This window comes from Microbacterium sp. Cr-K20 (assembly GCF_000708325.1).
In the GTDB taxonomy this organism is placed as follows: domain Bacteria; phylum Actinomycetota; class Actinomycetes; order Actinomycetales; family Microbacteriaceae; genus Microbacterium.
This window is the reverse complement of sequence record NZ_JARE01000042.1, coordinates 56,703-100,819: the sequence shown is the minus strand read 5'-3', so window position 1 is coordinate 100,819 and position 44,117 is coordinate 56,703. Positions and strand designations below refer to the sequence as shown.

Annotated in this window: 39 protein-coding genes (1 of these 39 only partly in view); 20 read left to right on the top strand and 19 right to left on the bottom strand. The window is 69.4% G+C overall.

The features are described from left to right. The coding region (gene fdxA / locus GZ67_RS0106885; RefSeq protein WP_029261478.1) for a ferredoxin at window positions 1–261 on the bottom strand (261 nt) is incomplete at its 3' end. A gap of 120 nt (window positions 262–381) precedes the next feature. Between fdxA and soxR the strand changes: the two genes are divergently transcribed. Further along, the gene (soxR, locus tag GZ67_RS0106880) at window positions 382–831 is read left to right on the top strand and encodes a redox-sensitive transcriptional activator SoxR (RefSeq protein ID WP_029261477.1); all 450 of its coding nucleotides are present in this window, start codon (window positions 382–384) and stop codon (window positions 829–831) included. 134 nt (window positions 832–965) lie between these two features. On the opposite strand, the gene GZ67_RS20530 is transcribed toward soxR, so the two are convergent. The 7 genes from GZ67_RS20530 to GZ67_RS0106845 all read right to left on the bottom strand — a co-directional run bounded on the left by GZ67_RS20530 (window position 966) and on the right by GZ67_RS0106845 (window position 9,524). Continuing rightward, window positions 966–1,544: a hypothetical protein gene (locus tag GZ67_RS20530; RefSeq protein WP_136025652.1), complete on the bottom strand. Its 579-nt coding sequence runs from the start codon at window positions 1,542–1,544 to the stop codon at window positions 966–968. Window positions 1,545–1,639: 95 nt separating this feature from the next. Next, on the bottom strand, window positions 1,640–3,886 hold the full coding sequence (locus GZ67_RS0106870; protein WP_197021032.1) for a glycoside hydrolase family 3 N-terminal domain-containing protein: 2,247 nt from the start codon (window positions 3,884–3,886) through the stop codon (window positions 1,640–1,642). Next, window positions 3,886–5,013 carry an ABC transporter permease gene (locus GZ67_RS0106865; protein WP_029261474.1) on the bottom strand — a complete coding sequence of 376 codons (1,128 nt, stop codon included), beginning with the start codon at window positions 5,011–5,013 and terminating at the stop codon, window positions 3,886–3,888. The genes GZ67_RS0106870 and GZ67_RS0106865 overlap by 1 nt, the downstream gene beginning before the upstream one ends. Before the next feature lies 1 nt (window position 5,014). Next, window positions 5,015–6,103: an ABC transporter permease gene (locus GZ67_RS0106860; protein ID WP_029261473.1), complete on the bottom strand. Its 1,089-nt coding sequence runs from the start codon at window positions 6,101–6,103 to the stop codon at window positions 5,015–5,017. Next, on the bottom strand, window positions 6,100–6,906 hold the full coding sequence (locus GZ67_RS0106855; RefSeq protein ID WP_029261472.1) for an ABC transporter ATP-binding protein: 807 nt from the start codon (window positions 6,904–6,906) through the stop codon (window positions 6,100–6,102). The genes GZ67_RS0106860 and GZ67_RS0106855 overlap by 4 nt, the downstream gene beginning before the upstream one ends. After that, window positions 6,903–7,727 (bottom strand): ABC transporter ATP-binding protein, encoded by an 825-nt coding sequence (locus GZ67_RS0106850; protein ID WP_029261471.1) that lies wholly within the window; start codon window positions 7,725–7,727, stop codon window positions 6,903–6,905. Before GZ67_RS0106850 ends, GZ67_RS0106855 begins: the two co-directional genes overlap by 4 nt. Before the next feature lie 132 nt (window positions 7,728–7,859). After that, window positions 7,860–9,524, bottom strand: a complete 1,665-nt coding sequence (locus GZ67_RS0106845; protein ID WP_029261470.1) for an ABC transporter substrate-binding protein — start codon at window positions 9,522–9,524, stop codon at window positions 7,860–7,862. Between the two features lie 156 nt (window positions 9,525–9,680). Here GZ67_RS0106845 and GZ67_RS0106840 point away from each other — a divergent pair, with 156 nt between their 5' ends. From GZ67_RS0106840 to GZ67_RS0106800, 9 genes are all read left to right on the top strand, one after another. Continuing rightward, window positions 9,681–10,325 carry a TetR/AcrR family transcriptional regulator gene (locus GZ67_RS0106840; protein ID WP_029261469.1) on the top strand — a complete coding sequence of 215 codons (645 nt, stop codon included), beginning with the start codon at window positions 9,681–9,683 and terminating at the stop codon, window positions 10,323–10,325. Between the two features lie 31 nt (window positions 10,326–10,356). Beyond that, window positions 10,357–11,571: an amidohydrolase gene (locus tag GZ67_RS0106835; protein WP_029261468.1), complete on the top strand. Its 1,215-nt coding sequence runs from the start codon at window positions 10,357–10,359 to the stop codon at window positions 11,569–11,571. A gap of 327 nt (window positions 11,572–11,898) precedes the next feature. Continuing rightward, window positions 11,899–13,197, top strand: a complete 1,299-nt coding sequence (locus GZ67_RS0106830) for a D-alanyl-D-alanine carboxypeptidase family protein (RefSeq protein ID WP_231481720.1) — start codon at window positions 11,899–11,901, stop codon at window positions 13,195–13,197. A gap of 191 nt (window positions 13,198–13,388) precedes the next feature. Continuing rightward, the gene (locus tag GZ67_RS0106825) at window positions 13,389–14,615 is read left to right on the top strand and encodes an ROK family transcriptional regulator (protein WP_197021031.1); all 1,227 of its coding nucleotides are present in this window, start codon (window positions 13,389–13,391) and stop codon (window positions 14,613–14,615) included. Next, window positions 14,615–15,562 carry a carbohydrate ABC transporter permease gene (locus tag GZ67_RS0106820; protein ID WP_081859913.1) on the top strand — a complete coding sequence of 316 codons (948 nt, stop codon included), beginning with the start codon at window positions 14,615–14,617 and terminating at the stop codon, window positions 15,560–15,562. Before GZ67_RS0106825 ends, GZ67_RS0106820 begins: the two co-directional genes overlap by 1 nt. After that, window positions 15,555–16,370 carry a carbohydrate ABC transporter permease gene (locus GZ67_RS0106815; protein ID WP_029261464.1) on the top strand — a complete coding sequence of 272 codons (816 nt, stop codon included), beginning with the start codon at window positions 15,555–15,557 and terminating at the stop codon, window positions 16,368–16,370. Before GZ67_RS0106820 ends, GZ67_RS0106815 begins: the two co-directional genes overlap by 8 nt. A 67-nt stretch (window positions 16,371–16,437) precedes the next feature. Continuing rightward, window positions 16,438–17,697 carry an ABC transporter substrate-binding protein gene (locus GZ67_RS0106810; RefSeq protein ID WP_029261463.1) on the top strand — a complete coding sequence of 420 codons (1,260 nt, stop codon included), beginning with the start codon at window positions 16,438–16,440 and terminating at the stop codon, window positions 17,695–17,697. A gap of 60 nt (window positions 17,698–17,757) precedes the next feature. Then, entirely contained in the window at window positions 17,758–18,870 is a 1,113-nt protein-coding gene (locus GZ67_RS0106805; RefSeq protein ID WP_029261462.1) for a glycoside hydrolase family 15 protein, read from the top strand. Beyond that, window positions 18,867–21,113, top strand: a complete 2,247-nt coding sequence (locus GZ67_RS0106800) for a glycoside hydrolase family 31 protein (protein ID WP_029261461.1) — start codon at window positions 18,867–18,869, stop codon at window positions 21,111–21,113. The genes GZ67_RS0106805 and GZ67_RS0106800 overlap by 4 nt, the downstream gene beginning before the upstream one ends. A gap of 55 nt (window positions 21,114–21,168) precedes the next feature. Here GZ67_RS0106800 and GZ67_RS0106795 read toward each other — a convergent pair whose 3' ends face one another. Together GZ67_RS0106795 and GZ67_RS0106790 are read right to left on the bottom strand one after the other, a co-directional pair. After that, complete coding sequence (locus tag GZ67_RS0106795) at window positions 21,169–21,903, bottom strand: GTP pyrophosphokinase (RefSeq protein ID WP_036303193.1); 735 nt, start codon at window positions 21,901–21,903, stop codon at window positions 21,169–21,171. A 60-nt stretch (window positions 21,904–21,963) separates the two neighbouring features. Beyond that, entirely contained in the window at window positions 21,964–23,049 is a 1,086-nt protein-coding gene (locus tag GZ67_RS0106790) for a VanZ family protein (protein ID WP_029261459.1), read from the bottom strand. An 83-nt stretch (window positions 23,050–23,132) separates the two neighbouring features. Here GZ67_RS0106790 and GZ67_RS0106785 point away from each other — a divergent pair, with 83 nt between their 5' ends. After that, the gene (locus tag GZ67_RS0106785; RefSeq protein ID WP_231481718.1) at window positions 23,133–25,238 is read left to right on the top strand and encodes an APC family permease; all 2,106 of its coding nucleotides are present in this window, start codon (window positions 23,133–23,135) and stop codon (window positions 25,236–25,238) included. A 15-nt stretch (window positions 25,239–25,253) separates the two neighbouring features. On the opposite strand, the gene GZ67_RS0106780 is transcribed toward GZ67_RS0106785, so the two are convergent. Further along, window positions 25,254–26,660 carry an aminotransferase-like domain-containing protein gene (locus GZ67_RS0106780; protein ID WP_029261457.1) on the bottom strand — a complete coding sequence of 469 codons (1,407 nt, stop codon included), beginning with the start codon at window positions 26,658–26,660 and terminating at the stop codon, window positions 25,254–25,256. On the opposite strand from GZ67_RS0106780, the gene GZ67_RS0106775 reads away from it, so the two are divergent. After that, complete coding sequence (locus tag GZ67_RS0106775) at window positions 26,659–27,612, top strand: DMT family transporter (RefSeq protein WP_051662397.1); 954 nt, start codon at window positions 26,659–26,661, stop codon at window positions 27,610–27,612. The genes GZ67_RS0106780 and GZ67_RS0106775 overlap by 2 nt on opposite strands. Then, window positions 27,612–28,220 carry an FMN-binding negative transcriptional regulator gene (locus GZ67_RS0106770; protein ID WP_029261455.1) on the top strand — a complete coding sequence of 203 codons (609 nt, stop codon included), beginning with the start codon at window positions 27,612–27,614 and terminating at the stop codon, window positions 28,218–28,220. The genes GZ67_RS0106775 and GZ67_RS0106770 overlap by 1 nt, the downstream gene beginning before the upstream one ends. Window positions 28,221–28,227: 7 nt before the next feature. Here the strand turns inward: GZ67_RS0106770 and GZ67_RS0106765 are convergent, their stop codons facing one another. The 3 genes from GZ67_RS0106765 to GZ67_RS0106755 all read right to left on the bottom strand — a co-directional run bounded on the left by GZ67_RS0106765 (window position 28,228) and on the right by GZ67_RS0106755 (window position 30,107). Beyond that, window positions 28,228–28,677: a hypothetical protein gene (locus GZ67_RS0106765; protein ID WP_029261454.1), complete on the bottom strand. Its 450-nt coding sequence runs from the start codon at window positions 28,675–28,677 to the stop codon at window positions 28,228–28,230. Window positions 28,678–29,031: 354 nt separating this feature from the next. Beyond that, window positions 29,032–29,781 carry a hypothetical protein gene (locus tag GZ67_RS0106760; RefSeq protein ID WP_136025653.1) on the bottom strand — a complete coding sequence of 250 codons (750 nt, stop codon included), beginning with the start codon at window positions 29,779–29,781 and terminating at the stop codon, window positions 29,032–29,034. Beyond that, entirely contained in the window at window positions 29,778–30,107 is a 330-nt protein-coding gene (locus GZ67_RS0106755) for a PadR family transcriptional regulator (protein ID WP_029261452.1), read from the bottom strand. Before GZ67_RS0106755 ends, GZ67_RS0106760 begins: the two co-directional genes overlap by 4 nt. A gap of 280 nt (window positions 30,108–30,387) precedes the next feature. Here GZ67_RS0106755 and GZ67_RS19690 point away from each other — a divergent pair, with 280 nt between their 5' ends. The 6 genes from GZ67_RS19690 to GZ67_RS0106720 all read left to right on the top strand — a co-directional run bounded on the left by GZ67_RS19690 (window position 30,388) and on the right by GZ67_RS0106720 (window position 38,271). Beyond that, window positions 30,388–30,477 (top strand): potassium-transporting ATPase subunit F, encoded by a 90-nt coding sequence (locus tag GZ67_RS19690; RefSeq protein ID WP_036303189.1) that lies wholly within the window; start codon window positions 30,388–30,390, stop codon window positions 30,475–30,477. Further along, complete coding sequence (gene kdpA / locus GZ67_RS0106740; protein WP_029261451.1) at window positions 30,477–32,156, top strand: potassium-transporting ATPase subunit KdpA; 1,680 nt, start codon at window positions 30,477–30,479, stop codon at window positions 32,154–32,156. Before GZ67_RS19690 ends, kdpA begins: the two co-directional genes overlap by 1 nt. Window positions 32,157–32,263: 107 nt before the next feature. Further along, window positions 32,264–34,417, top strand: coding sequence for a potassium-transporting ATPase subunit KdpB (gene kdpB / locus GZ67_RS0106735; RefSeq protein ID WP_442921934.1), 2,154 nt, complete (start codon window positions 32,264–32,266; stop codon window positions 34,415–34,417). 25 nt (window positions 34,418–34,442) lie between these two features. Beyond that, window positions 34,443–35,045, top strand: coding sequence for a potassium-transporting ATPase subunit KdpC (gene kdpC / locus GZ67_RS0106730; RefSeq protein ID WP_029261449.1), 603 nt, complete (start codon window positions 34,443–34,445; stop codon window positions 35,043–35,045). Next, window positions 35,042–37,603 carry an ATP-binding protein gene (locus GZ67_RS0106725; RefSeq protein WP_051662396.1) on the top strand — a complete coding sequence of 854 codons (2,562 nt, stop codon included), beginning with the start codon at window positions 35,042–35,044 and terminating at the stop codon, window positions 37,601–37,603. Before kdpC ends, GZ67_RS0106725 begins: the two co-directional genes overlap by 4 nt. Further along, window positions 37,600–38,271: a response regulator gene (locus tag GZ67_RS0106720; protein ID WP_029261447.1), complete on the top strand. Its 672-nt coding sequence runs from the start codon at window positions 37,600–37,602 to the stop codon at window positions 38,269–38,271. The genes GZ67_RS0106725 and GZ67_RS0106720 overlap by 4 nt, the downstream gene beginning before the upstream one ends. On the opposite strand, the gene GZ67_RS0106715 is transcribed toward GZ67_RS0106720, so the two are convergent. Further along, a complete protein-coding gene (locus tag GZ67_RS0106715) occupies window positions 38,253–39,056 on the bottom strand; it encodes a TspO/MBR family protein (RefSeq protein WP_029261446.1) in 804 nt (267 codons plus the stop codon). The genes GZ67_RS0106720 and GZ67_RS0106715 overlap by 19 nt on opposite strands. A gap of 85 nt (window positions 39,057–39,141) precedes the next feature. Next, window positions 39,142–39,708: a TetR/AcrR family transcriptional regulator gene (locus tag GZ67_RS0106710; RefSeq protein WP_029261445.1), complete on the bottom strand. Its 567-nt coding sequence runs from the start codon at window positions 39,706–39,708 to the stop codon at window positions 39,142–39,144. A gap of 96 nt (window positions 39,709–39,804) precedes the next feature. On the opposite strand from GZ67_RS0106710, the gene GZ67_RS0106705 reads away from it, so the two are divergent. Further along, window positions 39,805–40,647 carry an alpha/beta fold hydrolase gene (locus GZ67_RS0106705; RefSeq protein WP_029261444.1) on the top strand — a complete coding sequence of 281 codons (843 nt, stop codon included), beginning with the start codon at window positions 39,805–39,807 and terminating at the stop codon, window positions 40,645–40,647. 81 nt (window positions 40,648–40,728) lie between these two features. Here GZ67_RS0106705 and GZ67_RS0106700 read toward each other — a convergent pair whose 3' ends face one another. The 3 genes in view from GZ67_RS0106700 to GZ67_RS0106690 are tightly spaced (at most 32 nt apart) and all read right to left on the bottom strand, a layout consistent with a single transcriptional unit that may run on beyond the window. Then, window positions 40,729–42,819, bottom strand: a complete 2,091-nt coding sequence (locus tag GZ67_RS0106700) for an iron ABC transporter permease (protein WP_051662395.1) — start codon at window positions 42,817–42,819, stop codon at window positions 40,729–40,731. Next, entirely contained in the window at window positions 42,816–43,847 is a 1,032-nt protein-coding gene (locus GZ67_RS0106695) for an ABC transporter substrate-binding protein (RefSeq protein ID WP_029261442.1), read from the bottom strand. The genes GZ67_RS0106700 and GZ67_RS0106695 overlap by 4 nt, the downstream gene beginning before the upstream one ends. 32 nt (window positions 43,848–43,879) lie before the next feature. Next, on the bottom strand, window positions 43,880–44,117 hold the final stretch of the coding sequence (locus GZ67_RS0106690) for an ABC transporter ATP-binding protein (protein WP_029261441.1). The gene runs 599 nt beyond the window's last position; 238 of the gene's 837 nt are visible here — the last part of the coding sequence; its start codon lies off the right edge, out of view; the stop codon is at window positions 43,880–43,882.

Below are 44,117 nucleotides of genomic sequence, written 5' to 3'. Positions count from 1 at the left end.
CTTGGCGGCGCCTCCGGGCGAGCCGATCTCGTCGAAGAACTCGACGTTGGCCTTGTAGTAGTCCTGCCACTCATCGGGCAGGTCGTCTTCGTAGTAGATGGCCTCGACCGGGCACACCGGTTCGCAGGCGCCGCAATCCACGCACTCGTCGGGGTGGATGTACAACGACCGTTCCCCCTCGTAGATGCAGTCGACGGGGCACTCGTCGATGCAGGCCTTGTCCTTCACATCGACGCACGGCAGAGCGATCACATAGGTCATCGCGGGGTCTTCGTTCGGGTCACGCTGTCCTCGTTCGGGTAGATCGGCCCATTTCGGGGCCACAGGACAACCGTAAAACCTCAAGTACACTTGAGGTCAAACCGAGGGAGAGGCATCCGGATGAGCCCGCACGCACCCGACGAGCCGCTGACGATCGGCGAGATGACCCGACGCACCGGGGTCGCCGCCTCCGCCCTGCACTTCTACGAGTCGCTCGGCCTCATCGCCTCGACGCGCACGCCCGGCAATCAGCGCCGCTACGCCCGGCACATGCTGCGGCGGGTCTCGCTCATCACGGTCGCCAAACGCCTCGGTATCCCGCTGTCCGACGTGCAGACGGCCTTCGCCGACGTGCCGCTCACCGAGACCCCGAGCCACGCCGACTGGCAACGCGCCTCGCGGCGCTGGAAGCGCGAACTCGAGAAGCGCCGCGAGGGCATCGAGCGCCTCGAACGCGAACTCACCGGATGCATCGGCTGCGGCTGCCTGTCGATGAAGGCGTGCGGACTGCTCAACCCCGACGACGCCCTCGCGACCCAGGGCGTCGGTCCGCAGCGACTGCAGGACTGAGGAGCAGGCTTCGTAGATCGACGGAGCACTACGCCTGTGAAAGACGTAGAATGGTCGCAGCCCGCCCCCGCTGGGGGTAGGGAAGTAGAAGCCGGGACCCCCGCCCCTCTGGACGGGACCCGGCTTTCGCGCGTCTAGAGCTCGATCTGTTCGATGGTCGTCGATGAGCTCACGGCATCGAACCAGTCGCTCCTGCCGCCGGATATCTTCTCCCCCAGCGCACCGAGTACCTGATCGGCAATCCAGACCATCGGCTCTTCGCTGGGCTGCGCGTGATCGATCCGAAGCCCCTCAGGGAGAGCCCGCTTGCCCCGCAACGCGTCGACAGTGCGGATATCTCTTTGCATCAGCTGCAGCGGACGCGCTTCGAGCGTGAGCAATTGCACACCATGTCCGTCGAGTTGCCACGCGAGCCTCTCAAGACATAGCGCGCGAGCACGTTCTTGCCGACGAGAATCAACCGGCGCTGCCATGACGATGACGTGGTACGAGTCGAAATCTGCGATCGTCGCGATCGATGCATCCCTGGCGCGTCTGTCCTGGTTTCGCCAATGGAGTTTCGGTCCGCGTCGAGGAAGACGCTGCAGCTCGGCGCGCATGTCTTCGCTGCGCGAGGCATCTGCGACCGCAGCGCCGAGAAGGTAGGAAGGACGCTCCACACCCGCTGTCCGAAAGGACTCATCTCCCCACGCCTGCAGCACGAGCGAGTCCATCGTCCAAGGTTAGGTGTCGATGCCACGCGCTCGGCCTGCATACCGGAACGGGGCTGCACCTTCGGGGCAGCCCGGGGAGACGAGCGCGGCGAGGGTCAGCGCACCTCGAAGTCGGCGGAGAGGAGCACCTCGTCGCGCGAGCTCGGACCCACCAGCAGCTCGAACGCGCCCTCCTCGACGATGCGGTTGCCGGCAGCGTCCACGATCGAGCAGTCGGCGACCGGAAGCTCCACGCGCACGCGGGCGGACTCCCCCGGAGCGATGTCGACCTGGCGGTAGGTCTTCAGCTCCTTGTCGGTCCAGCTGACACTCGTGACGGAGTCCCGCACATACACCTGCACCGTCTCGCGCACCGGCCGCGTGCCGGTGTTCGACACCGTGACATGGCCGACGATCGTGTCGGACTCCCCCAGGGAGGTCGCCTCCAGCTCCAGGTCGGAGTACTCCACCGTGGTGTACGACAGCCCCTCGCCGAACGCCCAGGCGGGCGACTGCGTGAGGTCGGCATAGCGGTCGCCGTGCTGTCCGCGGATCTGGTTGTAGTACGTCGGCTGCTGGCCCACGTGGCGGGCGAACGAGATCGGCAGGCGGCCCGACGGCTCGACGGCTCCCGAGATGACCTCGGCGAGCGCACGGCCACCCTGCATGCCCGGGTTGGCCGCCCAGATCACGGCGGCAGCCCGGGACGCGGATGCCGGGAGCACGAGCGGCTTCGAGGCGAGCAGCACGATGACGACGGGCTTCCCGGTCGCGATGAGGGCGTCGATCAGCGCGTTCTGCCCGCCGATCAGCTCGAGCGTCGCGGTCGAGCGGCCTTCGCCGACGAGCTCGATCCGATCACCCACGACCGCCACGACCACGTCGGAGACGGATGCCGCGGCCACGGCTTCCGCGATCAGCTCCGCATCCGGCTCGCAGGCCTTGACCACCGGCGGCCGCGGCTGCTTGTCGGGGAAGAACGGGCCCTTGGGGTCTTCCTCGAGCGTGAGGATGTCGGCACCGCGAGCGTGGGTGACGGTCCAGCCGTCGATCGCCTGCAGACCGTCGAGCACGGTCGTGATCATCTCGCGCGGCTGTCCGTCGAGCCACCCGGCCTGACCCGAGCCGCCGGCCCAGTCGCCGAGCTGCGTCTGCGCGTCGTCGGCGAGCGGCCCGGTGACCGCGACCTTCAGCGGCGCCACGGGGTCGAGCGGCAGCACCCCGTCGTTCTCGAGCAGTACGAGCGAGCGGCGGGCCGTCTCGAGGTTCAGGTCGGCGTGCGCGGCACTCCCCACCACGGCATCCAGCTCGGTGCCCGGCAACCGGGGGTTCTCGAAGAGTCCGAGCTCGAACTTGAGCGTGAGGATGCGGGCGGCTGCGGCGTCGAAGGCGTCCTCGGCGAGCATCCCGCGGGCCACGGCATCCAACGCCCCCTCAAAGAAGGCGGGCGTCGTCATGATCATGTCGTTGCCGGCCCGCACCGCCGCAGCGGCCGCATGCGTGATGTCGGGTTGGATCCGCTGCTCCCACACCATGCGTCCGACGTTGTCCCAGTCGGTGATGAGCGTGCCGGTGTACCCCCACTCGCCACGCAGCACGTCGCTGAGCAGCCAGTCGTTCGTCGTGATCGGCACGCCGTCGGTGGTCTGGTAGCCGAGCATGAACGTGCGGCATCCCTCGCGGGCGACGCGCTCGAACGGCGGCAGGAACCAGGAGCGCAGCTTGCGCCGCGAGATGTCGGCCTCGCTCGCATCGCGCCCGCCCTGGGTCTCGGAGTATCCGGCGAAGTGCTTGGCGGTCGCGAGGATCGCGGTGGGATCATCGAGGCCGTCGCCCTGGTAACCGCGCACCATCGCCGATGCCAGCTCGCCGATCAGGAACGGGTCTTCGCCGAAGGTCTCACTGATGCGACCCCAGCGCAGGTCGCGGGCGATGCACAGCACGGGCGAGAAGGTCCAGTGGATGCCGGTGATCGCCACCTCCTCGGCCGTCGCGCGGGCGACGCGCTCGAGCAGGTCGGCGTCCCATGACGCGGCCATGCCCAGCTGGGTCGGGTAGATCGTGGCTCCCGGCCAGAACGAGTGCCCGTGGATGCAGTCCTCCGCCACGAGCAGCGGGATGCGGAGCCGGGTCTGCGCCGTCAGCTCGTTGGCCTGCAGGATGCGCTCGGGAGAGGTGTGCAGGATCGAGCCGGCGTGCCGCCGACCGATGTGGTCGTCGAGGTCGTCGCGCGCGTCGAGCTGCAGCATCTGCCCGACCTTCTCCTCGAGCGTCATCCGGCTGAGGAGGTCGGCCACGCGCTCGGGGATCGAGAGCGCGGGGTCCTGGTAGGGAAGAACGGTGGTCAGGGTCTGAGAGGTCATCACTTCGTGTTCTGGGTCGAGGTCTTCGAGGAGTCGGAGGTGTCGGGCGAGGCCGCCGACGTTACGGGATCGGGGCTCTTCGGCGGCAGGGGCACGCTGCGGACGGCCGTGACGGCGTCGTTCACGTTCAGCCCCTTCTTCTTCATCGCCCTGGCCCGCTCGCCCGCGGAGCGCAGGCGCGGGTTGACGTACTCGTCGATGCCGAAGTTGATCAGCGAGAGGGCGACGCCGATGATGGCGATGCAGAGCCCGGCGGGCACGTACCACCACCACAACCGCGGGAACGCGCCGTTCTGCTGCGCCCAGAACAGGATGGTGCCCCAGTTGAGGTTGCTCACCGGGATCACGCCGATGAAGGCCAGGGTCGTGAGACCGAGGATGGCCGCCGTCACGGTGCCGACGAAGCTCGAGGCGATGAGCGCCATGAGGTTCGGCAGCATCTCGACCGTGATGATCCGGCGCAGCGGCTCGCCGTTGGCCCGGGCAGCTTGGATGAAGTCGCGGTTGCGCAGCGACATCGTCTGGGCGCGCAGCACGCGCGCACCCCACGCCCACCCGGTGAGCCCGAGCACCGCGGCGATCACGATCAGCGGCGGGTTCTCGAACTGCGAGGCGATGATGATGATGAGCGGGATGCCAGGGATCACCAGGAACACGTTGGTCAGCGCCGAGAGCGACTCGCTCTTCCAACCGCGCACGTAGCCGGCGATCACACCGATCGTGATGGCGATGATCGTGGCGATGAAGGCGGCGAGGAAGCCGACGACGATCACGCCACGGGTGCCGTAGATGATCTGGCTCAGCACGTCCTCCCCCATATGGGTCGTGCCCAGCCAGTGCTCCCAGGAGGGCGGCTGGCGGAGCGCCGCGCGGTCCTTCTGGGTGGGCCCGTAGGGAGCGATCCACGGGGCGAGGATCGCGACGAGCACGAACACCCCGAGGATGATGAGCCCGGCGATCGACTTGGGATTGCGGAACATCGCGAACGCCTGGGCGAGCTGCGACCAGAACGTCTTGTGCGGCGGCGCATCGCTCGGCGGGGTGCGCAGAGTGGCGGTGTCGGGCATGCCGGAGACGACGGCCGATCCGTCGGGCGCGGTGCTCGCTGCAGTGGTGGGAACGGTCATGTCAGGACTCCATCTGGCGCGTGCGCGGGTCGAGGTAGGCGTAGACGACATCCGCGAGGATGTTGGCCACGAGCACCGACAGCGTGATCACGAGGAACACGCCCTGCATGAGGGCGAAGTCCTTGGCGTTGGTCGCATCGAGCAGCAGCTTGCCGACACCCGGATAGCTGAACACCATCTCCATCACGATCGTGCCGCCGACGATGAAGCCGATCGACAGCGCGAAGCTCTGGATCTGCGGCAGCACCGCGTTGCGGGCGGCATAACCCCAGAGCACCCGCTTGTTGGGCATGCCCTTCGCCTGCGCGACCGTGATGTAGTCGTCGTCGAGCACGGTCAGCATCATGTTGCGCATGCCGAGCACCCAGCCGCCGAGCGACGCGACCACGATGGTCAGCGCCGGCAGAGTGCCGTGCATGATCACCTGGCCGATGAAGTCGAAGCTCCACTCCGGGGACTGCCCCTTGTCGTAGGCGTGCGAGGAGGGGAACCACTTCAGGGTCGACGAGAAGATCGCGATCGCGATGAGCCCGAGCCAGAAGTACGGGATGGTGTTGAAGAACGTCGTGACGGGGATGATCGCGTCGAGCCTGCTGCCGCGCTTCCACCCCACGATCGCACCCGCGACCGTGCCGATCGTGAACGAGATGATCGTCGCGATGCCGACGAGTCCCAGCGTCCAGGGCAGCGCGGCGGCGAGCACCTCGGCGACCGGGCGCAGGCCGTGCAGCGTCGAGATGCCGAGGTCGCCACGCAGCAGCATCCCCCAGTACTCGATGTACTGCTGCCAGATCGACTTGTCGGTGTCGATTCCGAGCAGGATGCGCAGCGCTTCCTCGGCCTCGGGGCTCACGCTGCGGTTGCGCGCGAGGTAGGAGCTGACCGCGTCGCCCTTCATGAGGCGCGGCAGGAAGAAGTTGATCGTGATGGCCGCCCACAGGGTGAAGAGGTAGAAGCCCGCGCGTCCGGCGAAGAAGCGCCACGGGACCTTGCGGCTTCCGCGCTCGGCCGTGGTCGCGGTGGTGCCGACCTCGAGCGCGTCGCGGGCAACGAGGTCGTCGTCGTCGAGCTGGGGGAACGCGGTGCTCACAGTGCGCCTCCGTTCGATACTGCCTGTGCGAAGAACTTGTCCGGGTCGGGGGAAGCGGATCGCAGTTCGCGCGTGTACGGGTCCTGCGGGTCGAGGATCACATCGTCGGCGGCGCCGTACTCCACGACGCGGCCCTGGTTGAGGACCATGATCTCGTCGCTGAAGTGGCGTGCGGTCGCCAGGTCGTGCGTGATGTAGAGCACGCCGAGCCCCTCCTCGCGCTGCAGGTCGGCGAGCAGGTTCAGCACACCGAGCCGGATGGAGACGTCGAGCATCGAGACGGGCTCGTCGGCGACCAGGAGCGAGGGGCGGGAGGCGAGGGCGCGGGCGATCGCCACGCGCTGCCGCTGCCCGCCGGAGAGCTCGTGCGGGCGGCGGTCGATCACGGCATCCGCGTCCAGCCGCACACGGTCGAGGAGCCGGCGCACCTCGTTCTCGGTCTCCTTCTTCGGCACCACGTCGTCAAGCCGGATCGGGCGCTCCAGGTGGTACCGGATCGAGTGGTACGGGTTGAGCGAGGCGAACGGGTCCTGGAACACCATGCGCAGCTGCTGCCGGTACTTCCGCAGCCCTTTGCCGCGGCGGGGAATCGGCGTGCCGTCGAGCAGCACCTCGCCGCTGGTCGGGGTCTCGAGCTGGGTGAGGATCTTCGCGATCGTGGACTTGCCGCTGCCGGATTGCCCGACCAGGCCGATCGTCTGGCCGGAGGTGAGGGTGAAGCTCACGTCATCGAGCGCCTTGATCTGGCCGGCGCCGCGGACGTTGTACGCCTTGGTCACCTGTCGGAATTCGAGGGTGGTCATCGCACCAGCACCCCTCTCTCCCCGGTCAACCGGGGGAACGACGACAGCAGCGTCTTCGTGTACTCATGCTCGGGCTGGGTCCAGATGCGCTCGGCGGTCGCGAGCTCGATGATCTCGCCCTCGCGCATGATCGCGATCCGGTCGCTGATCTCCAGGAGGAGCGGGAGGTCGTGGGTGATGAAGATCACCGAGAAGCCGAACTCGTGCCGCAGCTGCGAGATCTGCTTCAGGATCTCCCGCTGCACCAGCACGTCGAGCGCGGTCGTCGGCTCGTCCATCACCATGAGCTGGGGCCGCAGGGCGAGGGCCATCGCGATCATCACGCGCTGACGCATGCCGCCGGACAGCTCGTGGGGGAAGGACCGGATGCGCTGGCGTCCGACCTTCACGATCTCGAGCAGCTCCTCGGCCTCGGCGCGGCGCTGCTTGCGGTTCATGTCGGGGCGGTGGATCTCGAACACGTCCTCCAGCTGCGATCCGATGGTCGCGACCGGGTTCAGCGCGTTCATCGCCCCCTGGAACACCATCGACACCTTGTCCCAGCGGAACCGCTGCATGGCATCCACGTCGAGCGCATTGATGTCGATGTCGACACCGGTCGCATCGTGGAAGGTCACGCTGCCGCTGGTGATGACGGCCGGGGCACGCAGCAGGCGCTGCACCCCGTAGGCGAGCGTGGTCTTGCCGCACCCGCTCTCGCCGGCGAGTCCGAGGATCTCGCCGCGCTGCAGTTCGAGGGTCACGTTCTTCACCGCCTCGACGGGCGGATCGACGTCGTACACGACCGAGAAGTCGCGCACGCTGAGCAGGGGGTCTGGCATGGGGGGGTGTCCTTCGGGTGGGGCGTCCCCGCGGCGCGTTTCGTCTCGTCGCTCCGCTCCTCGCTCAACGACCGATGGGGTGTCCGGTCGTTGAGCGAGCGAAGCGAGACGAAACGCGCCGCAGGATGGTGCTTACTCGGCGGGCTTGAGCTTCGTGAGGATCTGCACGATGTTCTGCTGCGTCGGGTCGGCGGACGCATACGGGTCCTCCTCCGACGGCCAGCCCACGTAGTTGCGGGTGTTGAACTCGCCCAGCAGCGGGTGCGCGCCCAGCGGGATGGCCGGCACCTGCTCGGCGAAGATCGTCTGCAGCGTGTCGAGTGCCGCGGTGCGCTCCTCGTCGGACGAGGCGTTGGCGTACGAGTTCAGCGCGGCCGTCGCCTCGGGGTCGTCGAAGCGGCCGAAGTTGAAGCCGGCCTTGCCGTCCGAGATCCAGCGCGGGTCCATGGTCGAGGTGTAGAGGCCGTAGGCCGTGCCGCTGTCCTCGAGCCAGTGGATGATCGCGGAGAAGGTGCCGTTGTCGCGCGGGTCCGCCCAGCCGCCCCAGTCGGGCATGTCGATCTTGACCTCGGCGCCGATGGCATCGGTCACGTCTTCGGCGATGAGCTCCTGCGCGGTGTTCCAGTCGCTCCACCCGGAGGGGACGGAGAGCGTGAACGAGACGGGCGCGCCATCGGGGTCGATCAGCGCGTCGTCCTTCCAGGTGTAGCCCGCGGTCTCGAGCAGATCGCGCGCCTTCTCGGCGTCGACCGAGTAGTCCACGTCCTTGAACTCGGGCTGCACCTCGTCTTCGAGGATCGACGACAGTCCGGTCACCGACCAGACGGCCTCGCTGGCACCCTCGCGGGCGATGTCGACGTAGGCGTCGCGGTCGATCACCCAGGCGAGCGCCTGGCGGAAGGCCGGGTCGTCGAACGGCTTCTGCTGCAGGTTCATGAACAGCGTCGCCGAGCCGGTGGTGGGAGCTGCCCAGAACTTGTTGTGCTCGGGGTCGACCGACAGGAACTGCTCCTCGATCTGCGGGATGAACGCCTGTGCCCAGTCGGCGTCGCCGTTGGCGAGAGCGGTGGTCAGCGCGGTGTTGTCGCCGTACGAGACGTAGTGCAGCTGGGGCACCGAGAGGTCACCGCCCCAGTAGTCGTCGCGGGCGTCGAGCGTGACCGACTCGGTCGACCAGTTCGACAGCACGTAGGGACCGGTGCCGACCAGGTCGTCACCCTTGACGGGGTTCGTGGCCGGGTCGTCGAGGTTCTCCCAGATGTGCTTCGGGACGATCGGCACGTGCAGGGCGCGGGCCTGGTTGACGTACTTCGACGCGGCGAAGGTCAGGACGACGTTGTCACCCTCGACGACGGCGCTGTCGAGCTGGAGGCCGGCCGTGTCCAGCGCGGGCGTGGAGGCGAGCTCGTACGAGTAGACGATGTCGTCGGCGGTGAACGGTTCGCCGTCGCTCCAGGTGACGTCCTTGCGCGGCACGACCGTGAGGACGGTGTAGTCGTCGTTCCACTCGATGCTCTCGGCGAGCCAGGGGGTGACTCCGCGGTCGCCGGTCTGGTTCACGAGGGCGAGGGTCTCGAAGATCACCTTGCCGTAGCCGTACTTCGAGGCGGACGAGTCGCCGACGAACGGGTTGTTGGATTCGGTGGTGATCGCGCCGTCGGGCTTCGCGATCGTGAGGGCGGCGCCGCCGGCAGCACTGCCGGAGTCGTCGTTCCCTCCGGCGGAGCATCCGGCGAGGGCCGAGATACCGAGGGCGGTGATCGCGGTCGCCGCGATCAGAGACTTTCTGAGCTTCATTGCTTCTCCTTGGGCACGGTCGTTGTGCTGTGTCGCCGGTGGATGGGGGTCCGCCGGCCGTCGTGATTTGCTTACTGTCGAGAAAGTAAGCTTCCGTGAGGTTACCGAGGAGTAAGTTGGATCGCAAGCACGGCTTGCGAGAGAGAGGAGGCCGCGATGGCAGACAGTGACCAGACCGTCCGCGTGCGCCCGGCGACCCTCGCGAAACGCGAGCAGATCCTCAAGGCAGCGGTCGAGATCTTCGGCAACAAGGGCTCGACCAACGGCACCCTCGCCGACGTCGCCGACCAGGTCGGGATCACCCATGCCGGGGTGCTCCATCACTTCGGGTCGAAGCAGAAGCTGCTGCTCGAGGTGCTCTCGTACCGCGACCAGACAGACGTCGCCGAACTCGCCGAGAAGCACATCCCCGGCGGCCCCGAGCTCTTCCTGCACCTGGTGCGCACGGCGTACGCGAACGAGCGGCGCCCCGGCATCGTGCAGGCGTACACCGTGCTCTCGTCGGAATCCGTGACCGACGACCACCCCGGACGCGAGTACTTCGAGGACCGGTACACGACGCTTCGGCGCGAGGTCACCGCCGCCTTCCACGAGCTGTGCGCTCAGGAGGGCGTGCGCGATCCCGACACGATCGCCGACGCGGCGGCCGCGATCCTCGCCGTGATGGACGGGCTGCAGCTGCAGTGGCTCCTGCACCCCGGCACCGTCGAGCTGGGCGGGGCGAGTGAGTTCGCGATCCGGGCGATCGTGAACGCGGTGCTGCGTCCCGGGCCCGAGCTGTCGACGTACAGCCACCCCTGATCCCACCGGGCGCCACCGCTAGGCTCGGGCCATGACGATCGACCTCGAAGCGCTGTACATCGACCTGCATCAGCATCCGGAGCTCTCGTTCCAGGAGACGCGCACCGCCGGCATCGCCGCCCAGCACCTGCGCGATCTCGGTCTCGAGGTCGAAGAAGGTGTGGGCGTCACCGGCGTCATCGGCGTGCTGCGCAACGGCGACGGACCGGTCGTGTGGGTGCGGGCCGACATGGACGCGCTGCCGGTCGAGGAGCAGACCGGGCTCGCCTACGCCAGCACCGCACACGGCGTCGACCCTGCGGGGACGACGGTTCCGGTCATGCACGCCTGTGGCCACGACATGCACGTCACCGCCATGATCGGCGCCGTCGAGAAGCTCGTCGCCGAACGCGACCAGTGGTCGGGCACTCTCGTCGTGGTGATCCAGCCGGCCGAGGAGTACGGCGCTGGCGCGCGGGCGATGCTCGACGCCGGCATCCTCGACCGCTACCCGAAGCCCGACATCGTGCTCGGTCAGCACGTGACCCCGCTGCCCGCCGGCATCATCGGCGTGCGCAGCGGCACCCAGATGGCGGCATCCGACGGCCTGACCGTGACGCTGCACGGGCGCGGCGGCCACGGTTCCCGCCCGCACGCCACCATCGACCCGGTGGTCATGGCCGCGGCGACCGTGATGCGTCTGCAGACCATCACCTCACGCGAGATCGACCCGCAGGGCGTGGCCGTCGTGACGGTCGGCTCGATCCACGCCGGACTCAAGAACAACATCATCCCCGCGGAGGCGAAGCTCGAGCTCAGCCTGCGCTACCCGAACGAGGAGGCGCGCGAGAAGGTGCTCTCGAGCGTCGAGCGCATCGTGCGGGCCGAGGCCGCGGCGTCCGGCGCCGAGCGGGAGCCCGAGATCCGCACCGACCACACCCTTCCCGCCACGATCAACGACGAGGATGCCACGGCGCGGGTGACCGCAGCTCTGCAGCGTGTCCTCGGCGAAGCATCCGTCATCGACCCCGGCATGTTCACCGGCAGCGAGGACGTCTCGTGGTTCGCGCGGGATGCCGGCGTGCCGCTGGTGTTCTGGTTCTGGGGCGGCATCGACCCGGTCCGTTTCGCCGAGGCGAGCGCGGCCGGGCGCCTGGAGAAGGACATCCCGACCAACCACTCCCCCTTCTTCGCCCCGGAGATCCACCCCACCATCGAGGTGGGCGTCACGGCACTGTCGGCCGCAGCGCGGGAGTTCCTCGACTAGACCCGCGGGCTCGGCTCGGCTGCCGGGGTCGCGCTCCCGTCGGAGAAACGCGCTCCCGTCGGCCCTTCTGCCGCAACACGGCCGACCGAAGTGCGGATCTCTGCGGCGGCGCGAGGCACGGAGCGCATGTCCCCCGAATGGCCGATGGCGGGGGTGTCGGATGTCGGCCATGATGACCATATGGTTCCTCGGAAGGGCTCTGCCTCGAGGTCGGAGCGGACTTTCCTGGAGGTACCTCGTGCTCATGCCGTACGCCATCGGTGACGGGCCCTGTCGTTGACCGCGCCGAATCAACCCACGGACGATCTCTCCGACTTCGCGGATCTGATGACCCGCGAGCAGGAGTTCGCCTCCCCTCGGGATCTCGATCCGGAGGCCCACAGGCGAGGCCGACGCCGGGGGCTTCTCATCACCGCCGCCTGCGTGGTGCTGCTGCTGGCTGCGACCGGAGGGTACATCGCGTGGGCTCTCACCGCGCCGGTGAAACCGCCGGCGGTGACGACGCAGATACCCCCGGTGCCGGTCGGCGGTGCCGCGTCCATCGCGGCGGTTCCCGCGGGCGCTTCGGCGATCAGCATCTCCGGCGCGGACGCATACCTGGGTGAGGGGGCGAGCGGAATCTGGTCGTCGAGCGGAACCGGCGATCCGCTCCCCATCGCGAGCATCACCAAGCTCATCACCGCACTGGTCATCCTCGACGCAGTCCCGCTGTCTTCCGCCGACGACCCCGGGCCCACGATCACCTTCAGCAAGGCCGACCACGACCTCTACGACAGGTACTACGTGCAGGGCGCGACCATCGCCCCCATGCCCACGGGCACGTCGATGTCGCTGCACGATGCCCTGGCCGCCATGCTGATCCCGTCGGCGAGCAACTACGCCGAGGCGCTGTCCTCCCGGATCTTCGGATCGCAGAACGCGTTCCTCGGCGCGACTCGCGATTGGCTCTCCGCCCACGGCTTGACGGGCACCACGATCACCGAGCCCACCGGCATCAGCCCGCGCAATACGAGCACGACTGCCGACCTCCTGGCCATCGGGAAGCTGGCCGCGGCGAATCCGACCATCGCTCAGATCGTCGCGACCTCATCGATCTCCCTCCCCGGCGCCGGCCAGCTGCACAACACCAACGGCCTGCTCGGAACGAGCGGGATCACGGGGCTGAAGACGGGCACCCTGGGCCACGGCACGTACAGCCTGCTGTACACCGCGACTCTCGTCGTGGGCACCGCCGAACCGCTCGCGGTGACCGGCGTCATCCTCGGAGGACCGACGCGCGAGTCCGTGAACGGCAGCGTGCTCGCCACCCTGGACAGCATCCGTACCGGCTTCCATGAGGTGCCGGTCGCGACAACCGGACACGAGGTCGGCACGATCTCGACGCCGTGGGGCTCCACCGCGCAGCTGGTCATCGGCGAGGATGCGGCGATCTTCACCTGGTCGGACACCCCGATCGTCGCGACGATGGACATCGACACCCCGCCGACCTACCGCGATGGCACGGTCGTCGGCAGCGTCACCTGGACCGCCGGACCGCACACCGTGACCGCCCCGGTCGAGATCAAGGGGAGTATCGACGCACCGTCCGAGTGGTGGCGGCTCACCCACCCGTCCGAGCTCGGCTGAGCGGCGCAGACTGAGGCGTCCGACCTCGTCGGGCAGTAATCGGAGCGAGGTCTGCGATCCTGCCGGTCGCCGTTCTGCTTCGCGCCGTTCTGGCGCGCTCCGCCGCGGCACGCGTCGACGGGACACGTCGGCATTGACACACCCCGGGACTTGTTTCTATAGTTCATTTAGTCCTAAACAAAGGGGTTCCAGTGACTCAGTCCTCGGCACGGTCCGACATCATGCGCTCCGCCGTCCTCGCCCAGGTCGGCGCGCTCGGCCCCACCTCGCGAGCAAGCCTCGCGCGGCTGCTGAGCGTGTCGCCGGCACTGGTCACCCAGATCACCAAGCAGCTGATCGCCGACGGGCTGCTCGTCGAGCTCGACCACAGCCCCTCGCAGGGCGGGCGTCCCGCACGACTGCTCGGACTCGTCGCCGACGCCGGCCGCGTCATCGGAGTGAAGGTCGCCGCGGACCACGTCACCGTGGTCGAGGTCGGCATCGACGGCACCGTCGTCCGCTCGGCGTCCGAGCCCTTCGATGCCGCGGCCGCGACGGCGATTCCCACCCTCGCCACCCTGCTGCGCGCCTTCATCGCCGGCGGCAGCGACCGCCCTCTCCTCGGAGTCGGCGTCGGTGTGCCGGGAGATGTGGACGACCAGAGTCTCGGCAACGTCGACTCGACGCAGCTGGGCTGGAGCCACGTACCGCTCGGCGACGTGCTCCGCCGCGAGTTGTCGCTCCCCGTGCTCGTCGAGAACAACGTCAACGCGCTCGCGATGGCCGAACTGCTCCACGGTCAGGCCCGAGGACACGACAACGTGCTCGTCGTCACCATCGGCACGGGCGTGGGCGCGGGCATCATCGCCGATGGCGCCGTGCTGCGGGGCCATGGCGGAGGGGCCGGCGAGATCGGCCACCTCCCGACACAGGAGGACGGTCCTCGCTGCGCCTGCGGCGCCGACGGCTGCCTCGAGTCGCTGATCGGCGAGGACGCCCTGGTGACCGCCGCTCGCGAGCGGGGGATCATCGGCGAGGCCGCCGGCATGCGTACCCTGCAGGGCCGCGCGAACGAGGGCGACACCGCCGCCCAGGAGGCGTTCTCGCATGCCGGACACCTGCTGGGACGGGCACTCGCCGGCATCGTCAACACGATCGACCCCGAGATCGTCATCCTCCTCGGCGAAGGCGTCGAGGCGTGGAACCACTGGTCCTACGGCTTCGAACCCGCCCTCCGTTCCGGCCTCATGCCCCGCAAGCGCGGCGTTCCGGTCGCCGTCGAGACCTGGCAGGACGACCGGTGGGCGCAGGGTGCGGCGAGCCTCGTGCTCGCGACACCGTTCGACGCGGCCGGCCGCACCGGCGAGCAGGGCCGACTGGTGCGCGAACGCCTGACCGAGCCCTCCCCGCGCGACGGGTCCCAGGGAGCAGCCCGCTGATGACCGCGGTCGAGTCCCCTCCGGCCGTGAAGGCCCCACCGACGACACCACGTCCTCCCGCACGCGGACGCCGCTCCCGGCGAGCGCGGTACGCGATCACCGTGCTGATCTTCCTGCTCCCCAGCGCCCTCCCGCTCGTCATGTTCACGCTCTACCCCATGGTGGGCGCATTATGGACGAGCCTGCACAGCTGGAACCTGCTGTCGCCGATGCAGTGGGTCGGCTTCGACAACTACGTCAAGCTCGTTCAGGATCCGGCGACGCACCGCGCCTTCCTCAACACGCTCTACTACCTGGTCGGGTACCTGCCGCTCGTCTACTTCGGCGGCCTCGCCCTTGCACTGGCCCTGAACAGCCGCATCCCCGCACGCAACCTGCTCCGCGGCGTCTACTTCTTGCCCGTCGTGACCAGCTGGATCGTCGTGGCGCTCGTCTGGCGCTGGCTGCTCAACCCCGACATCGGCATCGTGAACTTCGTCCTCGGCCTCGTCGGCATCGACGGACCGGGATGGTGGACGGACCCGGCGTGGGCGATGCCCTCGATCATCATCGCGTCAGCGTGGAAGGACCTCGGCTTCGTGATGATCATCCTGCTCGCCGGACTCCAGGCCATCCCCGCCGACCTCTACGAAGCCGCCCGCGTCGATGGCGCCGGCCCTTGGCGTCGGCTCGTGAGCGTCACCATGCCGATGCTGTCGCCATCGACGTTCTTCGTCATCGTGATCTCGCTCATCAACGGCTTCCAGGTGTTCGACCAGGTGTATGCGATGACCGGAGGTGGACCGGCCGGCGCGAGCACGGTCGTGGTGCAGCAGATCTACGACCTCACCTTCCGATACGGGCGTGCCGGGGAGGCATCCGCTCTCTCCTGGATGCTGTTCCTCCTCGTGCTGATCGTCACGATCGTGCAGATCCGCGGCCAGAAGAAGTGGGTGAACTATGCGTAAGCGCCTGGGCACGATCGCCCTGACGGCCGTCGTCGTGGTCGGGGCACTGCTCATGTTCTTCCCGTTCCTGTGGACGATCGTGACCTCGATCTCCCCCGGGGCCGGGCTCTCCTCCACCCCTCCCCTGATCCCGGAGAACCCCTCGTTCTCGGCCTATGCCGAGCTCTTCGCGAACACGCCGTTCGCTCGCGTGGTGCTCAACTCACTGGTCCTCGCCGTCGTCACCACGCTGCTGCAGCTCCTGACGAGCTCGATGGCCGCCTACGTGTTCAGCCGGATGCCCTTCCCCGGGCGGGACGCGGTTTTCGCGGTGTACCTCGCGACCATGATGATCCCGATCCAGGTGCTGATCGTGCCCCTGTTCGTGCAGATGCGCGATCTCCAGCTCGTCGACACCTACCTCGGCGTGCTGCTGCCGAGCGTGGCGAGCGCCTTCGGGGTGTTCCTGCTCCGGCAGGCGATGAACTCGGTGCCGCGCGAACTCGACGAGGCCGCCACGCTCGACGGCGCCGGGCACTTCCGCATCTTCGGCACGATCGTGCTGCCGCTCGTCGGCCCGACGATCGCCACACTCACCGTGTTCGCGTTCATGAGCAGCTGGAACAGCTTCCTCTGGCCGCTGATCATCCTGCGCTCCGCCGAGCTGCAGACGCTGCCCCTCGCGCTCGCCGGACTCCAGGGCCAGTACACGACGCAGTGGGACGTGATGATGGCGGGCTCGGTCGTCTCGATCCTCCCCATGCTCGCCATCTACGTCTTCGCCCAGCGATATGTCATCCAGGGCGTCGCCAGCTCCGGGATCAAGTGACCCGCAGCGCCTGCACCATCTGCACCACCCGATCACGCACCACCCGATGAGAAGGAGAACACCCACCATGTCACGCACAGCATGGACCCCGGTCGGCACCGTCGCCGCCCTCGCGGTCGTCGGACTGACGCTCGCCGGTTGCTCGTCCGGAGGCACGGAAGCCTCCGGCGACGGCGACAAGGTCACCATCACCTACTCGAACTTCATCTCCAACGGCGGGAACGAGGAGAACCTCGCCACCATCGTGAAGGCGTTCGAGAAGGAGAACCCCGATGTGAAGGTCGACGTCACGACCCTCCCGTACGCGGACTACTTCACGGCGTTGCAGACCGACCTCGCCGGCGGCACGGTGTCGGATGTCTTCGACATCGAGTTCGCGAACTACGCGGCCTACCAGGCCAACGGCGTGCTCGCTCCTCTGGACGGCGTCGACACCGACCTGTACCAGGCATCCCTCGCCGACGCCTACGCCACGGACGGCACGCAGTACGCCCTGCCGAGCTCGTTCTCGAACGTCGTGCTGTTCTACAACGCCGACCTGTTCGACGCCGCCGGCATCGAGTATCCGACCTCCGACTGGACCTGGGCAGACGAGCAGGCCGCCGCGGAGAAGCTGACGGATGCCGGAGCCGGCGTCTGGGGCGACTACCAGCCGATCAGCTACCACGAGTACTACAAGGCCGTGGCTCAGGCCGGTGGCGACTTCCTGAACGAGGACGGCTCGGCCGCAGCGTTCAACTCACCCGAGGGCCTCGCGGCCGCCGAGTGGCTGGTCGGCAAGAGCGGCACCACGATGCCGACGGCCGAGCAGGGTGCAGGCACCCCCGACTTCGACAGTGGACTGTTCGCCGAGGGCAAGCTCGCCATGTGGCACACGGGAATCTGGATGTTCGGCGGCCTCGCCGACGCCGGCTTCGCGTGGGACATCGCGGTCGAGCCGGGTGACACCACGGCCGCGAGCGCGCTGTTCTCGAACGGCGTCGCGGTGTCGGCCGGCTCGAAGAACGCGGATGCCGCCCAGCGCTTCGCGGAGTTCCTGACCAGCTCGAAGACCATGGTCGACGTGCGGCTGGACAGCGGGTGGGAGCTGCCGCCGATCGCCGACGAGAGCCAGCTCGACGCCTACCTCGACAAGGGCGACCCGGCGAACCGTCAGGCCGTCTTCGACTCGCTGGAGCAGGTCGCTCTCGCGCCGTCGATCGGGGAGGGCCAGACCGAGATGCAAGACATCGTGAGCGAAGAGCTCACCGAGGCCGCCGCGGGGCGCAAGAGCGTCCAGGAGGCACTCGACTCCGCGGAAGAGCGCGTCAACGCGCTGCTCGGCTGACGCCACACCACCCCGGGGCGGGCCGACCGGCCCGCCCCTCTGACCCCAGGAGTTCCCCCGATGACGTCCCCCGTGCACACCGACCTCGGTGCCCTCCTCGCGCACTCGCGATCCGTGATCACCTCCCTGCAGGAGCCGAACGGCGCCTATCCCGCCAGCCCGGACTTCTCCGCATACCGCGGATACTGCTGGTTCCGCGACGGCGCGTTCATCGCCGACGGCGTCTCGGCGGCGGGGGCGGTCGAGTCCGCGACCGCGTTCTTCGACTGGTGCTCGGACGTGCTGATCCGGCATGAGAGCACGATCGAGGAGATCGTCGCGGGGGCTCGATCCGGGCGGCCGTTGCCCGACGACCGGATGCTGCCCGCCCGCTTCACGATCGCCGGCGACCTCGGCGACGACGACTGGTGGGACTTCCAGCTCGACGGCTACGGAACCTGGCTCTGGGCCGCTGTGGCCCACGCCCAGCGGCACGGCCTCGACGCGCAGCGCTGGCGCCGCGCGGCCGAGCTCACGGTCGACTACCTCGTCAGCTCCTGGCAGCGGCCCTGCTTCGACTGGTGGGAGGAGCACTCCGAGCACGTGCACGTCTCGACGCTGGGCTGCATCGCGGCGGGGCTCTCCGCGGCGGCATCCGGCGGGCTGATCGAGGGCGAGCGCCTGCGGTCCGCGCTCGAGGCGCGGGATGCGATCGACCGGATGCTGCGCCATGACGGAACGGCCGACGGGCACCTGGTGAAGTGGATCGGCGACGACGTGGTCGACGGCAGCCTCAGCTCGCTGATCGCCCCGCTCGGGGTGATCCCGGCCGCTGACCCCCTCGCGGCGGGCACGGTCGGGGCCATCGAGCGCGAGCTCTCGGTCGACGGCGGCGTGCACCGCTTCCGCGCCGACACCTTCTTCGGCGGCGGACAGTGGCCGCTGCTGACCTGCTTCCTCGGGCTCGCGCAGGCCGCGACCGGAGACCGCGACGGCGCGCGGCGCTCACTCGAGTGGGCGGCGAGCACGGCGACCGCCGCACGGATGCTCCCGGAGCAGGTCGACGACCACCTGCTCGACCCGTCGTTCCGTCAGGAGTGGATCGACCGGTGGGGAACCGTGGCGACACCGCTGCTGTGGAGCCATGCGATGCTGCTGCGCCTCGCCGTCGAGCTCGGGGAGGTCGTCGCATGATCCGCCACCGCCCGGCCGGGTCCGGTCATCCGTACTCCGACGACACCGAGCAGCGCTCCCCCGTGCATCCGATCGCCGGCGCGCCCCTGCGCCTCGGTGTGCGGACCTCCGCCGACGCCGAATCGGTCGAGGTCGAGCTCGAGGTCCGGGATGCCGACGGCATGCGCTCCGAGCGGCACCCCCTCTCGCCCGTCGCCCGCTCGTCGCGGGGACAGGCCGTCGACGGCGGCCACCTGGCGTCTGCGCAGGCCCGACAGGATCGAGCAGCCGGAGGGTGGGAGCTGACTCTGCCGGCCGTCGCGCCCGGGACGACGCTGCGCTACCGTTTCACCGCTCTGCGCCCCGGTGACTCCGCAGAGACCACGCGCTGGTTCGACTGCCGTGTCGCGACCTGGCGGCCCGGCGCCTCCGACACGGTACGCGTGAGCGGCTCTCCGTCCGTCGCCGCGCGACCGTCGGAGATCGAGGTTCTGGACGACGGCGAGCGGATCCTGCGCGTGCGCTTCGTCCTGCCGCTGACCGCCGGTGAGCACGTGACCGGTCTGGGCGAGCGCTTCGATGCCCTGGACCACCGTGGCGAACGCCTCGACTCCATGGTCTTCGAGCAGTACAAGAGCCAAGGCGCCCACCGTCGGACCTACCTGCCCATGCCGTTCGCACACATCGTGGGCGGCAGCGGCTGGGGTCTGCACGTGCGCACCTCGCGGCGAGTGTGGTTCGACCTCGGCGCATCGGACGCGACGCGACTCGTCGTCGAGACGGAGACCGACGCCCGCACCGATGCCGAGGCTCTCGATCTCGCTCTGTACGCGGGCACCCCGACCCAGGTGCTCGATGCATTCCTCGACGAGGTCGGACGCCCCACGGAGCTCCCGGACTGGGTGTTCCGGCTGTGGGCGAGCGGCAACGAATGGAACACGCAGGCCGAGGTCGAGCGGCAGATGGATCTGCACCGCGAGCACGACATCCCGGTCGGCTCCGTCGTGATCGAGGCCTGGAGCGACGAGAGCACGTTCACGGCGTTCCGCGACGCGCAGTACGACGTGCGCACCGACGGCGGGCCTCTCCGTCTGGCGGACTTCTCGTTCCCTGCCGAGGGCGCGTGGACCGACCCGAAGGGGATGGTCGACCGGCTGCACGCGCAGGACATCCGCGTGCACCTGTGGCAGATCCCGCTCATGAAGATGCGCCCGCACCCGCAGGGGCAGGCGCGCGCCGACGCGGACGCCGCGATCCGGGAGGACGTGCTGATCAAGGAGGTCGCCCCTGACGGCTCGCTGCGCCCGTACCGCAACCGCGGTTGGTGGTTCCCCCTCGGCCTCATGCCGGACCTGACCGATGAGCGCGCCGCGCACTGGTGGACCGAGAAGCGCCGCTACCTCGTGGAAGAGGTCGGCGTCGACGGGTTCAAGACCGACGGCGGCGAGCACGCCTGGGGTGCGGACCTGCGCTATCTCGACGGCAGCCACGGCGATGAGTCGAACAACCTCTTCCCGGTGGCGTACGCCGCGGCTTACGGGCGGCTGCTCACCTCAGCCGGAAAGGCGCCGGTGACATTCAGCCGTGCAGGTTTCACGGGGTCCCAGGCGCACGGCGCGTTCTGGGCCGGCGACGAGAACTCCACCTGGGAGGCCTTCCGCTGGTCGATGTTCGCCGGGCTCTCGGCCGCCGCCAGCGGCATCCTCTACTGGGGCTGGGACATCGCCGGGTTCTCAGGCGACATCCCGGACCCCGAGCTGTACGTGCGGGCGATGTCGGCCAGCGTCTTCGTGCCGATCATGCAGTACCACTCCGAGTTCAACCACCACCGTCTCCCGTCGCGCGACCGCACGCCCTGGAACATCGCCGAGCGCACCGGAGACCACTCGGTGATCGCCGAGGTGCGCGCGCTCGTGCACCTGCGCGAACGCCTCGTGCCGTATCTGGCGGAGCAGGCGCGAGCGTCGATCCGCACGAGCCGGCCCCTGATGCGACCGCTCTATTTCGACCACCCCGCCGACGCGCAGGTGTGGGAGTATCCACTCCAGTGGATGCTGGGGGACGAACTGCTCGTCGCGCCGGTCCTCGAGCCCGGCGCCGTGGAGTGGCCGGTGTATCTGCCGCCCGGTGACTGGGTCGACGTGTGGACGGGCGAGTCGGTGCCGGGGGGCGCGGTCGTGACGCCCCGCACCCCGCGCGACCGCATCCCGGTTTTCGCCCGTGCATCGTCGTGGCCGGGTCTGCAGGCGGTCTTCGCGATCTGAGCCGCGCCGCGGCCCCGCTTCTCGGCGAGAGCGGGGTCGCGGCGGTGTCCGTCGGCTAGACCCCGACGACCCGCGGGTCGACAGGCGCGGGCGGAGCAGAGCGAGGTGCCGGGGGCGGCGGCGGGGCGAGCTGGCGCTGAGGCACGCCATGCGCCTCGCGGTGCAGGCGCTCCATGCGGCTGTCGAGTTCGGAGGCGGCATCCGCGGCATCCGACAGGCTGTCGACGAGGTGCGAGGGCACCTGGTTCGAGAACTTGTAATAGATCTTGTGCTCGAGACTGGCCCAGAAGTCCATCGCGATCGTGCGGAACTGCACCTCGACCGGCACCGCCAGCGCGCCGGTCGACAGGAACACGGGCACCTCGATGATCGCGTGCAGGCTCTTGTAGCCGTTGTCCTTCGGGTGCGCGATGTAGTCCTTGACGGTGCGCACCGTGACATCGTCCTGCGCGGTGAGGAGGTCGAACAGCCGGTACACGTCGGCGACGAAACTGCAGGTCACGCGCACGCCGGCGATGTCGGTGATCTCGGCGCGGATGCGGTCGAAGTCGGGCTCGTCGATTCCCTTGCGGGCGATCTTCTCGACGATGCTGTCCGGCGACTTCAGCCGGCTCTTCACATGCTCGATCGGGTTGTACGCGTGGTCGTGCGTGAACTCGTCGCGGAGGATCGAGATCTTCGTCTCGACCTCGCGCATCCCGAACTCGTACTCGCGCAGGAACCGCTGCAGCTCGTCACGCAGCACGCGGGCCTGGTTGATCGTGTCCTCGGTGACGTGAACGGTCGACATGGCATCGACGTTACGCGTTCGTGATCGGAAACCGCTGTGGATGCGCGATGTCCTCACGACTCACATGCGGCGGGCTCCGGGGCGCGGGGCTGCGACGTCCGCCCGCGCGTCGACGAGGTGCTGGCCGGAGAGGACACCGGGCAGGCCGCGCCCGGAGCGGGTCGTGAACAACAGGACGACCGCGACGAGGAACAGCGCGGCCGCCGCGAACCCGAAGATCCCGCCGGGCAGCTGAAGAGCGCTGATCCCTCCGATGCCGCCCGCCCAGCGCAGGAGGCGCGCGAACGGTGCCGGCAGACGCGATCCCGTGTAGCGGAGCTGCACGGCGATGTCACCGATCGAACGCCCGCCGATCAGGATCAGCACCAGGAACAGTGCGGACGGGACGATCGTGGCCGCCGCGGACGAGAGAGTGCCGTCGAGCACCGCGGCGCGGTCCTTCACGACGAACTCCAGCCACACCTGCACGGTCACGCCGGCGCCCATGCTCAGGAAGCCGTAGCCGAGGAAGTCGCACAGCATCGCGAGGGCGCGGCGACCGCGGGTGACCGGACGGGGAAGGTCGGCGTCGGGGCGCGCCTCCGCGCCGCGCAGCGACCGCGGGACGACGAGCGCCACGGTGCAGCCGACGACGGCGCCGAGGGTGTTCGTCATCAGATCACCCACGTCGAAGAAGCGATACGCGCAGGGATAGACCCCCCACACGCCGGTCAGCTGCGTCGTCTCGATCAGCAGCGACAGTCCGAATCCGGCGGCGAACGCCACCAGGATGCCGCGACCGGCGAGGACCCGCACGAACAAGCCGAGCGGGAGGAACAGCAGCACGTTGAACACCAACTGCAGCAGGGCCGGCTGCCGCAGCGGGTTGCCCGGCGCCGCGAACGCCTTCTGCACGTCGCGCACGACCGACATCGGATCGGTGATCGCCCCGACGCAGCGGATCGTGTCCGGGTCGGGCAGCGGAAGCAGGGTGTACGTCCAGATCGCCCAGAAGTAGATGAGGGCCGACAGCCAGAGCAGCGTGCGCCCGAGGCCGAGCCGCCCGCGCCGACGGTAGCTGATCGCCACGAACGGCACGAACAGGAGGATGCCGAAAGCCACTCCGATCGCGATGGCGATGAACCCGAGCAGCACCTGATCTTCCACAGCGTGCCAGTGTAGCCGCGGCCGTAAGGATTCCGTGAGGGACCCGTATCCGACCGTAGGGATTCCGTGAGGATCGCGTGAGGATGCCGTCAGCAGGCGTAGTGTCGCCGGACGTGTCAAACGAAAACAGGGAGAGCGCGGACGCGCCCCCGCGCGCGAAGCGCATCATCATCGGGGAACCGCTGACGAGCCAGCAGGTCGACGACCAGCTGCTCCCCAAGCGCATGGCACTGCCGATCTTCGCGTCGGACGCGCTGAGCTCCGTGGCCTACGCGCCACAGGAACTCGTGATGATCCTGCTGATCGGTGGACTCACCTTCCTCTCCTTCACGCCGCTCGTCGCGATCTCGGTCGTGGTGCTGCTGATCGTGGTCGTGCTCAGCTACCGCCAGCTCATCAAGGCCTACCCCTCGGGCGGCGGGGACTACGAGGTCGCGTCGAAGAATCTGGGCGAGATCCCCGGCGTGATCGTCGCCGCGGCCCTCCTGGTCGACTACGTCCTGACCGTGGCGGTGTCGGTCGCCTCCGGCGTCGACAACATCATCTCGGCGGTGCCCGGGCTCGACCCGTTCCGCGTGGAGCTCGCGGTCGGCTTCGTGATCCTCATCATCGTCGTGAACCTGCGCGGGGTCCGCGAAGCGTCTCTCGTCTTCGCGATCCCGACGTACGTCTTCATCGCCTCGGTCGGCATCATGATCGTCACCGGCCTGATCCGCACGTTCCTGGGCGATGCTCCCGTGGCCTCGAGTGCGGAGTTCTCCGTGCAGGCGGAGAGCCTCGGCCAGGCGGCCGTGATCCTGCTGATCCTGCGCGCGTTCTCGAGCGGATGCTCCGCCCTCACCGGCGTCGAGGCCGTGTCGAACGGGGTTCCCGCCTTCCGGGCTCCGAAGGTGCGCAACGCCCAGTCGACGCTGGTGCTGATGGGGTCGATCGCCGCCTGCTTGTTCGCCGGGCTCACCGCGCTCGCCCTCATCACCGGCGTGCACTACGCCGAGAACCCGTGCGACCTGATCGGCTTCGACTGCACGAACCCGCAGCCGAGCCTGATGGCGCAGATCGCCTCGGCCACGTTCGGCGGCGGCAGCATCGCCTTCTTCATCGTGCAGGCCGCGACCGCGTGTGTGCTGCTGCTCGCCGCGAACACCGCCTTCAACGGGTTCCCGCTGCTGGGTGCGGTGCTCGCCCGCGACGGCTACGCCCCGAAGTCGCTCAACACCCGCGGCGACCGCCTGGTGTTCTCGAACGGCATGATCCTGCTCGGCATCGCCGCGATCGCCGTGCTCGTGGTGTTCCAGGCGAAGCTGACCACCCTGATCCAGCTGTACATCATCGGTGTGTTCGTGTCGTTCTCGCTCGGGCAGATCGGCATGGTCCGGCACTGGCGGCGCGTGCTGCGCGGGCCGGTCGAAAGCAAGGCGGGCTCCGGCATCGACGGAGCATCCGCCTCCGATCGTCGTTCGGCGAAGATCGGGCTCATCATCAACTCGGCCGGCGCAGTGATGACCGTGCTCGTGCTCCTCATCGTGACGATCACCAAGTTCACGCACGGCGCCTACCTGGTGTTCTTCGCGATCCCGATCCTCGCCTTCCTCATGCTGGGCGTGAAGCGGTACTACCGCGACGTCGAGCACGAGATCGCGATCGACGACACCACCAAGTTCGGCGCGACCGGCGACCTCGCGATCGTGCTCGTGAACCGACTGCAGAAGCCCGTCGTGAAGGCCATCGACTATGCGATCGCGGCCAAGCACGGCAAGACACTCGCGGTGCACGTGGCCGTCGCCTCCGACGATGCCGCCACGCTGCAGCAGGAGTGGGCCGACCACCTCGTGCCCATCCCGCTCGTGATCGTCGAGTCGCCGTACCGCTCGTTCGCGCAGCCGGTCACCCAGTTCATCAAGCAGTACCGAGAGAAGCACGGCTCCTCCGTCGTGACGGTATACCTGCCGCAGTACATCGTGGGGCACTGGTGGGAGTCGTTCCTGCACAACCGTCGCGCCCGCCGCCTCGCCAACCAGCTGATGCTCGTGCACGGGGTGTCGATCACCCTCGTGCCCTGGCTGCTCGACTCGTCGGAGCTCATCTACGGCCGCCGTTCCCGTCCGCTGCCGGGCCAGGAGCGCGCCGGGCGGCCCGTGGTCGTGAACGGACGCCGCGCGCACCGACCAGCCGGTCCGCCGCAGGAGTAGTCGCCGCGGCTTTCGTCACGCCCCGGCGAGCACCGAACCGAGGATGCCGGCGGCCTCGGCGAAGCGGCCGGGGTCGGCATTCGCGTAGTTGAGCCGCACGTACGAGCCCGAGGGCTCCGCCGGGAACCACTCGGACCCGGGGGCGATGATCACGCCCCGCACCTCGCAGTCGCGGACGACCTGCACGACATCCGTCCCCTCGGGGAGCCGCACCCACAGGTTCAGGCCGCCTGCCGGGATGCCCTCGACCTGCGCCGACGGGGCGTGCGCGGCCAGGCTCGAGACCAGCAGGTCGCGGCGCGCGCGCAAGTGCTCGCGGAACCCGCGCAGGTGCGTGCGCCAGGCGGGCTGCGCGACCACGTCGAGCGCTGCGGCCTGCAGCAGCCCGCTCACGTACATGGACTCCGCCGCGCGGTCGGCCAGGATCCGCTCTCGCGCAGGTCCCCGGGCGATCACGGCCGCGACGCGCAGGGCGGGTGAGGCGCTCTTGGTGAGTGAGCGCAGGTACACGACATGACCGTCGTCGTCGGAGGCGGCGACCGGCCGCGGCTCGGCATCGATCCCCAGGTCGTGCGCCCAGTCGTCCTCGATCAGGAAGGCCCCATGCCGGCGAACGGTCTCGAGCACGGCATCCCCCGTCGCGGTCGGCCACTGCGCGCCGGTCGGGTTCGCGAACGTCGGCTGCGCGTAGAACGCTCGGGCCCCCGTCTGCGCGAACGCCCGTTCCACGTCATCCGGATCGGGGCCCTGGGGGCCGGAGGGGATCGGCACCAGCACGACACCCGCCTGCGCGGCGGCGAGCAGCGCGCCCCAGTAGGTGGGCGACTCGACGAGCAGCGGCTGCCCAGGGCCCACGACCGCACGGAAGATCGAGCTCAGCCCGCTCTGACTGCCTGAGATGACGAGAGCATCGCGCGCCGATGCGGGTGTGACGCCGGCGGGTGCGGTGGCGGCGAGCTCTCCGGCGAACCAGGCCTGCAGCTCCGGCAGCCCCGCGGCGGGCGAGCGGGTCAGCGCCGCATCGGTGCGTGCGGCACGCACGAGCGCCTGCCGTACGAGCCGCTCCGGCAGCAGCTCGACCGCGGGGTAGCCGGAGTGGAGCCCGATCGCCTCCGGCGACACTGTGCGCTGCGTGGACGACAGGCCCGCGAGTCCGGCGGGCGCGGTGCCGAGCGCTGCGGTCTGCCAGCCGTAGTCGGCTGAGCGGGCGGGGCGGATCGCGCGGACGAACGTGCCGGTGCCCGGACGCGACTCCACCAGCCCGAGCCGGACGAGCTGCTGCATCGCCTTCTGCACGGTGACCGGGCTCGCCCCGTACTCGGCCATCAGTGCTCGGTTCGACGGCACTCGCGCGCCCGGCGAGGCGGAGGAGATCCATGCACGGACACCGGCGACGATCCGGTCACTGCTATCCTGACTCATGAAAGTAGAGAGTAGCGTTATCGCTCCGCGATCGACAGTGCTATCAACGCACGCCGGCCTCTGGTGGGGGCTTCTCGGCGTCACCGCCTTCTCGTTCACCCTCCCGTTCACACGGATCGCCGTCGACGGCCTCTCCCCGCTGTTCATCGGTGCAGGGCGCGCGGTCGTCGCCGCCCTCCTCGCCGGAATCGCCCTGGCCGCGACACGACAGCACATCCCGACGCGGGTGCAGTGGTGGCGATTGGCCATCGTCGCCGGCGGAGTCGTGGCCGGATTCCCGCTGCTCACCTCGTTCGCGATGACCACGACCCCCGCCAGTCACGGCGCCGTCGTGGTCGGCCTGCTGCCCGCCGCGACCGCCGTCGCCGTGGTGGTCCGCACCGGCGAGCGCCCGAACCGCTCCTTCTGGGTCTTCGCGATCGTCGGCGCGGTCGCCGCCGTCGTGTTCGCCGCCCTGCAGAACGGCGGACTCGGCTCCCTCACCGCTGCCGACCTGCTGCTGTTCGGTGCCGTGTTGGCCGCGGCGATCGGCTACGCGGAAGGCGGTCTGCTCGCCCGCGAGCTCGGCTCCTGGCAGACCGTGTCATGGGCGCTCATCGTCGCCGCTCCCCTCATGGTCGTCCTCACCGTGGTGTCGGCGATCCAGCAGCCACCCGCAGCGAGCCCCGTGCAATGGCTCGCCTTCGCCTACCTTGCCGCGGTGAGCATGTTCCTCGGATTCTTCGCCTGGTACCGCGGACTCGCGATCGGACCGATGGCGCAGGTGAGCCAGATCCAGCTCGTCCAGCCCGTGATGAGCATCGCGTGGGCCGCCCTCCTGCTGCACGAGCCGATCGGCTGGGCCACCGCCGTCGGAGGTCTCGCCGTCATCGCCTGCGCCGCGCTCGCGGTGCGCACGCGCCTGAAAGACCGCCCCCGAACCGAACGGCCGCCCCGAGATGAGGAGTCCTGATGCGCCACACACCCCGCTACCTGATGACCGACCCCGACGAGGTCAAGCGCCTCATCCGCGGCAACCCGTGGGCGACGTTCGTCTCCCCGGCGAGCACCGGACTCGTCGCCTCGCACTACCCTGCGCTGCTCATCGAGGACGAGGAGGGCATCGTGATCGCCAGCCACTTCGGACGGCCCGACGATGAGCTCCACGAACTCGGTCGGCACGAGGTTCTCGTGATCATCCAGGGGCCGCACGATTACGTCTCACCGAGCCTGTATCCGCCGGGCGACCTGGTCCCCACGTGGAACCACGTGACCGCGCACCTCTACGGCACCCCCGAGATCCTCAGCGAGGAGGAGAACTACGCCATGCTCACGCAGTTGACCGACCACTTCGAGAACGGGCAGGACCACGGTCGGCATCTGTCGGAGGACGAGCCGGGCACTCGCCGAGCGGCGAAGGGCACGGTCGGCCTGCGGATGCGCGTCGCCCGCTTCGATGCGCGCGCCAAGCTCAGCCAGAACAAGCCGCCCGAGGTGCGCGAGAACATCACCGCGCGGTTCGCCGAGACGAACAGCGCGCTCGCGTCGGAGATGCGGCGGGTCGACGGGGTTCGACCGTGATCGGCCTCTAGATGCAGGCCCAGCAGTACACGTGGTGGCCGGATGCGGCGGCGCGACGCGCGAGAGCGGCGAGGTCGCGCGCGAACGCAGCCAACTGCGCCGGATCCGCACCCGCGAGCTCCTCGGTCTGCGACCACGGCTCGGCCACCTCGGCCAGGCGCGCGTCGTCGGCTGCGGCGAGCGCCGATGCCAGAGCATCCGTCACCGTGATGACGATCCGGTCGTAGTCTTCGCTCATCGCGAGGTTGTGTCCGGCACGCGGGTCTTCGGTCACGTCGTCGTACGGGGCGCCCGTGAGCAGCGCCTCGAGCGTGCCGAGCTGCACGACGGGATCGATGCCGCCGAGCGTGCCGGCGTCGAAACCGGAGTCCGTCGCGGTCGGCCCGGCCTCCACGTCGAGGACCTTCACGGCCTCTTCGTCGGATGCGGCGGAGAAGTAGTCGTAGATCACACTCATGCTCGACATCCTGCCAGGCCGCGCCGACGCCGAGCTGCCGTGACCCGAGGCCTCCGGCTGGCGGGAGCTGCACGAGGCCCAGGCAGCGAGTGTCGACCGCGGCGAGGTCGTCGGGATCGAGGGCGGCCACTACCTCCACCACACGCAGTCGCCCGAACTGGCGGCACAGACCCGCGCGTTCCTGGATTCGCTCGCGACGCCCTAACTCCGGTTTCGAATCGCGCGACCCCGGTCATCCGGGCCGACTCACCAGCCTCTCCCCGCTCACCACGGGTTCGCAATCCACCTATTGCCGAGCAGGTCTTGTCAGTAGGCGGCTAGGGGTCCACGCCCCGCAGGATAGGGACCGGGGGGCTAGGGGAGCTGCCGTTCAGACGGTGCTGCGGGTGGGTTCAGTGCGGTGCGTTGGCGGCCGGGCCGAATGGTCAGCACGATGACGACCGCAGTCAGGGCGATGATCGGCGCGGAGAACGGCAGGCTCAAGAACACGATCGTCGTGATCGCGCCGGAGGCGGCTACGAGAGCGGTGGCGATGACGGCCACGGTGCGTGAGGTCGCGCGGGCGAACGCGGGGAACAGGGAGATGGTGAGTGCGATCCCGATAAGCACGAACGCGGTGGCGGTGGTCGCGCCCCATATGGGAGGGAGGTTCGTCATGTCGGTGTCGACGCCCAGGTACCAGAGGACGTGTGCGCCCCCAGCGACGAGAATCCCGAGGCTGCCCAGTACAGCTGCCCCCCAGCGAGGACGAACCGTTGTGGGACGGGATATCAGCCCCAGAACGATCGCCCACAGACTGGCGAGTGGGGTGATGAAGAAGCAAAGCACGTGGACGAGGGCTTGGTTCTGCTCGGTGAATGCGACGGCCAAGATGGTCATAGCTACAGCAGCTGACGCAACACTGATCGCTCCGAGCACCCAAGGCAGCACCTGTGTAATTCTCATTGCAAGCCCCTTTCGAGCGGCGGTTCGTGCTTCGAGAGGAACGAGTTCGGGGTGGGCATCACGAGCCTCTTCGAGCATTCCGAAGAGCACGTGAGCGTTCGATTCTCTCCAGCGTCGCGGATAGGCTTTGAGGCTTCGTCGCAGGGGATCGGTGTTCATGCTTGCGCTCCCGCGGTCCGCACCTGCTGAAGTTTGAACTGTGCGCGTTGTGCCCGTTGGGCGAGCGCCTTCGCCTCGAGATCGAGAACGTGAAGCCCCGTCTCAGAGATCGCGTAGTACCGTCTCAACCTCCCGCCGACGATTTCATCCTGCGTCTGGGCGATCCACCCGAGTGCGAGGAGCTTCTCGAGTGCGGCATACACGGTCGCGACACCTGGCCGTTGCCCCGTGAGCGTCGAGACTTCCTCGACGAGTGCGTATCCGTGGAGTGTGCGACCGGTGAGAGCAGTGAGAAGCGTGAACTGCAACGGTGACGGTGTCTTCATGACATCAACCCTAAAGAGTGGGCATATTCTGATCAATGAGAATATACCCACTCTCAGGAGGTCCTCAGTTGCATCCCGACGAGACCCACACGGCCAACCGCTGAGCCGGGTGTGAGCAACCCGCATGCATCCTCGGTGGCGGCGTAGGGGAACCGTGAGGATCGACGGATCCGCCCGCGCACGGGAGTTGTATCGGATCCGTGCTCGACATCATCTACATCGCGCTGACTCTCGCGCTGTTCGCCCTCGTGTCCCTGGTCGCCAAGGCGGTGGACCGCGCATGATCGTCTTCGAGATCATCGCGGCGGTCCTCGCCGTCGCCGCCGTCGTCTACCTCGTCGTCGCGCTCGTCGCCCCGGAGCGGTTCTGATGGGTGCGGCGATCTGGTTCGGCATCCTGCAGCTCACGGCCGTCGTGGTCGTGCTCGTGCTGGTCTACCGCCCCCTCGGCGACTACATCGCCCGGGTGTACTCCTCGGCGAAGGACCTGCGTGTCGAGCGCGGCGTCTACCGGCTGATCGGCGTCGACTCGTCGTCCGAGCAGACCTGGCGCGCCTACGCCCGCAGCGTGCTCGCGTTCTCGGTCGTCGGGCTGCTGCTCGTCTACGGGCTGCAGCGCCTGCAGGCGTTCCTGCCGCAGTCGCTCGGTCTCCCGGCCGTGCCCGAAGGGCTCGCTTTCAACACCGCGGCATCCTTCGTCGCCAACACCAACTGGCAGTCGTACTCGCCCGAGCAGACCGTGGGCTACACCGTGCAGCTCGCCGGCCTCACGGTGCAGAACTTCGTCTCGGCGGCGGTCGGACTCGCCATCGCGATCGCGCTGATCCGCGGCCTCGCACGCCGGGGCTCGGCGACCATCGGCAACTTCTGGGTCGACCTGATCCGCGGTCTTGGCCGCATCCTCCTCCCGATCGCCCTGATCGGTGCGGTGGCGCTCCTCGCCGGTGGCGTGATCCAGAACTTCGCCGGCTTCACCGACGTGACCACCGTGGCGGGCGGAACCCAGACCATTCCGGGCGGACCGGTCGCCTCACAGGAGGCGATCAAGCTCCTCGGCACCAACGGCGGCGGCTTCTTCAACGCCAACTCCGCGCACCCGTTCGAGAACCCGACCGGGTTCACGAACCTGCTGGAAGTGTTGCTGATCCTCGTGATCCCGTTCTCCCTCCCCCGCACGTTCGGCCGCATGGTCGGCGACCACCGCCAGGGCTACGCCATCGCCGCGGTCATGGGCACGATCTTCCTGATCTCGACCTTCGCGCTCTCGGCGCTCGAACTGGCCGGCCGCGGCAGCGCACCCGAGCTCGCCGGCGCCGCGATGGAAGGCAAGGAGGTGCGCTTCGGCATCCTCGGCTCCACGCTGTTCGGCAGCGCGAGCACGCTCACCTCGACCGGTGCGGTCAACTCGATGCACGACTCGTACACGGCGCTCGGCGGCATGATGCCGATGCTGAACATGATGCTCGGCGAGGTCGCCCCCGGCGGCGTCGGCTCGGGCCTCTACGGCATGCTCGTGCTCGCGATCATCGCCGTGTTCGTCGGCGGACTGCTCGTCGGGCGCACCCCCGAATACCTCGGCAAGCGCATCGGTCCGCGGGAGATCAAGCTCGCGAGCCTGTACATCCTCGTGACGCCGACGCTTGTGCTGGTCGGCACCGCGCTGAGCTTCGCGATCCCCGGCATCCGGGAAGACGTGGAGTCGACCAGCATCCTGAACCCGGGCGTGCACGGCATGAGCGAGGTGCTCTACGCGTTCACCTCGGCGTCGAACAACAACGGCTCCGCCTTCGCCGGACTCACCGCGAACACCCCGTGGTTCAACACCGCACTCGGGATCGCGATGCTGCTCGGACGCTTCCTCCCCATCGTGCTCGTGCTGGCCCTCGCCGGCTCGTTCGCCGCGCAGGAGCGTGTGCCCGCCACCTCGGGAACGCTGCCCACCCACCGGCCACAGTTCGTCGGCCTCCTCCTCACCGTGACGGTCGTCGTGACCGCCCTCACCTACTTCCCCGTGCTCGCACTGGGGCCCCTCGCCGAAGGACTCGTCTGACCATGACTCTCATCACCACCGACGTTTCGTCTCCCTCCGGTCGCTCAACGGCCGAGGCCCCCGCGCAGCCGACGCGTTCCTTCGGCTGGTCGCAGCTCGTCGAGGCCCTGCCCGGCGCCCTGCGCAAGCTGAACCCCGCAGCCCTCGTCCGCAACCCCGTGATGCTGCTGGTCTGGGTGGGCGCCGCGTTCGCGACCGCGCTGGCGATCGCCGAACCGTTCCTCGGCGGACCCGCCGACTCGGGTGGCACCCCGGTCCCCGCGCCGTTCACCTGGGGCATCGCGGTGTGGCTCTGGCTGACGGTGCTGTTCGCGAACGTCGCCGAGTCCGTCGCCGAAGGCCGTGGCAAGGCCCAGGCCGCGAGCCTGCGCAAGACGCGCACCAGCACGATGGCCCGCCGTGTGGTCGGTTATGACGCGGCTTCGGATGCCACCGCAGAACGTGCCGAGACCCTGGAGGTCTCCTCAGCCGAGCTGCAGCGCGACGACGTCGTGATCGTCACCGCCGGCGAGCTGATCCCCGGTGACGGCGACATCATCGCGGGCATCGCGACCGTCGACGAGTCGGCCATCACCGGCGAGAGCGCCCCGGTGATCCGCGAGTCGGGCGGCGACCGCAGCGCCGTCACCGGCGGCACCCGCGTGCTGTCCGACCGGATCGTGGTGCGCATCACCTCGAAGCCCGGCGAGACGTTCGTCGACCGGATGATCGCACTCGTCGAAGGCGCCAGCCGCCAGCGGACCCCGAACGAGATCGCCCTGAACATCCTGCTCGCCAGTCTGTCGATCATCTTCGTGGTCGTGGTGCTCGCCCTGAACCCGATCGCCTCGTACGCGGCATCGCCCGTCAGCATCCCGGTGCTCATCGCCCTGCTCGTCTGCCTGATCCCGACCACCATCGGCGCACTGCTCTCGGCCATCGGCATCGCCGGGATGGACCGGCTCGTGCAGCGCAACGTGCTCGCGATGTCGGGGCGCGCGGTCGAGGCCGCGGGTGACGTCACGACCCTGCTGCTCGACAAGACCGGCACCATCACCTACGGCAACCGCCGCGCGCACGAGGTCCTGCCCCTCCCGGGCATCGACGCCGACGAGCTGCTGCGGGTCGCGGCACTGTCGTCGCTCGCAGACCCCACCCCGGAGGGCGCCTCGATCGTCGAGCTCGCCGCCGCCCGCGGCATCCGCGTCACCGCTCCGGAGGATGCCGTGGTCGTGCCGTTCACCGCGCAGACCCGCATGTCGGGACTCGACCTCGCCGACGGCACGCAGATCCGCAAGGGCGCAGGTTCCGCGGTGCGCGCCTGGCTCGGACTCGACGCCGAGGACGCGGAGCTCACCACCCGCACCGACACCGTCGCCGAAAGTGGAGGGACCCCCCTCGTCGTCGCCGTGCGGACGCCCGCATCCGCATCCGCATCCGCCCACTTGTCGGGAGAACGGACGGATGTCGGAGGAATCGCCGCGGAACGGCCCGACATCCGTGCGAACTCCCGACGGGTGTCCGACGAACGAGTGACGGAAGGCCGCATCCTCGGGGTCGTGCACCTCAAGGACATCGTCAAGGATGGTCTGCGCGAGCGGTTCGACGAGCTGCGCAGCATGGGCATCCGCACGGTGATGATCACGGGCGACAACCCGCTGACCGCGAAGGCCATCGCCGCCGAGGCCGGGGTCGACGACTTCCTCGCCGAGGCGACGCCCGAGGACAAGCTCGCCCTCATCCGCCGCGAGCAGGAGGGCGGGCGGCTGGTCGCGATGACCGGCGACGGCACGAACGACGCTCCCGCGCTCGCGCAGGCCGACGTCGGCGTTGCCATGAACACCGGCACCTCGGCCGCGAAGGAGGCCGGCAACATGGTCGATCTGGACTCCGACCCGACAAAGCTGATCGACATCGTGCGCATCGGCAAGCAGCTGCTCATCACCCGCGGCGCGCTCACCACGTTCTCGCTCGCGAACGACGTGGCGAAGTACTTCGCCATCATCCCGGCGATGTTCATGGGGGTCTTCCCCGGACTCGCGGCGCTCAACATCATGCAGCTGCACTCGCCGGCATCCGCCGTGACCAGCGCGATCATCTTCAACGCGATCGTGATCGTGTTCCTGATCCCGCTCGCCCTGCGCGGAGTGAAGTACCGCCCGGCGAGCGCCTCGCAGATCCTGCAGCGCAACCTGCTCATCTACGGACTCGGCGGCGTGATCGCCCCGTTCATCGGCATCAAGCTCATCGACCTCGTCGTCAGCCTCATCCCGGGCTTCTGACCCGGCTCGGAAAAGGAACCCAGACATGTCCTCCACTCGCACCGCGGCCCGCACCACCGGGGTCGCCATCCGCGCGATGCTCGTCCTCACCCTCGTCCTCGGCGTCGGCTACACGCTCCTCGTCACGGGCATCGGGCAGCTCGCTCTTCCCTGGCAGGCGAACGGCTCACCCCTCCCCGACGACAAAGGCAGCTCACTGATCGGCCAGCCGTTCACGGATGCCGACGGCGAGGCCCTGCCGGAGTACTTCCAGTCCCGCCCCTCGGCGGCCGGCGACGACTATGACGGGGCGGGCTCCAGCGGCAGCAACCTCGGCCCGGAGAACCCCGACCTGGTCGCGGCCATCGCCGACCGCCAGGCCGCGATCGCGGAGCGCGAGGGCGTGAAGGCGTCCGAGGTGCCGGCCGACGCGGTCACCGCCTCGGGTTCGGGCCTCGACCCCCACATCAGCGTCGCCTACGCCCTGCTGCAGGTGCCGCGCGTGGCCGAGGCGCGTGGCGTTCCCGAACAGCAGGTGCAAGACCTCGTGGAGTCTAGGATTCAAGGGCGGGATCTGGGATTCCTCGGCGAGGAGCGCATCAACGTCGCCGAGCTCAACCTCGCGCTGGACGACCAGGAGGGCGAATGAGCGCAGATCGGACGCATCGCCCGGCACCGGAACACCCCCGTCGCGGCCGCCTCCGGGTGCTGCTGGGCGCCGCTCCCGGTGTCGGCAAGACGTTCGAGATGCTCGCCGAAGGACGCCGCCTCCGCGAGGAGGGACACGACGTCGTCATCGCCATCGTCGAGACCCATGACCGCGCGGCCACGCTCGCGCAGACGGTCGGACTGCCCGAGGTGCCCCGTCGCGTCGAAGACCATCGCGGCATCGCCCTGACCGAACTCGACCTCGACGCCGTGCTCGCCCGGGCTCCCGAGATCGCGCTCGTCGACGAGCTCGCCCACACGAACACCCCCGGTTCGCGGCATCCGAAGCGCTGGCAGGACGTGGACGAGCTGCTGGACGCCGGCATCGACGTCGTCACCACCGTCAACGTGCAGCACATCGAGTCGCTCAATGCCGTGGTCGAGAAGATCACCGGCATCGCGCAGCAGGAGACGATCCCGGATGCCGTGGTGCGCGCCGCGGACGAGATCGAGGTCGTCGACCTCGCGCCCCAGTCGCTGCGGGACCGGCTCTCCGCCGGGCTCGTGTACCCGGCCGAGCGCATCGATGCCGCCCTGTCGAACTACTTCCGCCTCGGCAACCTCACCGCGCTGCGCGAGCTCGCCCTGCTCTGGCTCGCCGACGAGGTCGACAGCGCCCTGCGCACCTACCGTGCGGAGCAGGGGATCGAAGGGAACTGGCAGGCCAGGGAACGGGTCGTCGTCGCCCTCACCGGCGGCCCCGAAGGCGAGACCCTGCTGCGTCGCGGTGCACGGATCGCCGCCCGCTCGGCCGGCGGAGAACTGCTCGCGGTGCACATCTCGGCCCAGGACGGGCTGCGCAACGAGACCCCGGGGGCGCTCGCCACGCAGCGCACCCTCGTCGAATCGCTCGGCGGCAGCTACCACCAGGTCGTCGGCGACGACATCCCAGCCACCCTGGTCGAGTTCGCGCAGGGGGTGGATGCCACGCAGCTCGTCATCGGAGTCAGCCGTCGCAGTCGACTCGCCGCCGCGCTCACCGGTCCCGGCATCGGATCGGAGGTGATCCGCCGCTCGGGCGACATCGACGTGCACATCGTCACCCACGCCGCCGCAGGCGGACGTCTCGCCCTGCCACGGATGACCGGCGGGGCACTCGGCTGGCGGCGGCAGCTGCTGGGCTTCGCGGTGGCCCTCGTGTTCGGACCGCTGCTGTCGTGGCTGATGTTCACCTTCCGCAGCCCCGAGTCGATCACCGCCGAGGTGCTCGCCTACCAGCTGCTCGTGGTCGTGGTCGCCCTCATCGGCGGCGTCCGTCCTGCCGTGTTCGCGGCCGTGCTCTCCGGCGTCACACTCGACTTCCTCTTCGTCGCACCGCTGTTCACCATCACGATCGCGCATCCGCTGCACGTGCTCGCCCTCGCGCTGTACGTGCTCATCGCGATCCTGGTGAGCATCATCGTCGACCAGGCCGCCCGCCGTGCCCGCACCGCGCAGCGCGCCACCGCCGAGGCCGAGCTGCTCGCCGCGGTCGCCGGCAACGTGCTGCGGGGCGACAACGCGGTGCTGGCCCTCGCCAGCCGCACCCGGGAGGCGTTCGGGCTCAGCGGCGTGCGGGTGCTCTCCCCCGACGGCGAGGTGCTCGCCAGCGACGGGGAGCCGGTCGCCGACGGACGAGCCACGAGCATCCCGGTCGGCGTCCGCCCCGGTGGCGGCCCGCGCGCGATGCTGGAGCTGAACGGCGAACCGCTGGCGGGGCCGGAGCGTCGACTGCTCGACGCGATCGTGGCGCAGCTGTCGGCCGCGATCGAGCACACCGACCTGCGGGCGACCGCGAGCGAGGCCGAGGCCCTGGCCGAGACCGACCAGGTGCGCAGCGCGCTGTTGTCGGCCGTGAGCCATGATCTGCGGCGCCCGCTGGCCTCGGCCGTCGCGGCGATCGGCGGACTGCGCGGCGCGCACGAGCTCTCGGCATCCGATCGCGCGGAGCTGCTCGCGACCGCCGACGAGAGCCTCGCCACCCTGTCGACCCTGGTCACCGACCTGCTCGACGTGAGCCGCGTGCAGGCCGGGGTGCTCGCGGTCTCCTCCTCTCGGATGGATGCCGCCGGCACCGTGCTCGCCGCCATCGATGAGCTCGGACTGGGCCCCGCCGATGTCGAGCTCGCCCTCGACCCCGAGTTGCCGCCGGTGTTCGCCGACCCGGTGCTGCTGCAACGGGTGCTGGTGAACGTGCTCGCCAACGCGCACCGCCACGCGCCCGAGGGCAGCCGCGTGATCGTCTCGACCAGCACCCTCGGCGATCGCGCCGAGATCAGGGTGATCGACCGCGGCGACGGCGTCTCGCCCGAGCGTCGGGACCGCATCTTCCAGCCGTTCCAGCGCTTCGGCGACACCGACAACACCACGGGCCTCGGGCTCGGGCTCGCCCTGTCGCGCGGGTTCGCCGAGGGCATGGGCGGTACCCTGACACCCGAGGACACCCCCGGCGGGGGCCTCACCATGGTCATCTCTCTGCCTCTCGGCGCAGGGCATCACGACACGGAGGAGACGGAGTGAAGCTCCTCATCGCCGACGACGACCCGCAGATGGTGCGGGCGCTGCGGATCACGCTCGCCGCCCACGGATACGAGGTCGTCGTGGCGGCCGACGGTGCCGCCGCGGTCGCTGCTGCCGCGCAGACGCATCCCGACCTCATCATGCTCGACCTGGGGATGCCACGGCTCGACGGCATCGAGGTGATCCAGGCGCTGCGCGGGTGGACGAACGTGCCGATCATCGTGGTCTCCGGCCGCACCGGGTCGGCCGACAAGGTCGAGGCGCTGGATGCCGGTGCCGACGACTTCGTGACGAAGCCGTTCCAGATCGACGAACTGCTCGCGCGGCTACGGGCGCTGTCCCGCCGGTCGATGCCGGCGAACGGGGAGTCGACGGTGGCGTTCGGCGACGTCGTGGTCGACCTCGCGACCAAGACCGTGACCCGCGCCGGAACTCGCGTGCACCTGACGCCGACGGAGTGGCGGATGCTGGAGCACCTCGCACGGCATCCGGGCGCCCTGGTCACGCGACAGGATCTGCTGAAGGAGATCTGGGGCAGCGAGCAGGTGTCCGACTCGGGCTACCTGCGCCTGTACATGTCGCAGCTGCGCAAGAAGCTCGAGCAGGAGCCGGCCGCGCCGGTGCATCTGCTCACCGAGGCGGGGATGGGCTACCGGCTCGTGCTCTGAGCTGAGCGCGCACGGCGTCGCAGCACCGCGACGACCCCGGCGACGACGAGCAGCACGGCCACGATGATCGCGGCGACTGCTGTCGGGGTGCTCTCGGGCTCCCCGGTGAGACGGCCGACCGCGAGCCAGGCCAGACCCCAGGCCGTCGCGAGTGCGGGGGCGATGCGACCGGTCGCCCACGCGGCAGCGGCACCGATCACGAGCACGACCACCAGCACGGCGATCGCCCAGGCATCCGCCGCCTGCGCCCAGCTCTCGGGAGCGATCTGCGTGAGCCAGGCCGCGGTGTTCGCGACCGTAGCGATCGTCACCCAGCCGAAGTGCAGGCCGTTCGCGCCGTCGGTCAGGATGCGGTCGGCGAGGTTTCGTGCCGGGAAGCGCCCCAGTACGACGATCACCCGCGCGAGCACGGCCAGCAGCAGGGCGATCACGACGACCGTGAGCCACAGCGTCAGATACCGCGCGGTGACCAGCCAGAGCCCGTTCAGCACCATCGAGGCGGCGATCCATCCGCCCACGGCCTGCTGGCGAGCATCCTGGCGTTGCGCGGGAAGCGCCTGCCACACCGTGTACGCGATGAGCCCGATGTAGATGAGGGACCAGATCGAGAATGCGGGGCCGGCGGGCGCGAGATACGAGCCCTGTGCCGAGAGCGCGCCGTCCTGCAGGTCGTCGACGGATGCTCCGCCGAACGCTCCTGCGCCGATGGCGGCCGCGATCAGCATGAACGATGCCGCCGCGATGATCAGGCTCTGCCGGCCGATGCCCTTCGTACGTGAGTCCATGGTCGTGACCATACGGCGTGGAGCGGCCGGTGCGCATCGGGGTTGACACCCGGCCGCGGTTTCGCTAACCAGGTTAGGAAACCCCTCAGGCCCGGGCGAATGCCGCGTCGATCAGGACCTCCGCGGCGCCGCGCGCCTGCACGGCCACGGAGGGGTCCTTCGAGATCGCGGCCGTGCTCTGCGCCCCCTCGGCGAGGATCGACAGCTGTGCGGCGAGCGCTGCGGGGGCACCCGTGTCGGCGACCAGGCCCGCCATGTACTCCTGGAACGACGCCTTGTGTGTGCGCACGATCTCCGCGACCTCGGGGTTCGTCCCGCCGAGCTCGCCGAACGCGTTGATGAAGGCGCAGCCGCGGAAGTCGTCGGCGCAGAACCAGTTCTCGAGGTATCCGTAGACCGCGAGCAGGCGGGTGCGCGGATCATCGCCGGCGTCCGTCACGGCCGCGGAGAGCCCGGACTCCCACTGGGCGTGCTTGCGGGCGAGGACAGCGGTGACGATGTCGGTCTTCGCGGGGAACAGCGCGTAGAGGCGACGCAGCGACACGCCGGCGGCCGACCGCAGCTCGTCCATGCCGACGGCCGCGTACCCCTTGCGGTAGTAGAGCTCCTCCGCGGCGGACAGGATGCGCTCTCGGGCCTCGTCTTCGGTCATGTCCAGAAGTCTACTTGACACGAGAACGAACGTTCTCTAGATTGAACACATCGAGCGAGAACGATCGTTCTCACCGCAACCGAAAGGACCAGGATCATGGGCTACATCACCGTCGGAAACGAGAACAGCACCCCGATCGAGCTCTACTACGAAGACCAGGGTTCAGGTCAGCCCGTCGTCCTGATCCACGGCTACCCGCTCGACGGCCACAGCTGGGAGCGTCAGACCCGCGAGCTCCTCGCCCAGGGCTACCGCGTCATCACCTACGACCGCCGCGGCTTCGGCGGATCTTCCAAGGCCAACGCCGGCTACGACTACGACACGTTCGCCGCCGACCTGAACACCGTGCTCGAGACCCTCGACCTGCGCGACGTCGTGCTCGTCGGCTTCTCGATGGGCACCGGAGAGCTCGCCCGCTACGTCGCGAAGTACGGACACGACCGCGTCGCGAAGCTCGCCTTCCTCGCCTCGCTCGAGCCCTTCCTGGTGCAGCGCGACGACAACCCCGAGGGCGTGCCGCAGGAGGTCTTCGACGGCATCGAGGCCGCGGCGAAGGGCGACCGCTTCGCGTGGTTCACCGACTTCTACCAGAACTTCTACAACCTCGACGAGAACCTCGGCTCGCGCATCAGCGAGCAGGCCGTGACCGGCAGCTGGAACGTCGCCATCGGCAGCGCACCCGTGGCCGCCTACGCGGTCGTCTCGGCCTGGATCGAGGACTTCCGTGGCGACGTCGAGGCCGTGCGCGCCGCGGCCAAGCCCACCCTGATCCTGCACGGCACGAAGGACAACATCCTCCCGATCGACGCGACCGCGCGCCGCTTCCACCAGGCGGTGCCGGATGCCGACTACGTCGAGGTCGAGGGCGCCCCGCACGGCCTGCTCTGGACCCACGCCGACGAGGTCAACGCCGCGCTGAAGGACTTCCTCGCCAAGTAACCCCGTTCGAATCGCGCGAATGGTCCCATTTCTTCGGGAGATGGGACCATTTGCGCGATTCGGGAGCGACTCGACGCGGGGCTACGCGTCGCGCGAGCGCCAGAGCAGCCAGACGAAGTACGGGGCTCCGATCAGCGCGACCACGAGTCCGGCTGGCAGCTGGGCGGGGGCGATGACCGTACGCCCGATGGTGTCCGCGACACCGACGAGCAGACCGCCCAGCAGCACCGCGACCGGGATCACCCTGGCGTGCCTGGCACCGACGAGAGCCCGTGCCGCATGCGGAGCGACGAGCCCGACGAAGCCGATCACACCGATCGCCGTCACGCTGAGCGCCGCGAGCACCGCCGCCACGACCAGCAGCGTCAGCCGCACGGGCTCGAGGCGGATGCCGACGAGTCGCGGAGTGTCCTCGTCGAGCGACAGCACGTCGAGCTCGCGTCGGCTCATCACCACGAACGGCAGCGCGATGGCCAGGACGATCGCCAGCGGCAGCACCTGCTCCCACACGCGGCCGTACGTGGTGCCCGACAGCCAGGTGTAGATCTTCGGGGTGTCCCAGGGGTTCGACCTCAGCAGGAAGAAGGTCGTGAGCGACACGGTGAAGTACGAGACGCCGATGCCGATCAACAGGAACCTGTCGGCGTTCAACCCGCCGCGCCACGACAGCAGGTACACGAGGGCGAAGGCCAGCAGCGCCCCGGCGATGGCACCCGCGATCATGCCCGCGGTGGACGAAACGGCACTCGTGATCACCAGCACCGCGCCGAGGCCGCCGCCGCCCGTGACGCCGAGGATGCTCGGGTCGGCGAGCGGGTTCCGGCTGACCCCCTGGATGATGGCGCCGGACAGCGCGAGCGCCCCACCCGCCACGACCGCGGCCGCGATGCGCGGCGCCCGCTCGTCCAGCGCGAAGGCGATCGCGGGGGGAGCTTCGCCCTGAAGCCACAGCGCGATGTCGCCGGTCAGCAGCCAGGTGTGCCCGGCGAGCAGGCCGAGCAACAGCACCCCGATCACGCCCAGCACGACGACCACCATGGTGATGCGGAACCGGAGTCGGCTGCGCACGCCGAACCGCACCCGCGGAGGCTCTCGCGTCGGACCGGCATCGCGCAGGCGCCGCGCCATGAGCACGAGCACGATGGCTCCGAGGAGCGTGGTCGCGACGCCGGTCGGGATGAGGATCGCCGCCTCGGCCCCGATGATCGCCCGCAGCAGAGCATCCGCGAGGATCACGACGATCGCGCCGAGGAGGCCGGCCGCCGGGATCAGGAGCAGATGGCGGTTCAGACTCGGCACCACCCGCGTCAGCAGACGGGCGAGCACGGGCGCACACAGCCCGACGAAGCCCATCGGCCCCGCGAGCGTCACCGACACCGCGGTGAGCGTGACGGCGAGCAGGATGCCGATGGCCCTCGTCGAGCGGATCGGCACACCCAGGGAGGATGCCGTGTCGTCGCCGAGCGCCAGGATGTCGAACCGCCGCGCGAGCAGCAGGGCCGCCGCCGTCACCACGACCACGACGGGTGCCGCCTGCAGGAACGCGGTCAGCCCGAGCTGCGACAGGCTGCCGCTTCCCCACGCCAGCAGCCCCTTGGTCTCCTCGTCGAAGAGGATGAGCAGGGTCGAAGTGCCGGCCTGAAATGCGAGCGCGAGGGCCGTGCCCGCGAGGATCAGCCGCGTGGTCGACGACCCCGCACCACCGGCGAGGCCGAGCACGATCCCCGCGGCGATGAGGCCCCCGGCGAACGCGACAGCGCCCGACGCCCACACCGGCACCGCGATGCCGAACGCCGCGAGCGCCGTCACCGCGAGATAGGCACCGGCGGTCACGCCCAGCGTGTCCGGCGAGGCCAGAGCGTTGCGGGCGAGCGACTGGAGCAGGATGCCGGCGACGCCGAGCGCCACCCCCACGGCGATGCCCGCGGCGAGGCGTGGCACCCGCGACCCCCACAGCACCTCGGTGTCAGCGAACACGGCACCGCTCGTGCCCTGCGTGAGATGCCAGCAGGCCACGGCGACGAGCACGATCGCAAGGGCGACGAGCACGCCGATGCCCGTCAGCAGGGCACCCGGCCGGCGTCCCTCCGCCTCGTCGGGCGCGACGGCGGGAGCCGGGCGCGCCGGCTCCGTCGTGGCCGCCGCGTCGTCGAGGCGAAGGGCACCCGTCACTTCGAGAGCACCTCGACGTAGCCGTCGATGATCTGCTGGGTCGAGCGCGGTCCGCCGAACGTCCAGATCCCGGCGGGGAACGCGGTGAGGCGGTCATCGGCCACGGCGGGCAGCGAGGTCCAGGCCGGGTTGTCCTGCAGCGCGTCGATGAAGCTCTCCGACTCGGGGTCTTCGGTGCCGGTGTAGAACAGGCTGGCGTCGCCGACCGTGGTCATGCCCTCGACATCGGTCTGGCCGAGGCCGTACGTGGGGTCGACCTCGCCGGTCCAGGCGTTCTTCAGACCGAGCTTCTCGCCGATCTCCCCGACCAGCGAGCCCTGGCCGAACGGACGCAGCGCGACGTTGCCGCCGTCGACCCAGCCGTCGAAGAACACGAACTCCGTCGTGGGCAGGTCGAGATCCGCGAGCTCGGCCGATGCCGAGTCCAAGTGGGCCTGGAACTCGTCGGCGACGACCTCGGCGCGCTCCTCGCGGCCGGTCACCTGGGCGATGAGGTCGAGCGTGCCGAGCATCTTCGCGATGGGGTCGGCGGCATCCGCACCGATGGTCGCCAGCACCGGCACGTCGTAGGCCTCGAGCTGGGCGACGATGGGGTCGTCCGCGGCGCTGACCTCGACGATCACGAGGTCGGGCTCGGTGCCGAACAGCGTCTCGAGGTTCGGCTCCTGGCGGGTGCCGACGTCGGTCACACCCTCCGGGAGCTCCTCCGCGGTGACCCACGTGCTGTAGCCCTCGGCGTCGGCGACCGCGACCGGGGTGACGCACAGCGACAGCGCATCCTCGATCTGCTGCCACTCGAGCACCGCGATCCGCTCGGCGGGCTTGTCGAGCTCGACCGTGCGGCCGAGGTCGTCCGTGACGGAGACGGCGCCCGTCGAGGTCGCGGTGGTGTCATCGCCGCAGCCCGCGCTCGTCGAGGCCGAGGCATCGGAGTCGGAGGCAGCGGGGGCCTGGGTGGTGCCGCAGCCGGCGAGGGCCATCACGAGCGCGCCGCCGAGGGCGATCAGGGCGAGGGGCTTCTTCTTCATTCGGTTCTTCCTCCGGGAGGGGTGAGGGGGTTTCAGGATGCTGCGCGGGCGCGGTGCCGGCCGTGGTGACGACCGCGCGGGAGCACCCGCACGAGGCCGGTCTCCTCGTCGATCTCGGTGTCGATCCGCAGGCCGTACACGTGCGAGAGGTTCTCGCCCGTGAGCACCTCGGCGGGGGTGCCCGCCGCGTGCACTCGACCGGCGTGCAGCAGCACCACGTCGTCGGCGACGGATGCCGCGTGGTCGAGGTCGTGCAGCACGACACCCAGG

What these genes read in the sequence shown, in the direction of transcription:
- soxR (WP_029261477.1), top strand. Translation starts at nt 382, where the DNA reads ATGAGCCCGCACGCACCCGACGAGCCGCTGACGATCGGCGAGATGACC.
- GZ67_RS20530 (WP_136025652.1), bottom strand. Translation starts at nt 1,544, where the DNA reads ATGGACTCGCTCGTGCTGCAGGCGTGGGGAGATGAGTCCTTTCGGACA.
- GZ67_RS0106870 (WP_197021032.1), bottom strand. Translation starts at nt 3,886, where the DNA reads ATGACCTCTCAGACCCTGACCACCGTTCTTCCCTACCAGGACCCCGCG.
- GZ67_RS0106865 (WP_029261474.1), bottom strand. Translation starts at nt 5,013, where the DNA reads ATGACCGTTCCCACCACTGCAGCGAGCACCGCGCCCGACGGATCGGCC.
- GZ67_RS0106855 (WP_029261472.1), bottom strand. Translation starts at nt 6,906, where the DNA reads ATGACCACCCTCGAATTCCGACAGGTGACCAAGGCGTACAACGTCCGC.
- GZ67_RS0106850 (WP_029261471.1), bottom strand. Translation starts at nt 7,727, where the DNA reads ATGCCAGACCCCCTGCTCAGCGTGCGCGACTTCTCGGTCGTGTACGAC.
- GZ67_RS0106845 (WP_029261470.1), bottom strand. Translation starts at nt 9,524, where the DNA reads ATGAAGCTCAGAAAGTCTCTGATCGCGGCGACCGCGATCACCGCCCTC.
- GZ67_RS0106840 (WP_029261469.1), top strand. Translation starts at nt 9,681, where the DNA reads ATGGCAGACAGTGACCAGACCGTCCGCGTGCGCCCGGCGACCCTCGCG.
- GZ67_RS0106835 (WP_029261468.1), top strand. Translation starts at nt 10,357, where the DNA reads ATGACGATCGACCTCGAAGCGCTGTACATCGACCTGCATCAGCATCCG.
- GZ67_RS0106830 (WP_231481720.1), top strand. Translation starts at nt 11,899, where the DNA reads ATGACCCGCGAGCAGGAGTTCGCCTCCCCTCGGGATCTCGATCCGGAG.
- GZ67_RS0106820 (WP_081859913.1), top strand. Translation starts at nt 14,615, where the DNA reads ATGACCGCGGTCGAGTCCCCTCCGGCCGTGAAGGCCCCACCGACGACA.
- GZ67_RS0106815 (WP_029261464.1), top strand. Translation starts at nt 15,555, where the DNA reads ATGCGTAAGCGCCTGGGCACGATCGCCCTGACGGCCGTCGTCGTGGTC.
- GZ67_RS0106810 (WP_029261463.1), top strand. Translation starts at nt 16,438, where the DNA reads ATGTCACGCACAGCATGGACCCCGGTCGGCACCGTCGCCGCCCTCGCG.
- GZ67_RS0106805 (WP_029261462.1), top strand. Translation starts at nt 17,758, where the DNA reads ATGACGTCCCCCGTGCACACCGACCTCGGTGCCCTCCTCGCGCACTCG.
- GZ67_RS0106800 (WP_029261461.1), top strand. Translation starts at nt 18,867, where the DNA reads ATGATCCGCCACCGCCCGGCCGGGTCCGGTCATCCGTACTCCGACGAC.
- GZ67_RS0106795 (WP_036303193.1), bottom strand. Translation starts at nt 21,903, where the DNA reads ATGTCGACCGTTCACGTCACCGAGGACACGATCAACCAGGCCCGCGTG.
- GZ67_RS0106785 (WP_231481718.1), top strand. Translation starts at nt 23,133, where the DNA reads ATGCCGTCAGCAGGCGTAGTGTCGCCGGACGTGTCAAACGAAAACAGG.
- GZ67_RS0106775 (WP_051662397.1), top strand. Translation starts at nt 26,659, where the DNA reads ATGAAAGTAGAGAGTAGCGTTATCGCTCCGCGATCGACAGTGCTATCA.
- GZ67_RS0106780 (WP_029261457.1), bottom strand. Translation starts at nt 26,660, where the DNA reads ATGAGTCAGGATAGCAGTGACCGGATCGTCGCCGGTGTCCGTGCATGG.
- GZ67_RS0106770 (WP_029261455.1), top strand. Translation starts at nt 27,612, where the DNA reads ATGCGCCACACACCCCGCTACCTGATGACCGACCCCGACGAGGTCAAG.
- GZ67_RS0106765 (WP_029261454.1), bottom strand. Translation starts at nt 28,677, where the DNA reads ATGAGTGTGATCTACGACTACTTCTCCGCCGCATCCGACGAAGAGGCC.
- GZ67_RS0106760 (WP_136025653.1), bottom strand. Translation starts at nt 29,781, where the DNA reads ATGAACACCGATCCCCTGCGACGAAGCCTCAAAGCCTATCCGCGACGC.
- GZ67_RS0106755 (WP_029261452.1), bottom strand. Translation starts at nt 30,107, where the DNA reads ATGAAGACACCGTCACCGTTGCAGTTCACGCTTCTCACTGCTCTCACC.
- GZ67_RS19690 (WP_036303189.1), top strand. Translation starts at nt 30,388, where the DNA reads ATGATCGTCTTCGAGATCATCGCGGCGGTCCTCGCCGTCGCCGCCGTC.
- kdpA (WP_029261451.1), top strand. Translation starts at nt 30,477, where the DNA reads ATGGGTGCGGCGATCTGGTTCGGCATCCTGCAGCTCACGGCCGTCGTG.
- kdpC (WP_029261449.1), top strand. Translation starts at nt 34,443, where the DNA reads ATGTCCTCCACTCGCACCGCGGCCCGCACCACCGGGGTCGCCATCCGC.
- GZ67_RS0106725 (WP_051662396.1), top strand. Translation starts at nt 35,042, where the DNA reads ATGAGCGCAGATCGGACGCATCGCCCGGCACCGGAACACCCCCGTCGC.
- GZ67_RS0106715 (WP_029261446.1), bottom strand. Translation starts at nt 39,056, where the DNA reads ATGGACTCACGTACGAAGGGCATCGGCCGGCAGAGCCTGATCATCGCG.
- GZ67_RS0106710 (WP_029261445.1), bottom strand. Translation starts at nt 39,708, where the DNA reads ATGACCGAAGACGAGGCCCGAGAGCGCATCCTGTCCGCCGCGGAGGAG.
- GZ67_RS0106705 (WP_029261444.1), top strand. Translation starts at nt 39,805, where the DNA reads ATGGGCTACATCACCGTCGGAAACGAGAACAGCACCCCGATCGAGCTC.
- GZ67_RS0106695 (WP_029261442.1), bottom strand. Translation starts at nt 43,847, where the DNA reads ATGAAGAAGAAGCCCCTCGCCCTGATCGCCCTCGGCGGCGCGCTCGTG.